Genomic DNA, 57097 nt, shown 5'->3' with positions numbered 1-57097 from the left:
CTGCTGTACGTGCTGTTCGCCAATCCGAGCGGCGCTGCCATCAGCGGTACCACGGTTGACGCCAAGGCCGTCGGCATCAGCCTGTTCGGCCCCTACCTGCTGGTGGTCGAACTGGCCTCGATGCTGCTGCTGGCTGCGGCCGTCACCGCCTTCCACCTGGGCCGCAACGAGGCGAAGGAGTAAATCATGGGTGCTATCCCTCTCGAGCATGGTCTGGCGGTCGCCGGCATCCTGTTCTGCTTAGGTCTGGTCGGCCTGATGGTCCGCCGCAACATCCTCTTCGTACTCATGAGCCTGGAAGTCATGATGAACGCCGCAGCCCTGGCGTTCATCGTCGCCGGTGCCCGTTGGGTCCAACCCGACGGTCAGGTGATGTTCATTCTGGTGATCAGCCTGGCAGCCGCCGAGGCCAGCATTGGCCTGGCAATCCTGCTGCAGCTGTATCGCCGCTTCCACACTCTCGACATCGATGCTGCCAGTGAGATGCGCGGATGAACCTTCTCTTCCTGACTTTCGTCTTTCCCCTGATCGGCTTCCTGCTGCTGTCGTTCTCGCGCGGGCGGTTCTCGGAGAACCTGTCCGCCCTGATCGGTGTCGGTTCGGTCGGCCTCTCGGCCGCGACCGCCGCCTACGTGATCTGGCAGTTCAACGTCGCCCCGCCTGAGGGCGGTGCGTACAGCCAACTGCTGTGGCAGTGGATGTCGGTGGACGGCTTCGCGCCGAACTTCACCCTGTACCTGGACGGCCTGTCGGTCACCATGCTCGGCGTGGTCACCGGCGTAGGCTTCCTGATCCACCTGTTCGCTTCCTGGTACATGCGTGGCGAAGCCGGTTACTCGCGCTTCTTCTCGTACACCAACCTGTTCATCGCCAGCATGCTGTTCCTGATCCTGGGCGATAACCTGCTGTTCATCTACTTCGGCTGGGAAGGTGTGGGCCTGTGCTCCTACCTGTTGATCGGTTTCTACTACAGCAACCGCAACAACGGTAACGCGGCACTGAAGGCCTTCATCGTCACCCGTATCGGTGACGTGTTCATGGCCATCGGCCTGTTCATCCTGTTCGCCCAGCTGGGCACGCTGAACGTCCAGGAACTGCTGGTGCTGGCACCGCAGAAATTCCAGGCGGGCGACACCTGGATGGTGCTGGCCACCCTGATGCTGCTCGGTGGTGCGGTCGGTAAATCGGCCCAGCTGCCGCTGCAGACCTGGCTGGCCGACGCGATGGCTGGCCCGACCCCGGTTTCGGCACTGATCCACGCCGCGACCATGGTCACCGCAGGCGTCTACCTGATCGCCCGTACCCACGGCCTGTTCACCCTGGCGCCGGACATCCTGCACCTGGTTGGCGTAGTGGGTGGCATCACCCTGGTACTGGCCGGTTTCGCCGCACTGGTACAGACCGACATCAAGCGTATCCTCGCCTACTCCACCATGAGCCAGATCGGCTACATGTTCCTCGCCCTGGGCGTTGGCGCATGGGATGCGGCGATCTTCCACCTGATGACCCATGCCTTCTTCAAAGCCCTGCTGTTCCTTGCCTCCGGTGCGGTGATCGTTGCCTGCCACCATGAGCAGAACATCTTCAAGATGGGCGGCCTTTGGAAGAAACTGCCACTGGCCTACGCCAGCTTCGTGGTCGGTGGTGCTGCCCTGGCCGCCCTGCCGATCCTGACCGTTGGCTTCTACTCCAAGGACGAGATCCTCTGGGAAGCCTTCGCCAGCGGCAACACCAACCTGCTCTACGCAGGCCTGGTCGGTGCGTTCATGACCTCGCTGTATACCTTCCGCCTGATCTTCATCGCCTTCCACGGCGAAGCGAAGACCGAGGCCCACGCTGGCCACGGCATCAGCCACTGGCTGCCGCTGGGCGTGCTGATCGTGCTGTCGACCTTCGTCGGCGCCTGGATCCACCCGCCGCTGGCAGGCGTGCTGCCTGAAAGCGCCGGCCACGCCGGTGGCGAAGCCAAGCATTCGCTGGAGATCGCCTCGGGCGCCATCGCCATCGCCGGTATCCTGCTCGCTGCAGTGCTGTTCCTGGGCAAGCGTCGCCTGGTCACCGCGATCGCCAACAGCAGCATCGGTCGCGTCCTGTCGGCCTGGTGGTTCGCCGCCTGGGGCTTCGACTGGATCTACGACAAGCTGTTCGTCAAACCTTACCTGCTGATCAGCCACATCCTGCGCAAGGACCCGGTTGACCGCGGTATCGGCCTGATTCCTCGCATGGCTCGCGGCGGCCACGTCGCCATGAGCAAGACCGAGACCGGTCAGCTGCGCTGGTACACCGCCTCTATCGCCGTAGGTGCCGTGCTCGTGCTCGGCGCCGTGGTAGTGGCCGCGGTATGACCATGAATATTGCGAACCTCGCGAACCTTGCGACTCTGCGAAAGGAAACGAACCCGTCATGATTCTGCCTTGGCTGATCCTGATCCCCTTCATCGGCGGCTTCCTGTGCTGGCTGGGTGAGCGCTTCGGCGCCACCCTGCCACGCTGGATCGCGCTGCTGACCATGTCCCTGCTGCTCGGTATCGGCCTGTGGCTGTGGGGCACCGGTGACTACACCCTCGCCCCCGCTCCGGGCGCCGAACCTGCCTGGGCTGTGGAATACAAAGTCCAGTGGATCCAGCGCTTCGGCATCAGCATCCACCTGGCCCTGGACGGCCTGTCGCTGCTGATGATCCTGCTCACCGGCCTGCTCGGTGTGCTCTCGGTGCTGTGCTCGTGGAAAGAGATCCAGCGCCACGTCGGCTTCTTCCACCTCAACCTGATGTGGATCCTCGGCGGCGTGGTCGGTGTGTTCCTGGCGCTGGACCTGTTCCTGTTCTTCTTCTTCTGGGAAATGATGCTGGTGCCGATGTACTTCCTCATCGCGCTCTGGGGTCACAGCTCGGCAGACGGCAAGAAGACCCGGATCTACGCGGCGACCAAGTTCTTCATCTTCACCCAGGCCAGCGGCCTGATCATGCTGGTGGCGATCCTTGGCCTGGTGCTGGTCAACTACAACGCCACCGGGGTGATCACCTTCAACTACAGCGACCTGCTCAAGGCACAGCTGCCGCCAGGTGTCGAATACCTGCTGATGCTGGGCTTCTTCATCGCCTTCGCGGTCAAGCTGCCAGTGGTTCCGTTCCACTCCTGGCTGCCTGACGCCCACGCCCAGGCGCCGACTGCAGGTTCCGTCGACCTCGCCGGCATCCTGCTGAAGACTGCGGCCTACGGCCTGCTGCGCTTCGCCCTGCCGCTGTTCCCGAACGCCTCGGCCGAGTTCGCGCCGATCGCCATGACCCTGGGCCTGATCGGTATCTTCTACGGTGCCTTCCTGGCCTTCGCACAAACCGACATCAAGCGCCTGATCGCCTTCTCCAGCGTCTCGCACATGGGCTTCGTGCTGATCGGTATCTATTCCGGCAGCCAGCAAGCCCTGCAGGGCGCGGTGATCCAGATGCTGGCCCACGGCCTGTCGGCTGCGGCGCTGTTCATCCTGTCCGGCCAGCTGTACGAGCGTCTGCACACCCGTGACATGCGCCAGATGGGTGGCCTGTGGCACCGCATCGCGTATCTGCCAGCCATCAGCCTGTTCTTCGCCGCCGCGTCGCTGGGCCTTCCGGGCACCGGCAACTTCGTCGGCGAGTTCCTGATTCTGATCGGCAGCTTCGCCCACGTGCCTTGGATCACCGTGATCGCCACCACCGGCCTCGTGTTCGGTTCGGTCTACTCGCTGATCATGATCCACCGCGCCTACTTCGGTCCGGCCAAGGCCGACACCGTGCTGGCCGGCATGGACGGACGCGAACTGATCATGGTGCTGGGCCTGGCGGTGCTGCTGATCGTGCTGGGCGTCTACCCGCAGCCGTTCCTCGACACCTCTGCCGCCACCATGAGCGGTGTGCAGCAGTGGCTCGGTTCCGCTTTCACTCAACTCGCTTCGGCCCGGTAAGAGCGCTATGGAATTCACCACTCAACACTTCATCGCATTGGCGCCGATGCTGATCACCACCATCACCACGGTGGTGGTGATGCTGGCGATCGCCTGGAAGCGCAACCACTCGCAGACCTTCCTGCTGTCCACCGTGGGCCTGAACCTGGCCCTGCTGTCGATCCTGCCGGCACTGAAAGTCGCACCGCTGGCGGTCACCTCGCTGGTGACCATCGACAAGTTTGCCTGCCTGTACATGGCGATCATCCTGGTGGCCACCCTGGCCTGCGTCACCCTTGCCCACGCCTACCTGGGCGAAGGCTCCAAGGGCTTCCCAGGCAACCGTGAAGAACTCTACCTGCTGCTGCTGATGTCGGCGCTCGGTGGCCTGGTGCTGGTCAGCGCCAACCACCTGGCGGGCCTGTTCATCGGCCTGGAGCTGCTGTCGGTGCCGGTCTACGGCCTGGTAGCCTATGCGTTCTTCAACAAGCGTTCGCTGGAAGCCGGCATCAAGTACATGGTGCTTTCGGCTGCAGGTTCGGCCTTCCTGCTGTTCGGCATGGCCCTGCTCTACGCCGATGCCGGCGCCCTGACCTTCGATCAGCTGGGCAAGGCCCTGGCCGCCACCAGCATGCCAAGCCTGCTGGCACAGCTGGGCCTGGGCATGATGCTGGTAGGCCTGGCCTTCAAGCTGTCGCTCGTGCCTTTCCACCTGTGGACTCCAGACGTGTACGAAGGTGCTCCGGCCCCGGTCGCCGCCTTCCTGGCCACCGCCAGCAAGGTTGCGGTGTTCGCCGTGGTCGTGCGCCTGTTCATGCTCTCCCCTGCCGCCAGCAGTGGCGTGCTGAGCACCGTACTGGCGGTGATCGCCGTCGCCTCGATCCTGGTCGGTAACCTCCTGGCGCTGACCCAGAGCAACCTCAAGCGTCTGCTGGGTTACTCGTCCATCGCCCACTTCGGTTACCTGGTCATCGCCCTGGTGGCGAGCAAGGGCCTGGCACTGGAGGCCATGGGCGTGTACCTGGTCACCTACGTGATCACCAGCCTGGGCGCCTTCGGCGTGATCACCCTGATGTCCTCGCCGTACGCCGGCCGTGACGCCGACGCGCTGTACGAGTACCGCGGCCTGTTCTGGCGCCGTCCGTACCTGACCGCGGTACTGACCGTGATGATGCTGTCGCTGGCCGGTATCCCGCTGACCGCAGGCTTCATCGGCAAGTTCTACATCATCGCCACTGGCGTCGAGTCGCACCTGTGGTGGCTGGTCGGTGCACTGGTGATCGGTAGCGCCATCGGCGTGTACTACTACCTGCGGGTCATGGTGACCCTGTACCTGGTAGAACCGAACCTGCGTCGTCACGATGCTCCGCTGAAGTGGGAACAGCGTACCGGTGGCGTGATGCTGCTGGCCGTTGCGATCCTGGCCTTCGTGCTGGGTGTCTACCCGCAGCCGTTGCTGGAACTGGTTCAGCAGGCTGGCCTGCACCTGGTAGGCTGATTCGTTCTGCGCTGCATCAAGACACCCCGCCTCGGCGGGGTGTCTTGTTTCTGGCACCGGCAAAACCGGCCAGCGCCTTCAACCACAACGGGCACGGTCCCACGCCGGGCACTGAGCTCGGTGCAGGTTCAACGCGGTATTGATGATGCCGATGTGGCTGAACGCCTGCGGAAAATTTCCCAGCATCCGCTGGCCGAGCGGATCGTACTGCTCGGCCAGCAAGCCAACGTCATTGCACAGCCCGGTCAGGCGGTCATACAACGCCTGCGCCTGTTCCTGGCGCCCCAACAGCACATACACATCAGCCAACCAGAACGAACACACCAGGAAAGTCCCCTCCCCCGGCGTCAGGCCATCGCTGCAACTGTCGCTGTCGTAACGCAGCAACAAACCATTTTTCAGCAGGCGACGTTCGATCTGTTCCAGTGTCCGCAAGAAACGCGGATCCTCCGCCGGCAGAAAACCGGTCAGGGCAATGTGCAGAAGACTGGCGTCGAGCTCGTCTGAACCATAGGCCTGCACGAAGTACTGCCCACCAGCATCCAGCCCTTGCTCGCACACCTCTCGGTGAATCTGCTCGGCCACCTGACGATAGTGCCGCCCCCGCTCGCGATCCTCCTCGGTGGTTTCAGCCAGCCTCGCCGTGCGGTCGAACGCAACCCAGGCCATCACCTTCGAATGCACGAACTGCTGACGACCGCCACGCACCTCCCAGATACCTTCGTCGGGCTCGCGCCAGATGCGCTCCACATACGGCATGATCAGCCGGGCGATTGCGGCACTGCGAGGGTGACGAGGCAGCCCGCCCTTGATCGCCTGGGCCATGGCATCGGCCACCTCACCATAGATATCCAGCTGGCGCTGCCCGGAGGCGGCGTTGCCGATGCGCACCGGGCTCGAGCGTTCATAGCCGGCCAGCCAGGGCAAGGTGAACTCGCCCAGGTCGCGCTCGCCTGCCAGGCCATACATGATCTGCATCTGCTCCGGGTTGCCGGCCACCGAGCGCAGCAACCATTCGCGCCAGGCCTGCGCTTCATCGAAATACCCCAGGTTCATGAACGCCAGCAGGGTCATGGTGGCGTCCCGCAACCAGCAATAGCGATAGTCCCAATTGCGTTCACCCCCGATGCGCTCGGGCAACGAAGTGGTGGCCGCAGCGACGATCCCGCCGGTGGGCGCATAGGTGAGCGCCTTGAGGGTCAACAGCGAGCGACGCACCTGGGCACTGTGCGGCCCTATGTCGGGGCAGCGTGCAGCGAAGTCCTGCCAGTGCGCCAGGGTGTCGGCCAGCGCCTGATCGGCGTCGAAATCCGGTGTGTCGGGCAGGTGCGAGGGTTGATGACGCAAGGCGAACACATGGCGCTCGCCTGCGCCCACATGAAAACGGCAGACGCTGTGATGGTCCATCGCATGCAGCCCGACCGTGCTGCGCAGGATCAGCCGGTCGGGGCCGGCAACGGCACTGAGGGTCAGTGGATCGAGCCGCTCCACCCAGGGGACACTGCGGCCATAGTCGAAGCGCAGCACCAGATCGAGTTCGAATCGGGTTTCTCCCGAGAGGCCTTCGACGATACGCAGCACGGCGTTTGGTTCACCCAGGGGCATGCAGTCGAGTACCCGGGCACGACCACTGGCAGTGGTCCAGGTGGTTTCCAGGACCAGGGTATCGCCCAGGTACTGCCGACTGCACTGCTCCACCGAGTCGCTGGGCGCCAGGCGCCAGCGACCATTCTCTTCATTGCCGAGCAACGCGGCGAACACCGCAGGGGCGTCGAAACGAGGCAGGCACAACCAGTCGATCGAACCATCGCGGCTGACCAGGGCTGCGCTGCGGCAGTTGCCAAGCAGGGCATAGTCTTCGATGTGCGCGGGCATTGGAGCTCCTTGGATTGAGGCTTGGGTTCGCTCTATTGTTTGTGACCACAACCGAGCACGCTTTGCGCCCCTCGCCCGAATCCTGCAGTACATCAACGACGTCGCCCGCCTGGCCTGCTACTGTTCTCCCCAGCCCCAACCCGTGAAGGATCACCCTGCCCCATGTCTTCAGACCTGCTCCTGGTCCTCGGCCTGCTCGCCATCGTCGTCACCCTGTTCATCCTCAATCGCCCCCGCATGGATGTGGTTGCGCTGCTGGTGATCCTGTTTCTGCCGCTGTCCGGCATCCTCACCGTCGAACAGGCCCTGGCCGGCTTCAGCGATCCCAACGTGGTGCTCATCGCCGCATTGTTCGTGATCGGCGAAGGCCTGGTGCGCACCGGTATCGCCTACCGCATCGGCGACTGGATGAGCGAGCGCGCTGGCAACAGCGAGGCCCGCTTGCTGGTGCTGTTGATGGTCGCTGTCGCCGGGCTTGGCTCGGTCATGAGTTCGACTGGGGTGGTGGCGATCTTCATCCCGGTGGTGCTCAGCATCGCCGCGCGCCTCAAGTGCTCACCGAGCCGCCTGATGATGCCGCTGAGCTTCGCCGGCCTGATCAGCGGCATGCTCAGCCTGGTGGCGACGCCACCGAACGTGGTGGTGCACAGCGAGCTGGTGCGCCACGGGCTGGAAGGCTTCAATTTCTTCAGTTTCACCCCGTTCGGCCTGGTCATACTGGTGCTGGGTGTGGGCTACATGCTGCTGACCCGCCACTGGCTCAACGGCGAAGTGCGCAAGGACGGTCGTAGCGAAAGCCGCCGCACCCTGCTCGACCTGGTACTGGACTACAAACTCAGCGGTCGCGAGCGGCGGCTGCGCATCCGCCCACATTCGCCACTGATCGGCCATACCCTAGGCGAGCTCGAGTTGCGTACCCGCCATGGCGCCAATGTGGTCGGCATCGAGCGCCAGCACAAATTCACCACCCGGGTGATCGCCGCCGACTCCGGCACCCTGCTGCAACAGGGCGATGTGCTGCTGCTCGACCTGTTCGCCAATCGCGACGACCTGCGCAGCCTGTGCCAGACCATGCAACTGGAACCCCTGCACTTCAAGGCCGCCTACTTCATCGATCAATCACAGGAAGTGGGCATGGCCGAGATCTCGCTGCCGCCCGGCTCGCAACTGATCGGCAAGACTATCCTGGAGCTGGCCTTTCGCAGCCGCTACGGCCTCAATGTGGTCGGCCTGCGCCGCGAGCAGAGCGCCGTCGAAGCACAACTGGTGGAGGAGAAACTGCGCCTGGGCGACACCCTGCTGGTCATCGGCCCCTGGAAAGCCGTGCGCCAGTTGCAAAGCCAGCCGCGCGACTTTCTGGTGCTGAGCCTGCCAGCCGAAATCGATCAGGTCGCCCCTGCCCGCACCCGTGCTCCCCAAGCCCTGCTGAGCCTGGCGGTGATGGTCGGGCTGATGGTCAGCGGCCTGGTACCCAATGTCCTCGCTGCGCTGATCGGCTGCCTGTTGATGGGCGCCGGGCGCTGTATCGACATGAACAGCGCCTACCGCGCGATCCATTGGCAAAGCCTGGTACTGATCGTCGGCATGCTGCCCTTCGCCCTGGCGCTGCAGAAGACCGGCGGTATCGACCTGGCCGTGACCGGGCTGGTCGGCCTGCTCGGCGGTGCCGGCCCGCAGGCCATCCTTGCCTGCCTGTTCGCCCTCACCGCCGTGATCGGGCTGTTCATCTCCAACACGGCAACGGCAGTACTCATGGCCCCGGTTGCGATCAGCACGGCGCAGCAACTGGGCATGTCGCCGTATCCCTTCGCCATGACCGTGGCCCTGGCCGCCTCGGCAGCATTCATGACGCCGGTGTCCTCACCGGTCAACACCCTGGTGCTCGGCCCTGGCCAGTACCGCTTCGCCGATTTCGTCAAGGTCGGTGTGCCCTTCACCCTGCTGGTGATGGTGGTGACCGTGGTGATGGTGCCCTGGTTCTTCGGATTGCAGTGACCAGGATGTTTACCTGTAGCAAACGTGAAATATCAGGGAGGATCGGCGCAAATTAATATCCAATTGACATCAATTCGCTTCCTGAACCACACTGCGATCTATCTGTCCCAGGTGTAAGCTGCAGTCGTCCTGGATTACGTTTGCGCTTGTCGGTCGAGCCCATGGTGTTTTCAGCCCAGTCGCGCCTGCTGCCTCCCTTGATCCTGTTCGGTCTGACCTTCGCCCTGACGCTGGGCGGTATCCTGGCCCGACCGATCGAGTCCCTGTCGCTGTTCTGGCCGGTCAATGCCGTGTTGGCCGGGATGCTGCTGCGCCACCCCCGCCAGGGCAGCATCCTGGGCATCGCCCTGATGTACCTGGCGATGGTCAGTGCCGACCTGATCTGTGGCAGCGAGTGGCGCCCCGCCCTGTGGTTCAACCTGTGCAACGTCGGTGCGATCGTCACCCTCTGGCGTCTGCTGGCGCACTTGCCCCGCCCCCATCGGCGACTGCGTACACCCCATGGCGTGCTCCGCGTATTCGCTGCCTGTGCCGCAGGGGCCGTGGTGGCTGCAAGCCTCGCATGCGTCATGGCCGCCCCCTGGTTCGATCAGTCATTGCGCACCACCTGGCTGGCCTGGTTCAGCGAACAGTTCTCCACCAGCGTACTCGTGTTGCCAATCATGCTCACCGCACCGTCGCTACCGGCACTACTGCGCAGCGGAGGACAGCCTGTGCGACTGGCACCCTTGCTGGTGCTGCTGGCTTCGCTGGTACTCAGTATCGTTTTCGGCGGCCCTGGCGCAATCGCCTTCCCCATTTCTGCGCTGCTGTGGTGCGCCCTGAGCTATTCCCCTTTTCTGCTCTCGCTGCTGACGCTGACAGCAGGCAGCACCCTCATCGTTGCCGTGGCCCAGAACCTGATGCATTTCAGCGTGCCGCAGAGTGAGCCGGGCGTCACGGCACTGATGTCGGCTCGCCTGGGCATCGCCATGCTGGTGCTCGGGCCGCTGGTAGTGGCCTGTGTCAGCAATGCCAACCGCGCCCTGCTGTCGCGCCTGGCGCACCAGGCGACCATTGATCACCTGACCGGCGCCCTGACCCGCAGCGCCTTCACCCGCCAGGCCAACGCCCTGCTGGAAGGCCGGCAGCAGCATGCCCAGGCGCTGCCGCTGACCTTGATGATGCTCGATATCGACTACTTCAAGGCGATCAATGACCGCCATGGCCACGCGGTCGGCGACCACGTCCTGCGCCAATGTGCCAGTGCATTGCAGGAACAATTGCACGACGGCGAACTGTTCGCTCGCCTGGGTGGCGAGGAATTCGTCATCGTCGTTCCGGGGCTCGCGCCCGAACAGGCTGCGTTCACTGCCGAGCGTCTGCGCCGCGCCGTGCAGGACCTGCAGATGGTGCAGGGTGAGACGCAGCTGCGGATCACCGTGAGCATCGGTGTCAGTGGCTGCAACGACAGCCAGCCGACAGCCGACCTTGATGCCTTGCTCGCCGATGCCGACCAGGCGCTGTATCGCGCCAAGGCCCATGGCCGCAATCGTGTCGAGCAGGCCCAGCGCCAGGTGGTCTGAGTCAGCCGATCAGATCCCAGGAAAGCTTGGCGATCAGCACGCACAGCAGTACCAGGAACAGGCCCCGCACGAACCCTGCCCCTTTGCGTACCGCCAACCAGGTGCCCGTCAGAGCCCCCAGGATGTTGAACACCGCCATCGGCAATGCAATGGCCCACAGCACGTTACCCGAGGGAATGAAGAACACCAGTGCGGCCAGATTGGTGGCGATGTTCACCAGCTTGGCCGACGCCGAGGCGTGGAGAAAATCCAGGGCGAAAAAGCGGATGAACAGGAAGATCAAGAAGCTGCCCGTTCCAGGGCCGAACAGACCGTCATAGAAACCAATGGCACCGCCGATCAGTATCGCCAGGCACTGCTCCTTGCGGCCGATTCGCGTCGGCGTGTGCAAGGCCCCGAAATCTTTCTTGCAGAAGGTGTAGATCGCCATCAACACGATCAGCACCAGCACCGCCGGGCGCATCACGCTGGGAGGCACCAACGACACGGTCGCGGCCCCTGCGAACGACATGACAAAGGCACTGGCCATCGCCGGCACGATCAGCCCCCAGTCGAGTCTGACCTTGCGAATGAACGAGCGCGCGGCGAAGGCCGTGCCGCACACCGACGCGAACTTGTTGGTGCCCAACAGCGCCGCCGGTTGAGCACCGGGCAGCACATTGAACAGCGCAGGAATCTGAATCAGCCCGCCACCGCCGACCGCAGCATCGATCAATCCGGCAGCGAACGCGAACAGGGACAACAGGACGATATCCGTCATTTGAGAAGTTCCAGGCAGTGAAAGCGTGCCCAAAGCCTAATCAAACGGCCGCACCTGTGTTGAAATGCCATATTGCACAAACCGCAATGAGGAACCCGCCATGGCATTGGATATGCTGCGCGAAATACAGGCTTTCGTCAGCGTCGCCCACAAGCGCAGCTTCGTTGCCGCCGCCCGCGCCCTGGGGCGCTCACCCAGCGCCGTAACCCGCGCAGTGCAGGCGCTCGAGGACAACGCTGGCACCCGCCTGCTCAATCGCAGTGCCAACGCCGTGACCTTGACCGAAGCCGGAGAGCACTTGCTGCCCCACGCACAGCGCTTGCTGGAAGTGCAACGTGATGCGGCCGATGAGCTGGCGGCGCTGAGCGGTTCGGCACAGGGCTGGATCCGCTTCGCAGTGCCCGAGCTGCTGGCCCAGAAGGTACTGCCGGCGGTGCTCGCCGAATTCTCCCAACGTCACCCCCAGGTCACCCTGGACGTGCAGTTCGGCGATCAGGCCCTCGACCCGGTGCAAGGCAAGTTCGATTTCGTGGTGCGCGGTGCCTTTCCCCAGTCGAGCGAACTGATCGGCTATCCACTGTGGAACTACCGCCGCCACCTGTACGCAAGCCCGGCGTACCTGCAGCAACACGGCTTGCCACTGGAACCCGAGGAGTTGGGCGGCCATGCACTGATCCTGCACACCGCTCCCCGCATCCTCAAGGCTTGGCATTTCTACCGCGACGGCCAGATCACCAGCCTGCAACCACGTCCGCGCCTGCGCCTGTCTGCAGGCACTGCGGTGTACCAAAGCGCGCTGGCCGGTGCCGGCATCGCCCGTCTGGCCGACTGGCTGGGCGAGCCGCAAGTGCAGGCCGGGCGCTTGCTGCGGGTATGCCCGGCGTATCACCTGACCTCCAGCAGCGGCCAGGATCCGCAGATGCATGCGCTCTACCCGCCTGGCGAACAACCGGCTCGGGTACGTGAACTGCTGCAGGCGCTACGACGCGCGCGTCCCTGACCCCAAGACAGCACTGTACAAATTCTGCTCAATTTAACAAAGGCCGCTTCGTTACTGGCTTGTAGCGTTTTATCCACAGACCTACCCACGTTTTTTGTGGACAGAATTCCGAGCCCAGTTAACGACTTATCGCACACGCAATAGTGCAGCATTCGCTAGCCTGACCAATTCGATCCACTCGCCAACGTTGATCGCCCCGGCACGCTCGAGTTGCTCGGCACAGACCAGTGCCTGCTCGTAATCCCGTTCGCTGGCGATACCGGTGCCGACGAACCTCTCCCGCCACTCCAGCATCGCTGCAGTGCCCTTCTTGCTTTCCATGTACGACTCCGAGGCAGGTGGGCTGCCGTCAAGCCCAAAAACTCCAGACGCCCCACGCTCGGGGGCCGAAAACGGCCGCGGGAGATTACACGAGCGGTTATCAAGTGAGAATAAATATCAAGAATAAGCCGACAGACAGTCGATGAGCGGCGTGGCAGGAGGTAAAACGCATCGAGCCCGTCTCACAGGTAGACGGGCTCGGGGAAGTTGGACGGGATATTTCAGCCCGGTGGGATGGTACCCAGCAAGCCGATCAGGATCGTCAGCATCAGGAAACCACCCAGGAACAACGCAAGCTTGCCCATTGGAACCTCGACAAAGTGGGGACTGAACGGCAGAGCTGCCCGCCAGGGATGCGGTGCAGCCGCGCTTGCCCGGCGCATACCGCTTCGTACGGCTGGGCTTGAGGGGCATTGTCAGGCCTTGGCTGATACGGTTACAGATTCAGGTTGCCGGAAAAAAAGCATATCAGATGGGTCGTTCAGTCCAGCTGTCGCAACTTCTCCTGCGGCAACCACCCCAGTTCACCGTTGCGCTGTCGCCGACACCAGAGCCAGCCGTTCAAGCGCCGCAGCCCCACCACCTCGTGCCCAGGATCGACGTCCAGCTCATGGGCAGAATACGACTCCAGTGCCCGCCCCTGGCCGACACCCAGGCACTCGATCAACTGCCCCGGCACCCAGCCTGGCTCGTGCCCCTCACAGCTGCACAGATACCAGTCCTGCCAGTCTTCCTCACCCTCGTAACGTTGCCCGATCTGCAACAACGTCCCTCGGGCGAAGCGGATGGGTCGAGGGTATTCACTGCGATGGCTTTCGATCACCACGTATTTCATATCCCGCTCCCTGGCTTCAGAAGAATCAATCCTGGCAACCGCTCAGAGGCTCATGACCATTTCATGCCAGGCCATGCCACCGTGATCGGAACTGGAAGGTTTCACGTACTGGTATCCCATCTTTTCGTACAACCCTACATGCTGGTCCTTGCACATCAGGTGAATGGTCTTCTTGCCGCGTTCGCGCATCTGCTCGATGAAGCGCGTCATCAGTTGCCCGGCGTAACCGCGCCCCTGAAACGCCGGATCGACCACCACCGACATGATCACCACGTTTGGCGCCAGGGCATCGTGCCCAACCAGCTCCTTGAACGCCTCATCGGACATCACCACTTCGTGAGCACAGCCACTGTTGATGAAACCCACCACCTGGCCGTCCTGCTCCAGCACCAGAAAGCCCTCCGGGTACTGGGCGATGCGCGTGGCAATCTTCTCCCGCGTGGCCGCTTCGTCGCCTTCATAGGCAGTGGTTTCGATGTGATAGCAGCGGTCCACATCCGAAGGCGTGGCGGGGCGGAAAACAGGCGTATTCATGGGGTAGGTCCGTGTCTCGGTAAACAGAGGACGACATCCTAACCGGAGCGGCTCGGCTTCGCACCGCGATCACAGGTCACACCACGCTTAACCGAGCGTTATCCGTGCGCCACGCCTTTGTATGCTTACGTACCAAAACCCAGCGCAGATACGTAGGAAAACCACGCCCAACATCATCAGACACATCCTCGATACACCCCGACATTTTACTGGTGCCACCCCCACCCCACGGCCAAGCCAAGGAAATGTCCATGTCCAGCCCTCACCGTTTCAGATATCCCGCCCTGCTCGCCGCCGTACTGATGCCGCTGAGCGTCGTTGCCACAGGAACCTTCGCCGCCGACACAGCGCCTGCCGCCCAAGGCGCGCAAACCGCACATGACAGCTTCGGCACGCTCAAGCACATCAAGGCCGGCGTGCTGGATGTCGCCTACGTCGAACAGGGGCCCGCCGACGGTCCTGTAGTCATCCTCCTGCACGGCTGGCCCTACGACATCCACAGCTTCGAAACCGTGACTCCTCTGCTCGCCGCCAAGGGCTATCGCGTCCTGGTGCCCTATGTACGCGGCTATGGCGACACGCGCTTCCTCTCCGACAAGACACCTCGCAACGCTCAACCCTCGGCCCTGGCCAGCGATGTGATCGCCTTCATGGACGCCCTGCACGTACAAAAGGCCGTGCTCGCCGGCTTCGACTGGGGCGCGCGCACCGCCGACATCGTCTCGGCCCTGTGGCCCGAGCGGGTCAAGGCGCTGGTCTCGGTTAGCGGCTACCTCATCAGCAGCCAGGAGGCCGCCAAGGCCCCACTGCCGCCTATTGCCGAGCTGCAATGGTGGTATCAGTTCTACTTCGCAACCGAGCGCGGCCGTGCCGGGTATGAAAAGAATCGTCATGATTTTGCCAGGCTGATCTGGCAAATCGCCTCGCCGAAGTGGGCCTTCGACGACGCCACCTTCGAACGCAGTGCCAAGGCGCTGGAAAACCCTGACCAGGTGGCGATCACCGTCAACAACTACCGCTGGCGCCTGGGCCTGGCGCAGGGCGAGACCCAATACGATCCGCTGGAAGCGAAACTGGCCAAGTTCCCCGCGATCGCAGTACCGACCATCACCCTCGAAGGCGACGCCAACGGCGCGCCGCATCCGCCGGCTGACGCCTATCGGCAACGCTTTACCGGAAAGTACGAGCATCGGTTGCTGACGGGCGGGATTGGCCATAACCCACCGCAGGAGGCACCTGCTGCCTTCGCACAGGCGGTAGTGGACGCCGACCACCTTTGACCGGCCCTGGCTCATCCGCAAACAAAAGCCCTGGCATGCCAGGGCTTTTTGCGCAGGACAACAGGCCAGGACATTGTTGAGGGGTAGCGGTGTGCGGATTATCGAGCCTGGCGCTGGCCATCTGGGCTGCGACGCTCCCCTCCATGTATCTGAACATGCAGCGGTGATCCGTGGGTTGCTTTTCGGCCCGGGGAACCAGGCTACCTTTACTCGGGTTATTCCTGTGGCCCAGAAAGCATAGGCCTAAGCCTTGATCGCTTGCCAATTTACAGGCGTGCTACTCGGTGAAGCTTCAATGTCAGAGTCCCGTGAAAGCGCGGCGCCCCTTGGGCAGCCTCAGACAAGGCCATACAGAAGGGATACCGCAACAGCTTCGCAAACCGCATCAAAGAGACTCTCTTGTCTGAAAAGGCTCGCAGCCTATCAGCCGTCTACACTGGCAAGATCAACTGCAGCGTTCACGAAGGGCCTTGGTGTTGTCACACGGCCACTTCAAGGACCCGTCATGACCCTACGCAGCTTGGCAAAAAACCTTCCACCCGATCCTTACAACGAGGGCTGGGTGCTTGGCTGGGGAGTGCTGAGGGATCGACATCCCTGGCACTTTGTCGACGTCTTCGCCGACAGAAATACCGCCAGGATGGAGGCGCAACGCCGGGGAGATGACTACGTCGTGGAGTATGGCGCACACCGTCTAGGATCGGATGACTTCGTATGCGGTGTGAGCTTGCCTGAAGGGTAGATATTCATCGATGTGGACCATGCAACACATGCAATAGCTGCTGGGGCAAACCAAAGAACAGATAAGGGTGGGGTCGCCACCTAGCGGGATCTTGGCGAAACCTGCCGAACAAGTAACGGGGCGGAAGCGCTTCGGAAATTTTCAATACCCTAAAAACGCAAAAAGCCCTGAATAATCAGGGCTTTGAATATGGCGGAAGCGTAGAGATTCGAACTCTAGGATAGTTGCCCATCGACGGTTTTCAAGACCGTTGCCTTAAACCACTCGGCCACGCTTCCAGCTTGTTTTGCGGCGGCAATCATACCGTAATGAAACACGCTGTCAAACTCTCTCTGTCGCCCGTTGCAGAGGCTCTGTTATGATCTTTGCATCTGAACGTTTCAAACCCACAGGAGTGTCGCCATGCGCGAACAGGATTACGCCGTACAACACGGCCAGCAGGTCGAGCAGCAGGAGGTCAGCAAGGTCCTGCGCAACACGTACAGCCTGCTGGCGCTCACGCTTGCCTTCAGCGGCGTGATGGCTTTCGTCGCTCAACAGATGCGCGTCGGCTACCCGAACATCTTCGTGGTGCTGATCGGCTTCTACGGGCTGTTCTTCCTCACCGCCAAGCTGCGTGATTCGGTCTGGGGCCTGGTTTCTACCTTCGCCCTCACCGGCTTCATGGGCTTCATCCTCGGCCCGATCCTCAACCGCTACCTCGGCATGGCCGGTGGCGCTGAAGTGGTCAGCTCGGCCTTCGCCATGACCGCACTGGTATTCGGTGGCCTGTCGGCCTACGTGCTGATCACCCGCCGCGACATGAGCTTCCTCAGCGGCTTCATCACCGCGGGCTTCTTCGTGTTGCTGGGTGCCGTGGTCGCGAGCTTCTTCTTCCAGATCAGCGGCCTGCAACTGGCGATCAGTGCTGGCTTCGTGCTGTTCTCGTCGGTCTGCATCCTGTTCCAGACCAGCGCCATCATCCATGGCGGCGAGCGCAACTACATCATGGCGACCATCAGCCTGTATGTATCGATCTACAACCTGTTCGTCAGCCTGCTGCAGCTGTTCGGCATCATGGGTCGTGACGACTGATCGTTAGCGATTGGACGATTCAGGAAAGCCCGCTTCGGCGGGCTTTTTTGTGCGTGGATGCTTTTGGGGTGCACGCCCCTCCCCGCCACGAAGAAGCAAAGAGCAGCCCAGTCAAGACGTACCTCTACCCCTTCGCCGTCGGGCCCCGTAGAATGCGCTCCTTTTTTCTTCGGGGCGGTTTCCCATGAGTTCACTCGAACAAGAGCCAGGCGCGACGGCGCCTGCCAACGAACTGGTCCTTGGCCTCGAGGACAAGCCGCGGCCACTGATCGGTCTGCTGGCGGCACTGCAGCACTTGCTGGCGATCATCGTGCCAATAGTCACGCCTGGCCTGCTGATCTGCCAGGCGCTGGGCGTTTCGCCGCGGGACACCAACCTGATCGTGTCGATGTCGTTGGTGATCTCGGGCATCGCAACCTTCGTCCAGTGCAAGCGCTTCGGGCCATTCGGCGCAGGGTTGCTGATCGTCCAGGGCACCAGCTTCAACTTCGTCGGACCACTGATTGCCGGTGGTGCGCTGATGGTCAAGCAGGGTACGCCGGTCGAAGGCGTGATGGCGGCAATCTTTGGGGTCGTGATCGCCGGCTCGTTCGTGGAGATGGGCGTTTCGCGCATCCTGCCATTCATCAAGCGCCTGATCACCCCGCTGGTGACCGGCATCGTGGTGCTGATGATCGGCCTCACCTTGATCAAAGTTGGCCTGATCAGCATGGGTGGCGGCTTTGCGGCCATGGGCAACGGCACCTTCGCCAATGGCGAGAACCTGCTGCTGTCAGGCGTGGTGCTGGCGATCATCGTGGTCCTCAACCGGATTCCGGTGGTGTGGATGCGCAGCTGCGCCATCGTCATCGCGCTGGCGGTGGGCTATGCGCTGGCAGGCTACCTGGGGCGTCTGGACTTTACTGGCATGCACGAGGCCGCGCTGTTCCAGGTGCCGGTACCGCTGCACTTCGGCCTGGGCTTCTCCTGGGCGCTGTTCATTCCGATGCTGGTGATCTACCTGGTGACCTCGCTGGAAGCCATCGGCGATGTGACAGCCACCAGCAAAGTGTCGCGTCAGCCGGTCGAGGGGCCGGTGTGGATGCAACGCATCAAGGGCGGGGTGCTGGTCAATGGGGCGAACTCGCTGCTGGCGGGCCTGTTCAACACCTTCCCCAGCTCGATCTTTGCGCAGAACAACGGGGTGATCCAGCTGACGGGTATCGCCAGCCGTCATATCGGTGTCTGGATCGCGCTCATGCTGGTATTGCTGGGGCTGTTCCCGAGCGTGGCCGGGGTGATCCAGGCCGTGCCGGAGCCTGTACTGGGTGGTGCGGCGATGGTGATGTTCGGTGCGGTGGCGGCATCAGGGATCAATATCCTGGCCAGCACCCGCCTGGATCGTCGGGCGTTGCTGATCATCGCCGTGTCGCTGGCCCTGGGGCTGGGCGTGGCGCAGGTGCCGGAGTTCCTGGCGCACATGCATGCGGCGCTGCGTAACGTACTGGAGTCTGGTGTTGCCACCGGCGGTATCTGTGCCCTGGTGCTGAACTGGTTCCTGCCAGAGAGCCGGGAACGCGCCTGACCATCTTTGCAGGCAGACAAAAGCCCGCGCCTACAGGTGCGGGCTTTTTGCTTTATCATGACGGCACTTCTTTACACGAGCCTTCCATGAAATTCGCCATCGCGGTGTTTTCTCCGGCCCATGCGCCCTCCTCGCGCCGCGCGCTGCGCTTCGCCGAGGCGGCCCTGGCCGGCGGACACGAGATTACTCGACTGTTCTTCTACCAGGACGGGGTGCACAGCGCCTCGGCCAACGTCGTCGCGCCTCAGGATGAACAGGATGTGGCGGCGCAATGGCGCAGCTTCGTCAGCCATCATCAACTCGATGCGGTGGTCTGCATCGCCGCAGCATTGCGCCGGGGCGTGCTCGACGAGGCCGAAGCCAATCGCTACCAGCGCCCTGCCGTGAACCTGCCCAAGCCGTGGGAGCTGTCCGGTCTTGGGCAACTGCACGAAGCTGCGCAAGTGGCAGACCGTCTGGTCTGCTTCGGAGGCGATTGAAATGGCCAGCTCTTTGTTGATCATCAGCCGCCAGGCACCCTGGAATGGGCCATCCGCCCGCGAAGCGCTGGATATCGCGCTTGCCGGTGGCGCCTTCGACCTACCGCTGGGCATGCTGTTTCTCGATGACGGTGTCTTCCAACTCGCCAGCGGCCAGCAACCGGCCCTGCTGCAGCAGAAGAACCTTGCCGCCAACCTGCAGGCGCTCCCGATGTTCGGGGTCGAGGAGCTGTTCGCCTGCGCGCACAGCCTCCAGCAACGCGGACTGGACGGCAGCACGCTAGAGCTGCCGGTACAGGTCCTCGACGATGCAGCACTGCGCGCACTGATCGCCCGTTTCGACCAGGTGGTGACCCTCTGATGACGACCCTGCATGTAATCAGCCATTCGCCCTTCGGCGACAACCGCTTGACCAGTTGCTTGCGTTTGCTGGACAACCAGGACGCGCTGCTGCTGTGCGGCGATGCAACCTACGCCCTCAAGCCCGGCAGCGAGCCTTACCGTGTATTGCAGGCTGCTGGCCTGGAGCAACGCCTGTTCGCCCTCGAAGAAGACCTGCAGGCCCGCGCAATCCCCGGCGAGTTGGCAAAGGCCGTGGACTATCCCGCCTTCGTCGCGCTTTCGCTGCACTACGACAAGGTCAATACCTGGCTATGAGCGACCTGATTGTAGGCAATCGCTCGATTGCCCTGGACAAGGACGGCTTCCTGGTCGACCTGCAGGACTGGTCCCATGAGGTCGCCCAAGCCCTGGCCGCCCGTGAAGCGATCGCACTGACCCCGGACCACTGGGAAGTCCTCGAATTGCTGCGCCAGTTCTACGACGAATACCAGCTTTCGCCAGCGACCCGTCCGCTGATCAAGTACACCGCCCTGAAGCTGGGCCCGGACAAGGGCAACAGCCCGCACCTGAACCGTCTGTTCAATGGCACCCCCGCCAAACTGGCCGCCAAGCTGGCGGGCCTGCCCAAGCCGACCAACTGCATATGACCGAGCCGATGACCGACAGCCCGAGCCCCCTGACCCTGGAAACCCCGGCCGAACACCCCTTCGCCGAGTTCGTGCGCATTCTCGGCAAGGGCAAGCGCGGAGCACGGGGCTTGACCCGCGAGGAAGCGCGCGCAGCGATGACACTGCTGCTCGAAGGAAAGGTCGAAGACACCCAACTGGGCGCCTTTCTGATGCTGCTGCGGCACAAGGAGGAAAGTGCCGAGGAGCTGGCAGGTTTCACCGAGGCCCTGCGCACCCACCTGCAAGCCCCATCGATCGCTGTGGATCTCGACTGGCCAAGCTACGCCGGCAAGAAGCGCCACCTGCCCTGGTACCTGCTGGCTGCCAAGTGCCTGGCCAACAGCGGCATTCGCATTCTCATGCACGGCGGCGGCGCCCACACGGCTGGGCGCCTGTACACCGAACAGTTGCTCGCCCTGCTGGACATCCCCTTGTGCCGTGACTGGCAGGCGGTGGCCGACAGCCTGGACCAGCAGCGCCTGGCCTTCTTCCCGTTGCAGGACTGGGCGCCGCAATTGCAGCGGATGATCGACCTGCGCAACACCCTGGGCCTGCGCTCGCCGATCCACTCCCTGGCCCGCGTACTCAACCCGCTCGGCGCGCGCTGCGGCCTGCAAAGCATCTTCCACCCGGGCTACCAGGCCGTGCACCGCGAGGCCAGTCGCCTGCTCGGCGATCACGCCCTGGTGATCAAAGGTGATGGCGGCGAGATCGAAGTCAATCCGGATGTCATCAGCCACTTGTACGGCACCACCGGCAGCGAGGCCTGGGACGAAGAATGGCCCGCGCTGAGTGCACAACGCCACGTCAAGCCAGCAAAGCTTGAGCCCGAGCATCTGTTGGCGGTATGGCACGGCGCGGCGCAGGACAGCTATGGCGAGCTGGCGGTCGTCGCGACCATGGCCCTGGCGCTGCGCGGCCTGGGCCATGATCGCGAACAGGCGTTCGACACCGCGCGCACGTTCTGGTCAAACCGAAACATCTAACCAGTCGATCAATAACTGGCGATATTTGCGCTATTTATTCGAACGGTATGCCCTAGACTGAGCTCCAACGACAGACTATTTGGTAATTGGAGCTCCACATGGGCCTTTTGATCGACGGCCGCTGGCATGACCAGTGGTACCAGAACAGCAAGGATGGCGCCTTCCGCCGCGAAAACGCCCAGCGCCGCAATGCGCTGCCTGCGGCCGAAGCAGGCCGTTACCACTTGTATGTTTCACTGGCTTGCCCATGGGCGCACCGCACCCTGATCTTCCGCGCACTCAAGGGCCTGGAGCCACTGATCGACGTATCTGTGGTGAGCTGGCTGATGGGCGAGCACGGCTGGACCTTCGACATCGCACAGGGCTCGACCGGCGATCATCTCGACGCCCTACAGTACCTGCATCAACGCTACACAGTGGATGATCCGCACTACACGGGCCGAGTGACCGTACCGGTCCTGTGGGACAAGCAAGAGCAGCGCATCGTCAACAACGAGTCAGCGGAAATCATCCGCATCTTCAACAGCGCGTTCGACGAGTTGACCGGCAATCGCCTGGACCTCTACCCCGAGCCACTGCGCAGCACCATCGATGCGCTCAACGAACGCATTTACCCGACGGTGAACAACGGCGTGTATCGCGCAGGCTTCGCCACCACCCAGGAGGCGTACGAGGCAGCGTTCGATGAGGTGTTCAACGAGCTGGATCACCTGGAAGCGCTGCTCGACAGCCAGCGCTACCTGGCCGGCGAATACCTGACCGAGGCGGATGTAAGGCTGTTCACCACGCTGGTGCGCTTCGACGCGGTGTATCACGGGCACTTCAAGTGCAACCTGCGGCGGCTGGCGGACTACCCGAACCTCTCCAACTGGCTACGCGAGCTTTATCAGTGGCCAGGGGTGGCGCAGACGGTGGATATGGAACATATCCAGAAGCACTACTACATGAGCCACAAGACCATCAACCCGAACGGCATCGTACCCAAGGGGCCACTGCAGGACTTCACATTGCCCCATGATCGTGAACGGTTGGCGGGCAAGGGCATATGGCAGGGTTGAAATCATTGGGGCTGCTTTGCAGCCCATTCGCGGGCAAGCCCGCCCCCACAGGTTTAAAGCAGCGCCGTACCTGTGGGAGCGGGCTTGCCCGAGAATGGGTCACGAAGTGGCCCCAGTGATCAGCTGTTCTGCGCCCCTTCGAACCAGGCCAGCTTGTCACGCAACTGCACCACTTCCCCAACGATCACCAGGGTCGGCGCATGCACTTCATGCCGGGCCACCAGGTCCGGCAGGTCTGCCAGGGTCCCGGTGAACACGCGCTGATTGCGGGTCGTGCCCTGCTGCACCAGCGCTGCCGGCGTGCTTGCCGCACGGCCATGACGGATCAACTCGGCGCAGATGGTCGGCAAGCCTACCAGGCCCATGTAGAACACCAGTGTCTGGGCTGGCGCCACCAGGTCATTCCAGGGCAGGTTGCTGGTGCCGTCCTTGAGATGGCCCGTGACGAAGCGCACCGACTGGGCGTAGTCGCGGTGAGTCAGTGGAATACCGCCGTAGGCCGAACAGCCGCTGGCCGCCGTGATACCCGGCACGACCTGGAAGGGGATGCCCTCGTCGGCCAGCTCCTCGATCTCCTCGCCGCCACGGCCGAAGATGAACGGATCGCCGCCCTTCAGGCGCAACACCCGCTTCCCCTGGCGGGCCAGATCAACCAACAGGCGGTTGATCTGGTCCTGGGGCACAGCATGGTCAGCGCGGCGCTTGCCGACATAGATGCGCTCGGCATCACGCCGACACATCTCGATGATCGCCGGGGCCACCAGACGGTCGTAAAGCACCACGTCGGCCTGCTGCATCAGGCGCAGGGCACGGAAGGTCAGCAAGTCGGGATCACCAGGGCCGGCACCGACCAGATAGACCTCGCCACCCTGCTGTACAGGCGCGCCATCGACCATGGCCTGCAACAGCCGCTCGGCTTCGGCGCCCTGCCCGGCCAACTGCCGCTCGGCGATCGGCCCCTGGAACACAGTCTCCCAGAAGCCGCGACGCTGGTTGACGTCCGGGTACAGCGCCTTGACCTTGTCACGAAAACGCGCGGCCAGGCCTGCCAACTCGCCGTAGGTGGACGGAATCCAGGTCTCGAGCTTGGCCCGGATCAAACGTGCCAGCACCGGCGCATCGCCGCCACTGGAAACCGCCACCACCAACGGCGAGCGATCGACGATGGCAGGGAAGATCACCGTGCACAGGGCCGGTGCATCCACCACGTTGACCGGTAGGTTGCGCGCCTGTGCGTCCGCCGATACCTGTGCGTTGAGCCCCGGGTCATCAGTGGCGGCGATCACCAGACGGCAACCCTCCAGGTCAGCGACCTGATAGCCGCGCACCAGCACCTCTCCGCTGCCTTCCCTGGCCAGCGCGGCCAACTGGCCGTCGACTTCCGGCGCGACCACCCGCAGCACGCCGCCGGCATCCGCCAACAGGCGCGCCTTGCGCAGGGCGATCTCACCGCCGCCGACGACCAGTACTCGGCCGCCCTGCAGCTTATGGAACAGCGGCAGGTACTTCATTTAGCGGATAACCTCGACGCCGCCCATGTAGGGCTTGAGCACCTCAGGCACACGAATCGAACCATCGGCCTGCTGGTAGTTCTCCAGCACCGCAACCAGCGTGCGGCCCACTGCAAGGCCGGAGCCGTTGAGCGTGTGCACCAGCTCCGGCTTGCCGGTTTCCGGGTTGCGCCAGCGGGCCTGCATGCGGCGGGCCTGGAAGTCGCCGCAGTTGGAGCAGGAGCTGATTTCGCGGTACTTGCCCTGGCTGGGCACCCACACTTCCAGGTCGTAGGTCTTCACGGCGCCGAAGCCCATGTCGCCGGTGCACAGGGCCAGCACGCGGTATGGCAGCTCCAGCAACTGCAGCACGCGCTCGGCGTTGGCGGTCAGGCCTTCAAGGGCTTCCATGGACTTGGACGGCTCCACGACCTGGACCATCTCGACCTTGTCGAACTGGTGCTGGCGGATCATGCCGCGGGTGTCACGACCCGATGCGCCCGCTTCGCTGCGGAAGCACGGGGTGTGGGCCACCAGTTTCAGTGGCAGCTGCTTGGCGTCGAGGATCTCGCCCGCTACCAGGTTGGTCAGCGACACTTCGGCGGTCGGGATCAGGTAGAAGTCGGCCTCGCCTTCGCGGGTGATCTTGAACAGGTCTTCCTCGAATTTCGGCAACTGGCCGGTGCCCTGCAGGGCCGGGGCCTGTACCAGGTAAGGGGTGTAGTGCTCCTCGTAGCCGTGCTCGCCGGTGTGCAGGTTGATCATAAACTGCGCCAGGGCGCGGTGCAGGCGGGCAATCGGCCCACGCAGCACGGCAAAGCGAGCGCCGGACAGCTTGGCCGCAGCCTCGAAGTCCAGGCCACCACTGACTTCACCCAGGGCAACGTGGTCCTTGATCTCGAAGTCGAAGGCCTGCGGCGTGCCCCAGCGGCGCACTTCGACATTGTCGTCTTCGCTGGCGCCGACCGGCACGCTGGCGTCCGGCAGGTTGGGGATGGTCAGCAGGATGCCGTCGAGCTCGGCCTGGATCTCGTCCAGCTCGGTCTTGCCGGCTGCAAGCTCGTTGGCCATGCGCTCGACATCCGCCATCAGCGGGGCGATGTCTTCGCCCTTGGCCTTGGCCTGGCCGATGGATTTGGAACGGGCATTACGCTCGGCCTGCAGCTGCTCGGTGCGGGTCTGCACCGACTTGCGGCGCTCTTCCAGTGATTCGATGCGCGCGACATCCAGGCTGAAGCCACGGGAGGCCAGGCGATCCGCCACTTCCTGAAGTTGGCCGCGTAACAGTTTGGAATCGAGCATATCGTTCTCTCGTTGTGTTTTAGGTGTTGGTTCAGATTCGGGTCAGGGCCAGGCCGGCCCAGGTGGCGAGCAGCCCGCCCAGCACGCTGGCGGCGGCATAGCCGAAGGCCAGGGGCGCCTGTCCGCTTTCGAGCAGGCGCACGGTATCCAGTGAAAAGGACGAAAAGGTGGTCAGCCCGCCGACGAAGCCGACGATCAGCCCCGCACGCACCTCGATCGGCACGCCGGGCTTGTTGAGAAACAGGCCGTACAGCACACCGATGATCAGGCAGCCCACCAGATTGACCGCAAGCGTAGCGAGATAGAAGTGTCGTGGCCAGTGGGCATTGACCCAGTTGCCCGCAGCAAAGCGAAGCAAGGTGCCAGCAATACCGGCGGCGCTCACCGAGGCGATCAGAGCAATCACGTTTTTCTCCGTTGACGAGGGCTGTTGCGGTCCAGCTCGGCAAGGTGGCGCAGTTTCTCGCCAATCTTCAATTCCAGGCCTCGTGGCACTGGCTGGTAATAGGGGCGTGGCTCGAGCTCGTCGGGGAAATAGTCTTCGCCCGCAGCGTAGGCGTCTGGCTCATCGTGGGCGTAGCGGTATTCGTCGCCATAGCCCAGTTGCTTCATCAGCTTGGTCGGTGCGTTGCGCAGGTGCAGTGGCACTTCGAGCGAGCCGTGCTCGGCGGCCTCGCGCAGGGCGGTCTTGAAGCCCATGTAGACAGCGTTGCTCTTGGGTGCGCAGGCCAGGTAGGTGATGGCCTGCGCCACTGCCAGCTCGCCCTCGGGGCTGCCCAGGCGCTCCTGGACATCCCAGGCCGCCAGGCACAGGCTCAGTGCGCGGGGGTCGGCGTTGCCGATGTCCTCGCTGGCCATGCGCACCACGCGGCGGGCGATGTACAAAGGATCGCAACCGCCGTCGAGCATGCGCGCGAACCAATACAGCGCGCCGTCGGGGTTGGAGCCGCGCACCGACTTGTGCAGCGCCGATATCTGGTCATAGAACGCCTCGCCGCCCTTGTCGAAGCGGCGGCGGCTGTCGCCAAGCAGGCTTTGCAGCATCTGCACGTCGATTTCGCTGCCATCCTCGGCAAGGTCGGAAGCGTTCTCGAGGAAGTTGAGCATGCGCCGACCATCGCCATCGGCAGCGGCCATGAGCATCTTGAACGCCTCATCGCCGACCCGCAGTTTGCGCTTGCCCAGCCCACGCTCTTCGGTCAGCGCACGGTTGACCAACTTGCGCAGGGCCGCTTCGTCCAGGCTCTTGAGTACATAGACCCGAGCCCGTGACAGCAAGGCGTTGTTGAGTTCGAACGAAGGGTTTTCGGTGGTGGCGCCGATGAACAGCAAGGTGCCGTCTTCGACGTAGGGTAGAAAGGCATCCTGCTGGGACTTGTTGAAGCGGTGCACTTCATCGACGAACAGGATGGTGCGCCGGCCATACTGGCCGGCCTGCTGCTTGGCCACCTCGACGGCCTGGCGGATTTCCTTGACCCCCGCCAGCACCGCCGAGACCGTTTCGAAATGCGCATCGCAGAACTGCGCAAGCAGCCGGGCCAGCGTGGTTTTGCCAACTCCCGGCGGCCCCCAGAAGATCATCGAGTGCAGCGCACCCTGCTCCAGCGCTTCACGCAGCGGCTTGCCACGCGCCAGCAAGTGCTCCTGGCCCACGTACTCATCCAGGTTGGACGGACGCAGGCGAGCAGCCAGAGGCTGGGCAACGGGTTCGCTTCGAAACAGGTCCATGATGCCTCGCGTTACTCCTGGATGACGTCGGCGCCTTCCGGGATCTTGAACTGGAACGTGCTCGCCGGGACAGCCTGGTTGGCCTTGACCCCGTTGAACAGGATGTTGGTACGCTGACCGACGCTGTCGATCAGTTGCATGTCATTGATCAGCCCTTTGCGGAACGAGATGCGCAGGGAGTCGAACAGCGTGTCCTTGGTCTTGGGCTTGAGGGTGAAGTCCATGACCTCGCCCTGCTCCTTCGACGCGATGTCGAAGCTCTGGCTGATCTTGGAGACATCGCCGGACAGCAGCAACGCCGGGGTCTGGCTCAAACGCACATCAAGCTTCTTGACCGTGGCCTGTTCCAGATCCGGGTCCCACAGGGTGACTTTCTGGCCATCGGACACCACCACCTGCTCTTGCGGCGCATCGGTGTGCCAGTAGAACAGCCCCGGGCGCTTGACCGTCATCTTGCCGGTCGTTTCCTGCAAGCTGGTGCCGCTGGCATCCAGAGTCAACTGAGAGAAGTTGGCCTCGATGGTCTGGGACTTTTCCAGCAACTGGGTCAGGCGCTGTACATCTTGCTCACCGGCATAAGCGGTAACCGAGCCCAGGGTCAGGGCAGAAACCAACAGCATGCGAATCGCGCGCATGGGAATCCTCATTGAGCAGTGAATAGGCCGGACGCCGTCGTTGGCGCCCGACAAAGTGATCATCAATCGCGCGGGCCACCTGGGGCAATCACTTCCCGCGAGCCGTTGCTGTTCATCGGAGTGACCACACCGGCCATCTCCATCGCCTCGATCATCCGCGCGGCACGGTTGTAGCCGATCTTGAGCTTGCGCTGTACCGCTGAAATCGATGCACGACGGCTTTCAAGCACGAACTGCACCGCTTCATCGTACAGGGCGTCGGTTTCCGCATCGTCGCCATCGCCACCGCCGCCACCACCTTCGAAGCCGCTGCCAGCCTCTTCGACGCCGTTGAGGATGTCGTCGTTGTAGTCCGGCGCCCCCCGCAGCTTCCAGGCTTCGACCACACGGTGCACTTCATCGTCGGATACGAACGCACCATGGACCCGGATCGGCAGGCTGGTACCCGGTGGCATGTAGAGCATGTCACCGTGGCCGAGCAACTGTTCGGCACCGCCCTGGTCGATGATGGTCCGCGAGTCGATCTTGCTCGACACCTGGAACGCCATGCGGGTAGGAATGTTGGCCTTGATCAGACCGGTGATCACATCGACCGATGGACGCTGGGTAGCGAGAATCAGGTGAATACCCGCCGCCCGCGCCTTTTGGGCGATTCGGGCGATCAGCTCTTCGACCTTCTTGCCGACGATCATCATCATGTCGGCGAACTCGTCGACGATGACCACGATGGTCGGCAGGGTTTTCAGCGTCGGCGGCTCGTCTTCCATGCTCTCGCGGCGGTACAGCGGATCGTGGATAACCTCGCCCGCTTCCTGGGCATCCTTGATCTTGCGGTTGAAGCCCGCCAGGTTACGCACGCCCATGGCGGCCATCAGCTTGTAGCGGCGCTCCATCTCGGCGACGCTCCAGCGCAGGGCGTTGGCGGCGTCCTTCATGTCGGTGACCACCGGGCACAGCAGGTGCGGAATGCCTTCGTAGATCGACAGTTCGAGCATCTTCGGGTCGATCATGATCAGCCGCGCATCTTCGGGGCCGGACTTGAACAGGATCGACAGGATCATCGCGTTCACACCCACCGATTTACCGGAACCGGTAGTACCGGCCACCAGCAAGTGCGGCATCTTGGCCAGATCGGTGATCACGGGCTTGCCGCCGATGTCATGCCCCAGCGCCAGGGCTACCGGCGACTTGGCTTCGTCGTATTGAGACGAGGACAGGACCTCGGAGAACCTCACCATCTGACGGTTCTCGTTGGGAATCTCGATGCCCACGGTGGTCTTGCCGGGAATCACCTCGACCACCCGCACGCTGGTCACTGCCAGCGAACGCGCCAGGTCCTTCGCCAGGTTGGCGATGCGGCTGACCTTGACACCTGCAGCCGGCTGGATTTCATAACGAGTAATCACCGGGCCCGGATGGATGGAGTCCACCGACACCTCGACACCGAACTCCTTCAGCTTGATTTCCAGTAGATGACCGACGCCGGCCAGCGACTCAGGCGAATACTCGATTTTCTTCTGCTCGGCCGGGTCGAGAATGGAGATCGACGGCAGCGTGCCTTCCACGGCGCTGTCGACGAACAACGGTGCCTGCTTCTCCTTCATCACCCGCTTGCTCGGTTCGGGCGCCTTGACCGGGGCCGGGATATTGATCACTGGCGCCGGCTGTTGCTCGCGCTGGGCCACATGCTTGGTCAGGGCCTCGTCGCGCTCGATGATGCGCTCGCGGGCCTTGACCTGCTCGCGCTTGTCCGTAACCACAGGGGCGACCACTTCATCGACCTGGTCATCTACCTCGCGCAGTTGCGCCACCAGGCGTTTGCGCTCGTTGCGCGCCTCCCACCAGCGGTTGGCCGCACCTTGCACCAGTTCGAACAGGTCGAGGGTGATCTTGCCGGTGAGGTCCATGACCTTGAACCACGAAAGGTCGGTGAACACGGTCAGGCCGAACAGGAACAGGGCGATGAACATCAGCGTGCTGCCCTGCACGTTCAGCAGGTTGCGCGCCAGGTCGCCCAGGCTTTCACCCAGGGCGCCGCCAGCGGAGAACGGCATGCTCGCGGGAGGGTGGAAATGGATATGCGCCAGCGCCGCGCCCGACAACACCAAGAATACCAGGCCGATCAGGCGCCAGGAGAACAACCAGCCGCTCCACTGCCAGGGCTGGTGGCGCTCGCGAAAGATCTGCCAGGTCTTGATTGCCAGCAGCAACGGGAAAATGTAGGCGAAGTAGCCGAGCACCATGAACAGGATGTCGGCGAAGAAGGCACCGGCGCGACCGGCAGCATTCTGCACCTGGTCGACGTTGCTGGTGTGGCTGAAGCTTGGGTCGGAGGTGTCGTAGGTCAGCAGCGCCATCCACAGATACAGGCACAGGGCACCGACGGCGATCAGCGCGCCCTCCTTGAGGCGGTAATGCAACTGCTGGCGCCACAACGGCACGGGCAAAGGGGTCGGGGTTGCGGTGGATTTCTTCAAAACGCGTCTATTCCTGCGCTCGCTGCGCGTTAAATAGTGATCGAGCCGATGACTGGCCGACGAACCACTACTTTTATCATTACTGCCCGCCCGCCGCCATGGCGGCACGCCGCATGGCACATGAACAGAGGGCCGATTTCCATGGGTGCAATTTGAGCATGCATTTTGTTCTGTGACAAAGGCTTATGCTGTATTTTTGCACAGGTATGACAGCAAATGTCCGGGTTGGTGCCGGATGGCTCACTAATGCGTAGGAAACCGCCTCAAACGCTGCGCCAAAACCACGCATGACGGGCAGGGACCAACCCTGGCCGCCGGCAACCTCCCCCAGGCAGCACAAGACCAGACGTTGACCACACTTCTTGCAGCCGCCATGCTGCCCGCTCCCCTCCCCCACCGCCGAAAGACCATGCTCACCTGGCTGACCCGCGACTCGCTCACCTTCCCGCCCCTGGAAAAAGCCCTGCACGAGCCCAACGGCCTGCTCGCCGCCGGTGGCGACCTGACGCCCGAGCGCCTGGTCCAGGCCTATCGCCATGGCTGCTTCCCCTGGTATCAGGACGGCCAGCCCATCCTCTGGTGGTCACCGGATCCGCGCACCGTGCTGTTCCCGGACGAGCTGCACGTTTCGCGCTCACTGGCCAAGCTCATACGCCAGGGCCGCTACCAGGTCACTTTCGACAGCGACTTCGAACGGGTCATCGCCGCTTGCGCCGCACCCCGCGACTATGCTGACGGCACCTGGATTACCGACAGCATGCGGGCCGCCTACTGTGAATTGCATCGACGCGGCATCGCCCATTCGGTGGAGGTGCGCCAGGATGGCGAGCTGGTCGGCGGCCTGTATGGCCTGGCCATGGGCCAGCTGTTCTTCGGAGAGTCCATGTTCAGTCGCGCCGACAACGCTTCGAAGGTCGGCTTCGCCACCCTGGTCGAGCACCTGCGCCAGGCTGGCTTTGCCCTGATCGACTGCCAGATGCCGACCAACCATCTGCACAGCCTCGGCGCCCGTGCCATCAGCCGCGCCGAGTTCGCCCGCTACCTCGCGCGCCACCTCGACCAGCCCTGCAAGGCAACCTGGGTTCGCTAGGCGAGTTCCCATTGCTGGCATACACTTAAGACAACGTCTTGCCGGGGGGTCAATCATGACAGAGTTGGCGCGGTTGAAGTTCTATGCCACTCAACCTCACTCCTGCAGCTATCTGCCGGAGGAGCAGGCGACCACGCTGTTCCTGGACCCTAGCCAGCCGATGGACGTACATGTGTACGCCGACCTTTCGGAAATGGGTTTTCGTCGCAGCGGCGATCATCTCTACCGCCCGCACTGCCAGAATTGCAATGCCTGCGTACCGGCTCGCATCCCTGCAGCACGCTTCATCCCTAACCGCCAGCAGCGGCGCATCCTCAAGCGCAACGCCGACCTCACCGTCACTGCTGCGCGCCCGGCGTTCAAGGAAGAGTACTTCGACCTGTATCGACGCTACATCGAACAGCGCCACTCGGATGGCGACATGTACCCGCCCAGCCGCGACCAGTTCTCCACCTTTCTGGTGCGCGACCTGCCATTCTGCTGGTTCTACGAGTTCCGCCTCGAAGGCCGCCTGCTGGCGATCGCCGTGTGCGACCTGCTGCCTAACGGCCTTTCGGCGGTCTACACCTTCTACGAGCCCGATGAAGAACGTCGCAGCCTGGGGCGCTTTGCCATTCTCTGGCAAATCACCGAGGCACTGCGGCAGAATCTCGAGGCGGTCTACCTGGGCTACTGGATCAAGAACTGCAAGAAGATGAACTACAAGACCCAGTATCGCCCCATCGAATTGCTGATCAACCAGCGTTGGGTCAGCCTCAACTGAAAGCATTGGCTTGAAACACAGTTTTCGGGCATAATCCACGCCACTTTTTTGCCCGGTGCAGTCGTGCGTCGGGCCATCTCTGGATACCGAGGGCTTTACTGCATGTCGAAAGAAGACAGCTTCGAAATGGAAGGCACTGTCGTCGACACCCTGCCCAACACCATGTTCCGCGTGGAGTTGGAAAACGGGCACGTCGTTACCGCGCACATCTCCGGCAAGATGCGCAAGAACTACATCCGCATTCTCACTGGCGACAAGGTCCGCGTCGAACTGACGCCGTACGACCTGAGCAAGGGCCGCATCACTTACCGTGCGCGCTAAGCTCCAGCCATGAAAAAGCCCGGCCAATGTGCCGGGCTTTTTTGTATCTGCGCAATCGCAAGGAGCGGCTTCACAGGGCTGCAGGAGCGTGCCCGCCTGCGAAAAAGACACCGAGCTGCCTGGCACGGGCTACGCCCGTGTTCGCGGGACAAGCCCGCTCCCACAGGGATTGGGCCAGCCTTTGAATTTTGAACAAGGCAGCTGCCTGCGCAGGCACAGCTGTCACGCAACCTCGGCCGTGGTCTCGAAGTCGAAGACCAGTTCACCGTCACGCAACTCGACATGCACCACGCCACCGTGCTCGGACAACTCGCCGAACAGGATCTCTTCGGCCAGAGGCCGCTTGATCTTGTCCTGGATGAGTCGCGCCATCGGTCGCGCCCCCATCTGCACGTCGTAGCCCTTGACGGCCAGCCAGCCGCGCGCCTCGTCACTGACCTCCAGCAACACGCGCTTGTCTTCCAGCTGAGCCTGCAGTTCGATGAGGAACTTGTCGACGATACTCTTGATCGTCTCGTGGCTCAGGCGGCCGAACTGGATGATAGTGTCCAGACGGTTGCGGAACTCCGGCGTGAAGCTCTTGCGGATGACTTCCATGGCATCGGACGTGTGGTCCTGCTGGGTGAAGCCGATCGAGGCTCGCGCCGCGGTTTCGGCACCCGCGTTGGTGGTCATGATCAGGATCACATTGCGGAAGTCTGCCTTGCGCCCGTTGTTGTCGGTCAGCGTACCGTGGTCCATCACCTGCAGCAGCAGGTTGAAGACTTCAGGGTGGGCCTTCTCGATTTCATCGAGCAGCAGCACGCAGTGTGGTTGCTTGGTAATCGCCTCGGTCAGCAGACCGCCCTGGTCGAAACCGACATAGCCGGGCGGCGCGCCGATCAGTCGCGACACGGTGTGGCGCTCCATATACTCGGACATGTCGAAGCGCACAAGCTCCACCCCAAGCGCCTTGGCCAACTGACGCGCAGCCTCGGTCTTGCCGACACCGGTAGGCCCTGCGAACAGGAACGAACCAACTGGCTTGTCCGGTGCCTTCAGGCCTGCACGCGACAGTTTGATGGCGGTGGACAGCGAGTCGATCGCCGCATCCTGGCCGAACACGGTCAGCTTGAGGTCACGCTCCAGGTTGCGCAGCAGTTCCTTGTCGGAACTGGTGACGTGCTTCGGCGGAATCCGCGCGATCTTGGCGACGATGTCCTCGACCTGCGGCACCTCAATGCGCTTGACCCGGCTGGCTTCCGGCTGCAGGCGCTGATAGGCACCCGCCTCGTCGATCACGTCGATGGCTTTGTCCGGCATGTGCCGATCGTTGATGTAGCGGGCAGCCAACTCCGCAGCTGCACGCAGGGCCTCATCGCTGTACTCGATATTGTGGTGGCTTTCGAAACGCCCCTTCAGGCCGCGCAGGATACCCACGGTATCTTCCACCGACGGCTCGCTGACATCGACCTTCTGGAAACGCCGCGCCAGGGCACGGTCCTTCTCGAAGATGCCACGGAACTCCTGGAAGGTGGTCGAACCGATGCAGCGGATATCTCCGGAGGACAGCAACGGCTTGAGCAGGTTGGACGCATCCATCACCCCACCGGATGCCGCGCCGGCACCAATGATGGTGTGAATCTCGTCGATGAACAGGATCGCCTGCGGCCGCTTGCGCAGCTCACCCAGCAGCGCCTTGAAGCGCTTCTCGAAATCGCCGCGGTACTTGGTGCCGGCCAGCAGGGCACCCAGGTCGAGCGAGTAGACAACGCTCTGTGCCAACAGGTCGGGCACCTGGCCATCGACGATGCGCTTGGCCAGGCCTTCGGCGATGGCAGTCTTGCCGACACCCGCCTCACCGACCAGAAGCGGGTTGTTCTTGCGACGGCGGGCCAGGATCTGCGCGACGCGCTCGACCTCCTGCTCACGCCCCACCAACGGATCGATACGACCGGCACGGGCCAGTTCATTGAGGTTGCTGGCATAGGCGTCCAGCGGGTTGCTGGACGAGGACGCCTCGCCCCCTTCCTCATCCTGCATTTCCTGGTCGCTGTCGGTATGCGGACCGTGCCCCGGCACCTTGGAGATGCCATGGGCGATGTAGTTGACCACATCGATGCGCGCCACGCTCTGCTGCTTGAGCAGGAACACGGCCTGGCTTTCCTGTTCGCTGAAGATCGCCACCAGCACATTGGCGCCGGTCACTTCACGCTTGCCGGAGCTTTGCACGTGGAAAACGGCGCGCTGCAGCACACGCTGGAAACCGAGCGTAGGCTGGGTTTCGCGGTCCTCGTCGTGGACGGGAATCAGTGGCGTGGTCGAATCGATGAACTCCTGCAGGTCATGCTTGAGCTTGTCGAGATTGGCGCCACAGGCGCGCAGAACGGTCGCGGCGGCCTCATTGTCAAGGAGTGCCAGCAACAGGTGTTCGACGGTCATGAATTCATGACGCTTCGAACGGGCCTCCTTGAAGGCCAGATTGAGGGTGACTTCGAGCTCGCGGTTTAACATAGCTTCACCTCATACCCAAGTGGTCGGCGATTAACCGTCCTTCTCGATTTCACAGAGTAGCGGATGCTGGCTTTCTCTTGCGTATTGATTGACCTGCATGGCCTTGGTCTCGGCGATGTCCCGGGTAAACAATCCGCACACTGCCCGCCCTTCGGTATGGACGGTCAGCATGATCTTGGTCGCCAGCTCGCGGTTCAGACTAAAGAACGTCTCGAGCACTTCGACGACGAAATCCATCGGTGTGTAGTCATCGTTGAACAAAACCACCTTGTACATCGGTGGCGCCTGCAGGATCGGCTTGGCTTCCTGCACTGCCAGACCTGCACCGTCGTCCTCATCGGACTTCGGATGATCCTGATTGAATGTTAGTCGAATCTGCCTGAGTGCATGCATGGAAAGAATTTCATCATATCGACAGGTTAGGGTAATGGATTGACCGCGCAGTCACCGCAGGAGCGGCCGCCGCATGACCTTGACTATCGGCAAAACGGTGTTACAACCAATAAGAACCCACCGTGGTCTATAAAGATCCGCGCAGTCAACCAGATTTTTCGCACGGTTCGTATGCGGATGAAGTGGATGATACTCCAGTGATGGAGTCCTTTGCAGAGGGACGTAGGGATGGCAAGCGGTAAAGTCAAGTGGTTCAACAATGCCAAGGGCTATGGGTTCATCAACGAAGAGGGCAAGACAGACGATCTGTTCGCCCACTACTCGGCGATCCAGATGGACGGCTACAAGACATTGAAGGCCGGCCAGAGCGTATCCTTCGACATCGTCCAAGGCCCCAAGGGACTGCACGCGGTCAATATCAAAAACGCCGGCGCCACAGCTGACAGCCCTCAAGCGAGCCGGACAGCCGAGGCCTGACCCCTTACCTTCTGCCGTATACGAAAAACCCGGCCGCTTCTTTATAAAAGGAGCGGCCGGTTTTTTTTGTTACCTCACATGTGCTTGATCATCTCATCACCGAAACCCGAGCTGCTCACCAGCCTGGCGCCGTCCATCAGGCGCTCGAAGTCGTAGGTCACGGTCTTGGCGGCGATTGCGCCGTTGGTGCCCTTGATGATCAAGTCGGCCGCTTCGGTCCAGCCCATGTGCCGCAGCATCATTTCGGCAGACAGGATCACCGACCCCGGATTGACCTTGTCCTGCCCGGCATACTTGGGCGCCGTCCCGTGGGTCGCCTCGAACATCGCCACGGTATCGGAAAGGTTCGCACCCGGCGCAATGCCGATGCCGCCCACCTCCGCCGCCAGCGCGTCGGACAGGTAGTCGCCATTGAGGTTGAGCGTGGCGATCACGTCATACTCGGCCGGGCGCAGCAGGATCTGCTGGAGCATGGCATCGGCAATGGCGTCCTTGACGATGACCTCGCGCCCCGTCTTCGGATTGCGGAACTTCATCCACGGGCCGCCATCGAGCAGCTCGGCGCCGAACTCGTCCTTCGCCACTTCGTAGCCCCAGTCCTTGAACGCACCCTCGGTGAATTTCATGATGTTGCCCTTGTGCACCAGGGTCAGCGACTCGCGATCGTTGTCCACCACGTACTGCAGGGCCTTGCGCACCAGGCGCTTGGTGCCTTCGCGGGAGACCGGCTTGACCCCGATGCCGCAGTCCTGGTCGAAACGGATCTTGGTGACGCCCATTTCCTCCTTCAGGAACTTGATCACCTTGTTCGCCTCCGGCGAGCCGGCCTTCCACTCGATACCGGCGTAGATATCCTCGGAGTTCTCGCGAAAGATCACCATGTCGACATCGCCAGGCTTCTTCACCGGGCTGGGCACGCCCTGGAACCACAGCACCGGGCGCAGGCAGACGTACAGGTCGAGCTGCTGGCGCAGGGCGACGTTCAGCGAGCGGATACCGCCGCCAACCGGCGTGGTCAGTGGCCCCTTGATCGACACCACGTAGTCGCGCACCGCATCGAGGGTTTCCTGGGGCAGCCAGGTATCCTGGTCATAGACCTGAGTGGCCTTCTCGCCGGCGTACACCTCCATCCAGGCGATCTTGCGCTTGCCGCCATAGGCCTTCTGCACGGCGGCATCCACCACCTTGATCATGACCGGAGAGACATCGACACCGATGCCGTCGCCCTCGATGTAGGGGATGATCGGGTTATCGGGAACGTTGAGCGAATGGTCTGCATTGACGGTGATCTTGGCGCCATCCGTCGGAACCTTGATTTTCTGGTATCCCATGCTTGCACTACTCCGCTGTCGGGTGTGGTTGGACATCATGCGATCCAATCAGCCTAAACCACATCCGCCGACCTGCAAGCCGGACAGCCCCGGCACCTGCGGCATCACGCCACATTGCCCGTACATCTTTGGTCTTATAAAGGCGTCGATATCACTTCGCCTTGCTGATTAGCCCAAAGGGTTTGATATACTCCGGCCCTGACCGCAGGGTCATCGGGGCGAACCCTTGGAAAATGCGGCTCGCCCTCGGCCAGGAAAGGCCAGAAAGCCTGGGCTGTTACCGCATCCCAGCATTTGACGCTCGACTGATGCATCCACCATCACCGCTCGCAGCCTCTCGACCATCCGCTCATGGCGTCGCCAGGGCGAAGCGCCTACCCTGCGCACCTCGAGACTCGAGTACGCTCAGCACATAGAGAGTTAACCCGCATGCCCACCCGTTCCAAGATCATCTACACCTTCACCGACGAAGCCCCCGCCCTCGCCACCTACTCGCTGCTGCCGATCATCGAAGCCTTCACCGCTTCGGCTGACATCGCTGTCGAAACCCGCGACATTTCCCTGGCTGGCCGTATCCTCGCGGCGTTCCCGGAGCAACTGGGCGCAGAGAAGCAGGTAGGCGATCACCTGGCGGAACTGGGTCAGCTGGCCACTACCCCTGAAGCCAACATCATCAAGCTGCCGAACATCTCCGCTTCGGTTCCACAGCTGAAGGCGGCGATCAAGGAACTGCAGGCCAAGGGCTTCAACATCCCCGACTACGCCGACGAGCCGGCCACCGCAGAAGAGAAAGAGTCCCGCGCGCGCTACGACCGCATCAAGGGCAGCGCCGTGAACCCGGTACTGCGCGAAGGCAACTCCGACCGTCGTGCACCGCTGTCGGTCAAGAACTACGCACGCAAGCACCCGCACAAGATGGGTGCCTGGGCCGCCGACTCCAAGTCGCACGTTGCCCACATGACCCAGGGCGACTTCTACGGCAGCGAGAAAGCCGCACTGATCGAGGCTGACGACAGCCTGCGCATCGAACTGGTCGCCAAGGACGGTTCCACCACCGTCCTGAAAGAGAAAACCGCCGTCAAGGCCGCCGAAGTCATCGACTGCGCCACCCTGAGCCGCAAGGCCCTGAAAGCCTTCATCGCCGAGCAGATCGCCGATGCCAAGGCTTCTGGCGTACTGCTGTCGGTGCACCTGAAAGCCACCATGATGAAGGTTTCCGACCCGATCATGTTCGGCGTCATCGTCGAAGAGTTCTACAACGACGTGCTGACCAAGCACGCGGCTGCGCTGGCCGAAGTGGGCTTCAACGCCAACAACGGCATCGGCGACCTGTACGCCCGCATCAAGGACCTGCCAGCCGACAAGCAGGCCGAGATCGAAGCCGACATCCAGGCCCTGTACGCCGAGCGTCCAGCCCTGGCCATGGTCAACTCCGACAAGGGCATCACCAACCTGCACGTACCGAGCGACGTCATCGTCGACGCCTCGATGCCAGCGATGATCCGCGACTCGGGCAAGATGTGGAACACCGCAGGCGAGCTGCAAGATGCCAAGGCGATCATCCCGGACCGCTGCTACGCCGGCATCTACCAGGCCACCATCGAAGACTGCAAGAAAAACGGCGCCTTCGATCCGACCACCATGGGCAGCGTGCCGAACGTTGGCCTGATGGCGCAGAAAGCCGAAGAGTACGGCTCCCACGACAAGACCTTCCAGATCAAGGCCGACGGCGTCGTGCGCGTGGTCGATGGCAAGGGCAACGTCGTTCTGGAACAGAGCGTCGAAGCCGGTGACATCTTCCGCATGTGCCAGACCAAGGACGCACCGATCCAGGATTGGGTGAAACTGGCTGTCAACCGCGCCCGCCTGAGCAACACTCCGGCGGTGTTCTGGCTGGACCCGGCTCGTGCCCACGACGGTGTGATGATCGAGAAGGTCCAGAAGTACCTGAAGGACCACGACACCACTGGCCTGGACATCCGCGTCCTGGCCCCGGTCGACGCCATCAAGTTCTCCCTGGCTCGCATCCGCGAAGGCAAGGACACCATCTCGGTGACCGGCAACGTGCTGCGCGACTACCTCACCGACCTGTTCCCGATCATGGAACTGGGCACCAGCGCCAAGATGCTGTCGATCGTGCCGCTGATGAACGGCGGCGGCCTGTTCGAGACCGGCGCCGGCGGTTCGGCACCCAAGCACGTGCAACAGTTGGTCGAAGAGAACTTCCTGCGTTGGGACTCGCTGGGTGAATTCCTGGCCCTGGCCGCCTCGCTCGAGCACTTGGGCAACACCTACGACAACCCACGCGCCAAGGTCCTGGCCAACACCCTGGACCAGGCCACCGGCAAGTTCCTCGACACCAACAAGTCGCCTTCGCGCAAGGTCGGCGGTATCGACAACCGCGGCAGCCACTTCTACCTGACCCTTTACTGGGCCCAGGCCCTGGCTGCCCAGAGCGACGACGCTGCCCTGCAGGCACGCTTCGCCCCACTGGCCAAGACCCTGACCGAGAACGAAGCGACCATCGTCGCCGAGCTCAACGCCGTCCAGGGCAAGCCGGCCGACATCGGTGGCTACTACGCCCCCGATGCCGAGCTGACCGCCAAGGTGATGCGCCCAAGCCAGACCCTGAACAGCGCCATCGCCGCCCTGTAAGGTTCGCTTGAAGTAACAGCACAAACCCCGGCCACGCACCGGGGTTTGTGCTTTCTGGATAAACGATATCTGGCGGCCTACGGGAACCCGCTCCTACAGGGTCCGTACCAGCCTTATGGAGCTGTTCATGACCTGGCAACCTCACATCACTGTCGCCACCATCGTCGAACAGGACGGCAAGTTCCTCTTCGTCGAAGAGTTCAAGGCCGGCCAGCACGTGTTCAACCAGCCCGCCGGCCATCTCGAGGCCAACGAGACGCTGCCCCAGGCTGCCCTGCGCGAAACCCTCGAGGAAACCGCCTGGGAGGTCGAATTGACCGGCGTGGTCGGCATCTACCTCTACACTGCGCCGAGCAACGGCGTGACCTATCAGCGTATCTGCTTCGCCGCCCGCCCCCTGCGCCACCACCCCAAGCGTGCCCTGGACAGCGACATCACCCGCGCCCTGTGGCTGACCCGCGACGAGCTGCTGGCCGATCCCGCACGCTGGCGCAGCGAGCTGGTGCCACGCTGCCTTGACGACTATCTGGCAGGCCCGCTGCACAGCCTCTCGCTGCTGCGCGACTGACGCGGATGCGCCGTCCTGATAGAATCGGAATTTTTCCCCCAGATACACATCGGTAGCCATGACCAGCCCAGCACCCAAAGACCCCTCCAGGACCCGCGTCATCGTCGGCATGTCCGGCGGCGTGGACTCTTCCGTCTCCGCCCTTCTGCTCATGGAGCAGGGCTACCAGGTGGAAGGTCTGTTCATGAAGAACTGGGAGGAGGACGACGGCACCGAGTACTGCACCGCCCGCGAAGACCTGGCCGATGCCCAGGCCGTGTGCGATCGCATCGGCATCAAGCTGCACACCGCCAACTTCGCTGCCGAGTACTGGGACAACGTGTTCGAGCACTTCCTCGAAGAGTACAAAGCCGGCCGTACCCCCAACCCGGACATCCTCTGCAACCGCGAAATCAAGTTCAAGGCCTTCCTGGACTACGCCCTGTCGTTGGGTGCCGACCTGATTGCCACCGGCCACTACGTACGCCGCCGTGATACCGGCGAGCTGACCGAACTGCTCAAAGGCCTGGACCCGAACAAGGACCAGAGCTACTTCCTGCATGCCGTGGGCGGCGCGGAAATCGCCCGCACCCTGTTCCCCGTTGGCGAGCTGGAAAAGCCCGAGGTACGCGCCATCGCCGAGAAAAACGGCCTGGCCACGGCGAAGAAGAAAGACTCCACCGGCATCTGCTTCATCGGCGAGCGCCGCTTCAGCGACTTCCTCAAGCAGTACCTGCCCGCCCAACCCGGCGAGATCCAGACCACCGACGGCGAAGTGATCGGCCAGCACCACGGCCTGATGTACCACACCATCGGCCAGCGCCAGGGCCTGGGCATTGGCGGCCTGAAAGACGCCGGCGACGAACCCTGGTACGTGCTGGAAAAAGACCTGGCGCGCAATGTGCTGGTGGTGGGCCAGGGCAACGAACATCCTTGGCTGTTCTCCCGCGCCCTGCTCGCCTCGGACATCTTCTGGGTCAACCCAGTCGACCTGAGCAGCCCACGCCGACTCACCGCCAAGGTGCGCTACCGCCAGAGCGACCAGCACTGCACCCTGGAACGCACCGCGAACGGCTACCGCGCAGTGTTCGACGAGCCACAACGCGCTGTGACGCCGGGTCAATCCGTAGTGTTCTATGACGGCGAAGTGTGCCTGGGCGGCGGCGTGATCGAGAGCGCCGAGCCGTGGAGCCCACGCGCATGAGCAATCTGCAGGAGCAACTGATCGCCCTTGGTGGCGTGTTCCAGGCCGCGGTGCTGGTCGATCGTATCGCCCGCACCGGGCAGGCCAGCGAAGCCAATATCGGCTGCATGCTCGGCAGCCTGCTGGTACGCGACCCGAACAACACCCTGGAAGTGTTCGGCGGCGACGACCTGAACCTGCGCGACGGCTACCGTGCACTGGTCGGCGCCCTGGAGCGCGACCCCAGCAGCCTGCAACGCGAGCCGCTGCGCTACGCACTGTCCATGCTGGGTCTGGAGCGCCAGCTGGCCAAGCGTGGCGACCTGCTCGACACCATCGGCAATCGCCTGCCGCAGATCCAGTCGCAAGCCGATCATTTCGGCCTGGTTCACGAAAATGTCATCGCTTCCAGCGGAGCCTTGTACCAGGACACCCTGAGCACCCTGCGTCAGCGCATCCAGGTACACGGCGACATGCGCTTCCTGCAGCAGGCCAGCAACGCCTCGAAGATCCGTGCCCTGCTGCTGGCAGGCATCCGCGCCGCCCGCCTGTGGCGCCAGTTGGGCGGGCATCGCTGGCAGTTGGTGTTCAGCCGCCGCAAGTTGCTCAATGAACTGTACGACATGATGCGTGCGCCTTCCTGACCTGTAGGAGCGGGCTTGCCCGCGAATGCGATGCCGGATTCACCGCCGCATTCGCGGGCAAGCGCGCTCCCACAGGAACCGCGACACGCGTTTCGACGGCCGACCTTTGGTCAGCCACCCGACCCAGGCGCAATTTTCATGTATGATATGCGCCCTTCCAAAAGCCTGACTGTCCGAGAACACCCCATGCAGCTCTCTTCGCTCACTGCGGTTTCCCCTGTAGACGGCCGTTACGCCGGCAAAACCCAGGCCTTGCGCCCCATCTTCAGCGAATTCGGCCTGATCCGTTTCCGCGCCCTGGTCGAAGTGCGCTGGTTGCAGCGTCTGGCTGCCCACCCGCAGATCGGCGAAGTGCCGGCGTTCTCCGCCGAAGCCAACGCCCTGCTGGACAGCCTGGCGACCGACTTCAAGCTCGAGCACGCCGAGCGCGTGAAAGAAATCGAGCGCACCACCAACCACGACGTCAAGGCGATCGAATACCTCCTCAAGGAGCAGGCCGCCAAGCTGCCCGAGCTGGCCAAGGTCAGCGAGTTCATCCACTTCGCCTGCACCAGCGAGGACATCAACAACCTGTCCCACGCCCTGATGCTGCGCGCCGGCCGTGACGAGGTGCTGCTGCCGCTGATGCGCCAGATCGCCGACGCCATCCGCGCCCTGGCCCACGCTCACGCCGACGTGCCGATGCTGTCGCGCACCCACGGCCAGCCGGCCTCGCCGACCACCCTGGGCAAAGAGCTGGCCAACGTCGTCTACCGCCTGGAGCGTCAGATCGCTCAGGTCGCCGCCGTGCCGCTGCTGGGCAAGATCAACGGCGCCGTGGGCAACTACAACGCCCACCTGTCGGCCTACTCGCAGATCGACTGGGAGCAGAACGCCCGCGCCTTCATCGAAGACGAACTGGGCCTGCAGTTCAACCCGTACACCACCCAGATCGAACCGCACGACTACATCGCCGAGCTGTTCGATGCGATCGCGCGCTTCAACACCATCCTCATCGACTTCGACCGCGACGTCTGGGGCTACATCTCGCTGGGCTACTTCAAGCAGAAGACAGTCGCTGGCGAAATCGGCTCCTCGACCATGCCGCACAAGGTCAACCCGATCGACTTCGAGAACTCCGAAGGCAACCTCGGTATCGCCAACGCGCTGTTCCAGCACCTGGCCAGCAAGCTGCCGATCTCGCGCTGGCAGCGCGACCTGACCGATTCCACCGTGCTGCGCAACCTGGGCGTGGGCTTCGCCCATAGCGTCATCGCCTATGAAGCCAGCCTGAAGGGCATCGGCAAGCTGGAAGTCAACGAAGCGCGCATCGCCGCCGACCTCGACGCTTGCTGGGAAGTACTGGCCGAGCCAATCCAGACCGTCATGCGCCGCTTCAACATCGAGAACCCCTACGAGAAGCTCAAGGAGCTGACCCGTGGCAAGGGCATCACCCCAGAAGCGCTGCTGACCTTCATCGACGGCCTGGACATGCCGGCCGACGCCAAGGCCGAGCTCAAGCTGCTCACCCCCGCCACCTACATCGGCAACGCAGCCGCCCAGGCCAAACGCATCTAATCTGCGCCCTGCGTACAACGCCCGGCTCAGCCGGGCGTTTTTATTCCCGGACGAAAATTACGTTTTTTCAATAGGTTGAACATGAATCCTGATACTCCACTGCAGCTGCTTGGCGGCCTCACCGCTCGTGAATTCCTGCGCGACTACTGGCAGAAGAAGCCCCTGCTGGTGCGCCAGGCCTTCACCGACTTCGAAAGCCCGATCGATCCGGACGAACTGGCCGGCCTGGCCCTGGAAGAAGAGGTCGAATCGCGCCTGGTGCTGGAGCACGGCGAGCGCCCCTGGGAGCTGCGTCGCGGCCCGTTCGAGGAAGACACCTTCGCCACCCTGCCCGAGCGTGACTGGACCCTGCTGGTACAAGCCGTGGACCAGTTCGTCCCGGAAGTAGCCGAGCTGCTGGAAAATTTCCGCTTCCTGCCCAGCTGGCGTATCGACGATGTGATGATCAGCTTCGCCGCCCCTGGTGGCAGCGTCGGCCCGCACTTCGACAACTACGACGTATTCCTGCTGCAAGGCCACGGCAAGCGCAACTGGAAAGTTGGCCAGATGTGCAACAGCGACAGCCCGCTGATCGAGCACGCCGACCTGCGTATCCTCGCCGACTTCGAGCAGAGCGACGAGTGGACCCTTGAGCCGGGCGACATGCTCTACCTGCCGCCGCGCCTGGCCCACTACGGCGTGGCCGTGGATGACTGCCTGACCTACTCGGTCGGCTTCCGCGCGCCAAGCGCTGCCGAAGTGCTGACCCACTTCACCGACTTCCTCAGCCAGTTCCTGCCTGACGAGGAGCGCTACAGCGACGCCGACGCCCAGCCTGTCAGCGATCCGCACCAAATTCAGCACGATGCCCTCGACCGCCTCAAGGCCCTGCTGGCCGAGCACATGGGTGACGAGCGATTGCTGCTGACCTGGTTCGGCCAGTTCATGACCGAGCCGCGCTACCCCGAGCAGGTTGCAGGCGAAGCGCTGAGCGAGGAAGAGCTGATCAATTATCTCGAACAGGGCGCGATCCTGGTGCGCAACCCGAGCGCGCGCCTGGCCTGGTCGGAAGTCGATGACAACCTGCTGCTGTTCGCCAGCGGCCAGAGCCGCCTGCTGTCCGGTCACCTGCGCGCTCTTTTGCAACTGATTTGTTCAGCCGACGCCCTGCACAGCGAAAACCTTGTAGAGTGGCTCGCAGATGAAGAGGGCCTGACGCTGGTCTGCCAGCTGGTCCAACAAGGAAGCCTGGGATTTGCCAATGAATAAGATCCGCGTTCGCCTCGCCGACTGGCATAAAGACAACGCCGATATCCACCGTATCCGCAGCGCGGTGTTCGTCGCCGAGCAGCACGTGCCGCCGGAGCTGGAGTTCGATGCCGAAGACCCCACCGCCGTGCATTTCCTGGCCATGGAAGGTGACTATCCGATCGGCACCGCGCGCCTGTTGCCAGACGGCACCATCGGTCGAGTGTCGGTGCTCAAGGACTGGCGCGGCTTGAAAGTCGGTGACGCGTTGATGAACGCGGTCATCATCGAAGCGCAGAACCGGGACCTCAAGCAGCAGATGCTCAGCGCCCAGGTACACGCTACGCCCTTCTACGAGCGCCTGGGCTTCAAGGTGGTCAGCGAAGAGTTCCTAGAGGCCGGCATTCCGCACGTGGACATGGTTCGCGATTCGCGCGAGATCGCCTGATCGGAAAGGGCCGGCGCTGCCGGCCCAATCGCGGGCAAGCCCGCTCCCACAGCTTCACCGCTGCTCTGAACGGCGCGGAGGGCCTGTGGGACTGGGCTTGCCCGCGATTGGGCCGCAGCGCAGCCCCACCCTTGCTCAGCCAATCACGATCTGCCCATCCCCCACCCCCTGCCCCGCGATCCCCACCAACGTCACGCTATCGCGCCCGAACGTCAGCACCAGATCATCCCCCACCCGACTCAGATGGTCACGCCAATCCGGCGCTGCCGTCCCGCCTTCCACGCCCATGAACACCAACCGGTCCTGGCCGGTGAAATCCAGTACCCGGTCCTGCCCGAAGTGCCCGCTGAACAGAAAGGTGTCCCGCCCACCGCCGCCACTCAACACATCATTCCCCGCGCCGCCCACCAGCACATCGTTGCCTGCCCCACCCACCAGACGATCATCGCCGCCCAGGCCGAACAGCCACTGCCCTTGGTTGCCCGCCACCAACTGGTCATTACCTTGCCCACCGCTGACCGACAGGGCATAGGGGTCCAGCTTGCCGCTGCTGAGCAGCCCATTGGCGGTCACGGCGTGACTGACGTCCTTGCTGAAGAACACCAGGCTGCTTTCCTTGCTCACCAGCGACTCGATATTGCGCACCTGGCTGATCCCTCCATCGGCATCGCGCACATACAGCGTACCCTCGCCATCCCGGGCGACCGAGAAGCGCGCCAGTGCATCTCCCAGGTGCAGGGTGTCATGCCCGGCGCCACCGTCTATCAGGTTGAACCCGCCGTCGTCGCGAAAAGTGTCATTGCCAGCACCGCCATACAGGTAGTCGTTGCCGCGCCCACCGCGGATCAGGTCGTCCTGGGCCGAACCGACAATGAAGGTACTGCCGGAGTGCGGCTCGGCGTTGCGATTGAGGTCCTGTACCCAGGTCGAGCCGCGGGTGGCGTCGGACAGGTTGCTGACCACGACGGTGGAGTCGCGGCTGGTCCAGGGGTAGAACGGCGAATCCACTACCCGACCCAGGCCATCGGCGTAGGCTGCCGGCAGGTGCGAGAGCCAGGTGGCGATATTGCCGATGGAAAACGGCAGCAGGTTCCACGCGTCGGAAGCGTAGTGGTCATTGAAATTGACGATGTTGTCAGTGGTCGAAGGCTTGGCGGCATCGTGCACGCCCAGGGTCGCCCAGGTCAGCGCCGTGCCGTCGAGCACGCGAAATACAGGATCGTTCTCGTAACCGATATTGAGCACCTTGTCGGGATCGGCAGCCTGCGTGGGCGAGGCGAAGGCAACATAGCGGGCATCCTGGTAGAAGCCGCCCCAGCGCGAAACACTGAGGTCGGCCAGGCTGTTGACCGCCAGCCCGCCAAGGCTGTGGCCGCTGACGGTGATATCGGCACCTGACAAGCCGTGGGCCCTGGCGAACGTCGCGACATCGCCCAGCAGGCGGTCGAAAGCATTGCCGACGTAGTTGCGTGAGTAGTCGGCTGGCCCCAGCGCTGCCAGCAGGTCGTTGATGACATCGCCGAGGGTGTCGCCAATCAGATTCTCCCGCGGGCCGCTGGTGCCACGAAAGGCGATGCCGAGGCCAATGAGCTGGCCATCGCCTGCATAGCGGCCGAGCACCTCGACCTGCGCCGAGGTGTAGCCCGGCGCCTCGCCATGGAAGGTGCCACGCGCATCGGTCTTGCCCTGGTAACCCAACTGTGCGGCGCTGATCGGCGTCCAGCCAGCCGCCTTGACCTGCGCCAGGGCCTTGGCCTCGGAGTCGGGATTCCAGGGGATGCCAGGAATCACGCCCTGGCTGTCGGTGCCGCCGATCAGGGCCTTGACCAAAGTTGCCGGCAACCCGAGGCCGAAGCCGTGCTTCTGGTAGCCGGCGGAAAAACCGTCGTCGATACCATGGTAGGCATAGACCGCCAGGGCCATGGCATCCTTGTAGAGTGCGGAGGAGGCAGCACCGTCGAGCTGACGGTAATCGAACAGAGGCATGATCTGACTTCCTTGTTGTGGTTGGAGTGAAGGCCCCCAAGCGACATCGTCCATTGACACATCTGGCAGGCGAACGACAAAGCTGGCACGGTACCGGCCGGTCATCCAAGCCCGATGCCGAGGCATTCGTGCCAAACCTGCGGACATATTTCCTGGCACAAGCTGTACATGCATACAGATAAATCTTGCCTGCACGCCCTGTCTTGCGCATCCTAGTCGCCATCAACCTCGATGAAGCGTTCACGGCCATGCGCCTTTTTCTGTGTGAAAAGCCCTCCCAGGCAAAAGACATCGCCAAGGTACTGGGTGCCAACCGCAAGGCCGACGGCTGCTGGCAAGGCACCGATGTCTGCGTCACCTGGTGCATCGGCCACCTGCTCGAAACCGCACCGCCCGACAGCTACGACGCGCGCTACAAGCGCTGGTCGCTCGACGACCTGCCGATCATTCCGGAAAAATGGAAGATGCTGGTCAAGCCCAAGACCGCCAGCCAGTTCAAGGCGGTCAAGCGTCTGCTCGGCGAGGCCCGGGAGCTGGTGATCGCCACCGACGCCGATCGCGAAGGCGAGATGATCGCCCGCGAACTGGTCGAGCATTGCCGCTACCGTGGCCCGATCCAGCGCCTGTGGCTCTGCGCACTCGATGACGCCTCGATCCGCAAGGCGCTGGCGCGCCTGCGCCCCGGCAGCGAAACCTTCAGTCTCTATCATTCCGCCCTTGGTCGCTCGCGGGCCGACTGGTTGATCGGCATGAACATGAGCCGCCTGTTCACCCTGCTTGGCCGCCAATCCGGCTACCAGGGCGTGCTGCCGGTTGGGCGGGTACAGACTCCGACACTGCGCCTGGTGGTGGACCGCGACCGCAGCATCGCCGATTTCGTGCCCGTACCGTTCTGGGCCATCGAAGTGCAACTGGCACACACAGGCAACCTGTTCACTGCCCAATGGCGTGCACCGCAAGACGCCTGCGACGACCAGGGCCGCTGCCTCAACCAGGCACTCGCCCAGCAGGCCGCCACCCAGATGCAGGCCGCAGGTAGCGCACAGGTGCTCCAGGTACAGACCGAGCGTGTGCGCGAGGCCGCACCACTGCCCTTCGACCTCGGCACCCTGCAGGAGCTGTGCTCGAAGAAATTCGGCCTTGGCGCCCAGGAAACCCTCGACATCGCCCAGGCACTCTACGAAACCCACAAGCTGATCACCTATCCGCGCAGCGACTGCGGCTACCTGCCGCTTAGCCAGCACGCTGAAGCGCCCGCCATTCTCGCCGCCCTGCAACGCGCCGACACAAGCCTTGCGCCATTGCAGGCGCACCTGGAGCCGCACCGCCGCTCCCGCGCCTGGAACGACGCCAAGGTCAGCGCCCACCACGGCATCATCCCCACCGCCGCCGCCAGCGATCCTGCGCGCCTGCCACCCAAGCACAAAGCGGTCTATACCCTGATCCGGGCACGCTACCTGGCGCAGTTCCTGCCCAATCACGAGTACGACCGCACCCAGGCCGACCTGGACTGTGCCGGCCACGCCCTGCGTGCAGTGGGCAAGCAGATCGTCGAGCCCGGCTGGCGCCGCGCCCTGCCCGAGGCACTGACCCCAACCAAGGGCCGCGAAGCACCACCCGCGCAAATCCTGCCGCAACTGCGCGAGGGCGACGACTGCAGGGTGCAGGAACTGCAACTGAAAGACCTGTGGACCCAGCCACCGAAGCCGTTCACCGAGGGCGACCTGATCAAGGCAATGAAGAACGTCGCCAAGCTGGTGGATGACCCGCGGCTCAAGCAGAAACTCAAGGAAACCACCGGCATCGGTACCGAAGCGACCCGGGCCAGCATCATCCAGGGCCTGCTCGACCGCGGCTACCTGGTCAAGAACGGCAAGGCGCTGTCCGCCACGCCCGCAGCCTTCAGCCTGATCGACGTCGTACCCCGGGCCATCGCCGACCCCGGCACCACCGCGATCTGGGAACAGGCGCTGGACATGGTGCAGAGCGGCGAAATGAGCCTGGAAGAGTTCGTCACCCGGCAATCGGCCTGGATGGGCAAGCTGGTGCAACGCTGCGCGGGAATGCGCCTGACCATCAGCGGCCCGCCCCTGCCTGCCGGTGGCAAGGGTGCACCCTGGAAGAAAAAACGCCGCAGCAGCGGTAAAGGCAAAACCGCCGGCAGCAAAGCAGCGCCCCGTGCAAGCAAATCCACAAGACGCCCTTCGGGCAAATCCAGCTGACGATCACCTCACGGGGTGTGTCGCCGCCTCGCCAACGCTCGTCTTGTACAGCAGACAACCCCTGAGCCCCATCACCCGCTCCGCGCAGGCCCCCATGCAAGCATTACTGCAAGAAATCCTCGACCAGGTCCGCCCGCTGCTCAGCCAGGGCCAGGTCGCCCAGTACATTCCCGCCCTCGCCCAGGTCGACCCGCAACAACTCGGCATCGCCGTACAGAGCCTGGACGGCCAGCTGCACTGCGCCGGCGATGCCCATACGCCCTTCTCGATCCAGAGCATCTCCAAGGTCTTCAGCCTGGTCCAGGCGATCAACCACAGCGGCGAGGATATCTGGTCGCGCCTGGGCTACGAGCCCTCCGGGCAGGCGTTCAACTCGCTGGTACAGCTGGAGGTGGAGAAAGGTCGCCCACGCAATCCTTTCATCAATGCCGGCGCGCTGGTGATCTGCGACATCAACCAGTCGCGCTATGCCACCCCGACCTTGTCGATGCGCGACTTCGTTCGCCGCCTGACAGCCAACCCACGCATCGTCAGCGACCCGGTCGTGGCCGACTCCGAATACCAGCACCGCGCCCGCAACGCCGCCATGGCCTACCTGATGCAGGCGTTCGGCAACTTCCACAACGATGTCGACGCCGTGCTGCGCAGCTACTTCCATCATTGTGCGCTGTCGATGAATTGCGTGGACGTCGCCCGTGGCTTTGCGTTCCTGGCCAACAGCGGCTATTGCCCGCACAGCGGCGAGCACGTGCTCAGCCCGCGCCAGGCGCAACAGGTGAATGCGATCATGGCCACCAGCGGGCTGTACGACGAGGCGGGTAACTTCGCCTACCGTGTGGGCCTGCCGGGCAAAAGTGGAGTGGGCGGCGGCATTGTCGCGGTAGTGCCGGGGCGCTACAGCATCTGCGTGTGGTCACCGGCGCTGAACGCCTCAGGCAACTCGCTGGCGGGGCTGCGGGCCTTGGAACTGCTCAGCGAACGGATCACTGGCTCGGTGTTTTCAGCAGTGCTGTAGGGCTGACGCCTCGAGCGCAGCGCGCCATGAAAAACAAACCCCACCAGGGAGAACCCTGGTGGGGTTTGTTTTATTACACCTACCCGTGACCGGGCTGACGCGATGTCAGAGGAAGTTGTAGGTGTAGCTCACGATCAGACGGTTTTCGTCCTGGTCGCGCTGGTTGGCCACGTCAGTGCGCAGCGAAGCGTTACGCCACTGCAGGCCCAGGCCCTTGAAGGTGCCTTCCTGAACAACATAGGCCAGGCTGAAATCACGCTCCCACTCCGAGCGGTCCGAGCCCGCCGAGTTGACGTTGGTGCCTTTCAGGTAGATGGCGTTGGCGGTCAGCCCTGGTACGCCCAGCGCGGCGAAGTCGTAGGCATATTGCGCCAGCCAGGTGCGCTCGCCGGCACGCAGGAACTTGCCGATCTGCACGTCGGTGATCAGGTAGGCGCTAGCACCGTCGCCCTGGTTCAGGAACGGGAAGTCGCTGGTGCCGTTGACACGCTGGTAACCGGCGCTCAGTGCATGGCTGCCCAGCGAGTAGGTGAACTTGGCGCTCCAGGTGCGGTTGTCCACTTCACCGTTGTTCTGGTAGCCCGAGGCGCGATAGCCAGCCAGGCGGCCTTCGGTGCTGGCGTTCTTGCCATCGGAATCGCTGTAGAAGTAACGCAGGTCGGACTTCAACGCACCAACCGGCAGCGCCAGGTTGTGGGTCAGGCCCAGGAAGTGCTGTTTGTAGAAGTCGTCCAGGTTGCCGTAGTAGTACTGCAGCAGCAGGTCCTTGCTCAGCTTGTAGTCGGCACCGGCGTAGTAGAACGCGTTGCTGCGACGGTTGGAGGTGGCGGTGGCCGGGTTGCCGTTGGAACCGGCAATGGTCAGCGACTCCATGTTGGTGCTGTTACGGCCCTTGGCGTGGTCGAGCTTGCCGCCGATCAGGGTCAGGTTGTCGATCTCGTTGGAGGTGATCTGGCCACCCTCAAACGTTTGCGGCAGCAGGCGACCGTCGTTGTAGGTGACTACTGGCAGCTTGGGCTGCAGTACACCGAGCTTGGCTTCGGTCTTGGAGATCTTGACCTTGCCGGTTACGCCCAGGCTGCTGAAGTCGTCAACGGCGCGGCCATCGGAATCGGTCGGGAACACAGTACCGCCCTTGGCAGTGCTGGTCGGGTTGTAGTGGGTGCCCTTGCCCGAATCCAGGCGGAAACCGGTCAGGCCGATGGCGTCTACACCAAAGCCGACGGTGCCCTGGGTGTAGCCGGAGGTGAAGTTGAAGATGAAGCCTTGGCCCCACTCTTCCTGCTTGGACGGGTTGGCAGTGCCATTGCGGTTGTCGGAGTTGATATAGAAGTTACGGGCAGTGACCGAAGCCTTGCTGTCTTCCACGAAACCTGCAGCCTGCGCCCCCAGCGACAGGCTGGCCAGTGCAACGGCCACTGGCAATGTGCATTTGTACATGTGTGCTCCTTTCTAGCTTTTCTTATAGGCCTCTCGCTGAACGCGAGGGCCGACTTTCGATACGTTTGAATGTCACGCGTTATTACTTTAACAACAACCGAAACAGATTTTTATTCGATTGTGCTATAGGGACCGAATGCTAGCAAAAAACCACCATCCGCAGGGAGAAAGGTTTCAGTTCCATGACCGCAGGCAGGGCTTTTAGAGATACGCTTGGTCGCCACAGCACACTGCTGTTTCGGCCGCTATGCAAAAAGGATGATGACATGCTGCGAATATTGGGTAAGGCGAGCTCCATCAACGTGCGCAAGGTGCTTTGGACTTGCGCTGAAATCGGCGTGCCTTTCGAACAGGAAGACTGGGGCTCAGGTTTTCAGTCGACCCAGACCCCGGAGTTCCTGGCCCTGAACCCCAATGCCATGGTCCCGGTGATCCAGGACGGCGACCTGACGCTGTGGGAGTCCAACACCATCGTCCGCTATCTCGCCAACCGCTATGGTCAAGCGGCAGGGCTTTACCCGGCCGACGCAGTGGCCAGAGCGCGTGTCGATCAATGGATCGACTGGCAGGCCAGCGATCTCAACCGCTCCTGGAGCTACGCCTTCATGTCTCTGGTCAGGCAGTCGGCAGCGCATCAGGATGCACAGGCGCTCAATGCCAGCATCGGCGAATGGTCGCGACATATGCAGATCCTCGACCAGCAGTTGGCAAAGACCGGCGCCTACGTTGCCGGCAAAACGCTCTCCCTGGCAGACATTCCGATCGGGTTGTCGGTAAACCGCTGGTTCCAGACACCGTTCAAGCACCCGCACCTGCCTGCAGTGGATGACTACTACGCGCGCCTGAGCGAGCGGGAAGGCTATCGACTGCACGGCAGAAACGGAACGCCCTGACCAGGGGAATAAAATTATTTTGCATATTAGAATATGCAAAAAATGAATTTCCATCATTTATCGCTGACCGTTAGATTCTAAGAAGAAGCCCGGCCAGCTCGTTTTCTTATAAACCGCTCAACGCCAGGCAGCCTTGTCCCACCAAAGGAACCCAGCAATGAGCGTCGAAATCCTTGGCATGATCACCGCGTCACCCGGCTCGGAGGTCGACCAACCCACGGGCGATGCGGTCGATCCGGACTACGTGCGTCGCTTCGCCCAGGCCCACGAAGCAGCAGGCTTCGACCGGATTCTGGTCGGTTACTTCTCCAACGGGCCGGAAGGCGCCGTCGTCAGTTCGTTCGCCGTCGCTGCCACCGAGCGCCTGGGTATCCTGCTCGCCTACCGTCCAGGGGTGATCAGCCCGCCCCTGGCCGCACGGCAACTGGCGACCCTCGACCAGTTCAGCAAGGGCCGCCTGGCCCTCAATGTGGTCAGCGGCGGCAATGACCAGGACCTGCAACGCGACGGCGACTTCCTCGATCACGACCACCGCTATGCGCGCACCGGTGAATACCTCGACGCCTTGAAAGCCATCTGGACCGCCGAACAACCGGTGGACTTCGCCGGCGACTTCTACCGTTTCAACGCCGCCTCGCCCGCCGTAAGGACCGTGCAGCGCCCGCATATTCCGATCTACTTCAGCGGCTCATCGGATGCCGCGGTGCGGGTCGCCGCGCAACATGCCGATACCTACATGCTCTGGGGCGAGCCCCTGGCCGCCGTCGCTGAGCATATCGCCAAGGTCCGCAAGGCTGCCGCCGTGCAACAGCGCGCCCCGCGCTTCTCGGTATCGTTCCGCCCCATCGTCGCCGATACCGAGGAAGCCGCCTGGAAGCGCGCCGCCGAAATCCTCGAACAGGTCCGCGACGCACGCCAGAAACTCGGGCTAGCGCTGCACGACCATCACCCCGAGAACGTCGGCTCCCAGCGTCTGTTGGCCGCCGCGCACCAGGGCGAAGTGCTCGATCAACGCCTGTGGATGGGCGTTGCCCGCCTGACCGGAGCACGCTGGAACTCCACCGCGCTGGTCGGCACCCCCGAGCAGGTCGCCCAGGCGCTGGGCGAGTACTACAAGCTCGGCGTCTCGACCTTCCTGATCCGCGGCTTCGATCCACTGAACGACACCATCGAATACGGCAAGACCCTGATCCCCGCCATCCATCGCCAGATCGAACGCCTGGACACTCGCCAGGCCAGCTGAGGAAGCCCCATGAAACTGCACCACCTGATTCGCGTCACCCTCGCCGGCCTGTTCCTTGGCACCCCGCTGGCGCAAGCCATCGCCGCCGAGCAGGTCACCCTGCGCATCGGCGACCAGAACTACTACAACGTGCGCGCATCGCTGGAAGCCTCCGGGGCACTCAAGGATGCGCCCTACAAGGTCGAGTTCAAGCACTTCCAGTCGGCCGCACCGGTGGCCGAAGGGCTGGAGGCCGGTGGCCTGGACATCGGTTTTCTCGGCGACTCGGGCTTTCTGTTCCTGGCCGCCAAAGGGGCACCCGTCAAGCTGATCGGCGTCTCACGGCAGAACCTCGACACCATCGCCCTGCTGGTGCCCAAGGACTCCCCCGCCAAGACCATTGCGGACCTCAAGGGCAAGAAGGTCGCCTACTGGCCCGGCGCCTGGAGCCAGCAGTTGACCTTGCGCGCACTGGACAAGGCCGGCCTGCCGCATGACTACGTCGAGTTCGTCAAACTGATGCCAATCGATGCTGCCGCCGCACTGCCCAACGGCAGTATCGATGCCTTCCCGGTGTGGGAACCGTACATCTCGCAACAGATCGTGTTTTCCGGTGCGCGCAAGCTGGTCACCGCCCAGGGCCTGATGCCTGGCCTGAGCAGCATCGCGGCGCGCAACGATTCGATCGACAGCAAGCGCGCCGCCATCGAGGACTTCCTGGGCCGTCTGCAGAAAGCACGGGCCTGGGTCGGTGAGCACAAGGAAGCCTATGCCGACCTCTGGGCCAAGAAAGCCAACCTCGACCAAAGCGTCTCGCGTCATTGGATCGGCCAGGCCGACATGAGCGTAGGCCCGGTCGATGCGCAGGCCGCGAAGGACTACCAGGATACCGCCGACTTCCTTGTCCAGACCGGCACCCTGCCCAAGCACCTGGACACCGGCACGATCATCGACACGTCGTTCGACGGCGCATTCGCCCGGTAGCCTCCCCGTAAGTGCGAAGGATCAAGCCGCCAGCCGCACCGCATTGCGCCCGCCAGCCTTGGCCTGGTACAACGCGGCATCGGCCTGGGCGATCAGCCGTGCCGGGGTATCACCCTCACCCGGCACACCGCACCAGAGCCCGACACTGAAGCACAGCTCGATCTCCAGCCCGGCGAACCGCGCCGGGTTCTTCGCCATGGCTTCGCGCAGGCCGTTCAGCGCCGCCAGGGCGCCTTCCCCCTCGGTTCGTGGCAACAGCAGCAGGAACTCCTCGCCGCCGTAGCGCCCCAGGCTGTCCCCTTCGCGCAGCCTCTGCTGCAACTGGCGCACGCAGTGACACAGCACTTCGTCCCCTGCCAGATGACCGTGCACATCGTTGATACGCTTGAAGTGATCGATATCGATCATCGCCACGGCCAGGCTGTACTGCGCCACGCGCGCCTGCTCCAGCTCACGCTCGAAACGTTCCAGGATGGCGCGACGATTACCCGTCCCGGTCAGCACGTCGTGTCCGGCAAGGTGCTGCAAGCGCGATTCGCTGCGCTCCTTGGCCATCAGCACCAAACCAATGGAATACATCATCACCGTGACCGTGCCGATGGCCACCGACACCGTCTGCTTGAGGTTGCTGGTGTCGTAGCGCATCTCCTGCGCCGTGCCCGCCAGCACGGCCACCACCCGCATGCCCAGCCCCACCAGGCTGATGGCAGCACCGATCACCAGCAGCAGGTGTGCCCGGCCCTTGCCCAGGGCCCGTTGCCGGGCCCAGTAGAGAATCAACGCGCATTGCAACATCAGCACCAGGGTCGCCAGCAGCATGCGCGGCTCCACCGTCTCGAGCAGCGACATCAGGCCCAGCAGCATCAACAGCGGAATGGCGAAGATAGGCCGCCACGGCACCGGGCGCTCGCGCATCCGGAACAGGCTCGCTGAATAGAACGCCAGCGCCAGCGACAGCAGGCTGTTGCCCAAGGCATAGCTCACCCACAGAGGCGCATGCCCGAACAACGTGTAACAGACATAGGCCAAGGCATGGGCCAACAGCCCACAACCGGTCAGCAAGAGGTTGTCGCCTCGGTTGAACTGCCCGACCAGCAACAGGCAGAAGGCCAGGATCGTCGCCACCAGCGCGACCGCAGCGAACAGCGTAGGGGTATGGGCGATCATCATGATTCACCGTGTGGCAGATGGCCGTCTTCGTCGCGGCCTGCCTGACAGTCTAGGAGCCGTGCAGGCCCGCGACCATGACCGAGCGGGACAGAACAGCAGCCCACAGGCACGCCGCCTGTCCCTTGCGCGGTAATATTTTGTGCCGCTTTGAAACCAAATGAATCCTGCCCGGTCTCAGCAGTTGTCCCGTAAACCCTTGCGGATCAAGGATTTCCATCGCCATGCCACGCCTTGCCAGTGTTTCGCTGATCGCCGCCGTCGTGCTCCTCGCCGGTTGCCACAGCCATCGCCACCATGATGACGATGGCTGGCGTGACGGCGACCGCGACCGTCACCGTTATCATCACCGCGATGATCGCGATGACGACGATCGTCGCTACCGTGACCGTTATTACCGCTGAAGCGTCTGCCCAATCCCTATCCGCCGCACACCTGCGGCATTCAACCCTGATGATTCCTTCGAGGTTCATGAAATCATGCGTCTGACTCTGCCTTCCCTCGCCCTGGGCCTGCTGCTGTGCCAGGGAGCGTTCGCCGGTGACGGTACCGCAGCCATTGGCGGCGGCCTGGGTGGTGCCTTGGGCAACGTCGTCGGCAAACAGATCGGCGGCAGCACCGGCGCCGCCATCGGCGCGGGCCTGGGTGGCGCAGCCGGCAGCGCCGTTGGCGCACGCAAGGGCAACCGCACCGAAGCAGCCATCGGTGGCGGCCTGGGGTCGGCCGGCGGCTCGCTGGTGGGCGGCAAACTTGGCGGCAGCAATGGCTCGACCATCGGCGCCGGCCTTGGCGGCGCAGCCGGCGGCGCGATCGGCAACCACCTGGGCGACAAGAACAAGAAACACCGTCGCCACTGATTGACGCACTCGCCTGCAGGAGCGGTACGTGTGGGAGCGGCGGTTCGGCGCCCCGACTT

At 63.0% G+C, this 57097-nt stretch carries 53 protein-coding genes and 1 tRNA gene (1 of these 54 cut by a window edge); 36 read left to right on the top strand and 18 right to left on the bottom strand.

The annotated features are described in order from the left end of the window. The 5 genes in view from nuoJ to nuoN are tightly spaced (at most 58 nt apart) and all read left to right on the top strand, a layout consistent with a single transcriptional unit that may run on beyond the window. Positions 1-183 carry the 3' portion of an NADH-quinone oxidoreductase subunit J gene (gene nuoJ, locus HU729_RS05030; protein WP_054892700.1) on the top strand. The gene continues 318 nt to the left of window position 1, outside the view, so 183 of the gene's 501 nt are visible here — the last part of the coding sequence; its start codon lies beyond the left edge, outside the window; the stop codon is at positions 181-183. Positions 184-186: 3 nt separating this feature from the next. Further along, positions 187-495 (top strand): NADH-quinone oxidoreductase subunit NuoK, encoded by a 309-nt coding sequence (gene nuoK, locus HU729_RS05025; protein ID WP_023631349.1) that lies wholly within the window; start codon positions 187-189, stop codon positions 493-495. Further along, positions 492-2345 carry an NADH-quinone oxidoreductase subunit L gene (nuoL, locus tag HU729_RS05020; RefSeq protein ID WP_054892699.1) on the top strand — a complete coding sequence of 618 codons (1854 nt, stop codon included), beginning with the start codon at positions 492-494 and terminating at the stop codon, positions 2343-2345. The genes nuoK and nuoL overlap by 4 nt, the downstream gene beginning before the upstream one ends. A 58-nt stretch (positions 2346-2403) precedes the next feature. Beyond that, positions 2404-3936 carry an NADH-quinone oxidoreductase subunit M gene (nuoM, locus tag HU729_RS05015; protein ID WP_054892698.1) on the top strand — a complete coding sequence of 511 codons (1533 nt, stop codon included), beginning with the start codon at positions 2404-2406 and terminating at the stop codon, positions 3934-3936. Positions 3937-3943: 7 nt separating this feature from the next. Next, positions 3944-5413, top strand: a complete 1470-nt coding sequence (nuoN, locus tag HU729_RS05010) for an NADH-quinone oxidoreductase subunit NuoN (protein WP_054892697.1) — start codon at positions 3944-3946, stop codon at positions 5411-5413. A gap of 78 nt (positions 5414-5491) precedes the next feature. Here the strand turns inward: nuoN and HU729_RS05005 are convergent, their stop codons facing one another. Further along, positions 5492-7288, bottom strand: a complete 1797-nt coding sequence (locus HU729_RS05005; protein ID WP_186708659.1) for a glycoside hydrolase family 15 protein — start codon at positions 7286-7288, stop codon at positions 5492-5494. Between the two features lie 162 nt (positions 7289-7450). Here HU729_RS05005 and HU729_RS05000 point away from each other — a divergent pair, with 162 nt between their 5' ends. Then, the gene (locus HU729_RS05000) at positions 7451-9283 is read left to right on the top strand and encodes an SLC13 family permease (RefSeq protein ID WP_186669790.1); all 1833 of its coding nucleotides are present in this window, start codon (positions 7451-7453) and stop codon (positions 9281-9283) included. 146 nt (positions 9284-9429) lie between these two features. Then, positions 9430-10848, top strand: coding sequence for a GGDEF domain-containing protein (locus HU729_RS04995; protein ID WP_186708672.1), 1419 nt, complete (start codon positions 9430-9432; stop codon positions 10846-10848). A gap of 1 nt (position 10849) precedes the next feature. Here the strand turns inward: HU729_RS04995 and HU729_RS04990 are convergent, their stop codons facing one another. Next, a complete protein-coding gene (locus HU729_RS04990; RefSeq protein ID WP_186708658.1) occupies positions 10850-11608 on the bottom strand; it encodes a TSUP family transporter in 759 nt (252 codons plus the stop codon). A gap of 100 nt (positions 11609-11708) precedes the next feature. Here HU729_RS04990 and HU729_RS04985 point away from each other — a divergent pair, with 100 nt between their 5' ends. Further along, positions 11709-12608 carry a LysR family transcriptional regulator gene (locus HU729_RS04985; protein ID WP_186708657.1) on the top strand — a complete coding sequence of 300 codons (900 nt, stop codon included), beginning with the start codon at positions 11709-11711 and terminating at the stop codon, positions 12606-12608. Positions 12609-12734: 126 nt separating this feature from the next. On the opposite strand, the gene HU729_RS04980 is transcribed toward HU729_RS04985, so the two are convergent. From HU729_RS04980 to HU729_RS04970, 3 genes are all read right to left on the bottom strand, one after another. Continuing rightward, positions 12735-12929: a hypothetical protein gene (locus HU729_RS04980; RefSeq protein WP_186669800.1), complete on the bottom strand. Its 195-nt coding sequence runs from the start codon at positions 12927-12929 to the stop codon at positions 12735-12737. 481 nt (positions 12930-13410) lie between these two features. Further along, positions 13411-13764 (bottom strand): SH3 domain-containing protein, encoded by a 354-nt coding sequence (locus HU729_RS04975; protein ID WP_186708656.1) that lies wholly within the window; start codon positions 13762-13764, stop codon positions 13411-13413. 42 nt (positions 13765-13806) lie between these two features. Continuing rightward, entirely contained in the window at positions 13807-14298 is a 492-nt protein-coding gene (locus tag HU729_RS04970) for a GNAT family N-acetyltransferase (RefSeq protein WP_186669804.1), read from the bottom strand. Positions 14299-14600: 302 nt separating this feature from the next. Between HU729_RS04970 and HU729_RS04965 the strand changes: the two genes are divergently transcribed. Next, positions 14601-15578 carry an alpha/beta hydrolase gene (locus HU729_RS04965; RefSeq protein ID WP_238348306.1) on the top strand — a complete coding sequence of 326 codons (978 nt, stop codon included), beginning with the start codon at positions 14601-14603 and terminating at the stop codon, positions 15576-15578. A 505-nt stretch (positions 15579-16083) separates the two neighbouring features. Continuing rightward, positions 16084-16320 (top strand): hypothetical protein, encoded by a 237-nt coding sequence (locus HU729_RS25740; RefSeq protein WP_238348305.1) that lies wholly within the window; start codon positions 16084-16086, stop codon positions 16318-16320. A 190-nt stretch (positions 16321-16510) separates the two neighbouring features. On the opposite strand, the gene HU729_RS04960 is transcribed toward HU729_RS25740, so the two are convergent. Beyond that, positions 16511-16598 (bottom strand) — tRNA-Ser (locus tag HU729_RS04960). 124 nt (positions 16599-16722) lie between these two features. Between HU729_RS04960 and HU729_RS04955 the strand changes: the two genes are divergently transcribed. From HU729_RS04955 to HU729_RS04920, 8 genes are all read left to right on the top strand, one after another. Next, positions 16723-17394 (top strand): Bax inhibitor-1/YccA family protein, encoded by a 672-nt coding sequence (locus HU729_RS04955; protein WP_054892316.1) that lies wholly within the window; start codon positions 16723-16725, stop codon positions 17392-17394. A gap of 184 nt (positions 17395-17578) precedes the next feature. Next, the gene (locus HU729_RS04950; RefSeq protein WP_186708654.1) at positions 17579-18958 is read left to right on the top strand and encodes a uracil-xanthine permease family protein; all 1380 of its coding nucleotides are present in this window, start codon (positions 17579-17581) and stop codon (positions 18956-18958) included. 86 nt (positions 18959-19044) lie between these two features. Next, a complete protein-coding gene (tusD, locus tag HU729_RS04945; protein WP_186669820.1) occupies positions 19045-19437 on the top strand; it encodes a sulfurtransferase complex subunit TusD in 393 nt (130 codons plus the stop codon). 1 nt (position 19438) lies between these two features. Beyond that, positions 19439-19798, top strand: coding sequence for a sulfurtransferase complex subunit TusC (gene tusC, locus HU729_RS04940; RefSeq protein ID WP_186669822.1), 360 nt, complete (start codon positions 19439-19441; stop codon positions 19796-19798). Then, positions 19798-20094, top strand: a complete 297-nt coding sequence (gene tusB / locus HU729_RS04935; protein WP_186708653.1) for a sulfurtransferase complex subunit TusB — start codon at positions 19798-19800, stop codon at positions 20092-20094. The genes tusC and tusB overlap by 1 nt, the downstream gene beginning before the upstream one ends. Beyond that, positions 20091-20426: a TusE/DsrC/DsvC family sulfur relay protein gene (locus HU729_RS04930; RefSeq protein ID WP_186669824.1), complete on the top strand. Its 336-nt coding sequence runs from the start codon at positions 20091-20093 to the stop codon at positions 20424-20426. The genes tusB and HU729_RS04930 overlap by 4 nt, the downstream gene beginning before the upstream one ends. Before the next feature lie 8 nt (positions 20427-20434). After that, the gene (locus HU729_RS04925) at positions 20435-21433 is read left to right on the top strand and encodes a glycosyl transferase family protein (protein ID WP_186708651.1); all 999 of its coding nucleotides are present in this window, start codon (positions 20435-20437) and stop codon (positions 21431-21433) included. A 98-nt stretch (positions 21434-21531) separates the two neighbouring features. Next, positions 21532-22491 (top strand): glutathione S-transferase family protein, encoded by a 960-nt coding sequence (locus tag HU729_RS04920; RefSeq protein ID WP_186669826.1) that lies wholly within the window; start codon positions 21532-21534, stop codon positions 22489-22491. 119 nt (positions 22492-22610) lie between these two features. On the opposite strand, the gene cysG is transcribed toward HU729_RS04920, so the two are convergent. From cysG to ftsK, 6 genes are all read right to left on the bottom strand, one after another. Then, the gene (cysG, locus tag HU729_RS04915; RefSeq protein WP_186669827.1) at positions 22611-24002 is read right to left on the bottom strand and encodes a siroheme synthase CysG; all 1392 of its coding nucleotides are present in this window, start codon (positions 24000-24002) and stop codon (positions 22611-22613) included. Next, the gene (serS, locus tag HU729_RS04910) at positions 24003-25283 is read right to left on the bottom strand and encodes a serine--tRNA ligase (RefSeq protein ID WP_186669828.1); all 1281 of its coding nucleotides are present in this window, start codon (positions 25281-25283) and stop codon (positions 24003-24005) included. A gap of 31 nt (positions 25284-25314) precedes the next feature. Then, positions 25315-25689 (bottom strand): fluoride efflux transporter CrcB, encoded by a 375-nt coding sequence (crcB, locus tag HU729_RS04905; protein ID WP_054892326.1) that lies wholly within the window; start codon positions 25687-25689, stop codon positions 25315-25317. Next, a complete protein-coding gene (locus HU729_RS04900) occupies positions 25686-27011 on the bottom strand; it encodes a replication-associated recombination protein A (protein ID WP_186708649.1) in 1326 nt (441 codons plus the stop codon). Before HU729_RS04900 ends, crcB begins: the two co-directional genes overlap by 4 nt. Positions 27012-27022: 11 nt before the next feature. Continuing rightward, the gene (gene lolA / locus HU729_RS04895) at positions 27023-27646 is read right to left on the bottom strand and encodes an outer membrane lipoprotein chaperone LolA (protein ID WP_065864365.1); all 624 of its coding nucleotides are present in this window, start codon (positions 27644-27646) and stop codon (positions 27023-27025) included. 62 nt (positions 27647-27708) lie between these two features. Further along, entirely contained in the window at positions 27709-30123 is a 2415-nt protein-coding gene (ftsK, locus tag HU729_RS04890) for a DNA translocase FtsK (protein WP_186669830.1), read from the bottom strand. Between the two features lie 409 nt (positions 30124-30532). On the opposite strand from ftsK, the gene aat reads away from it, so the two are divergent. The 3 genes from aat to infA all read left to right on the top strand — a co-directional run bounded on the left by aat (position 30533) and on the right by infA (position 32297). Further along, a complete protein-coding gene (aat, locus tag HU729_RS04885) occupies positions 30533-31213 on the top strand; it encodes a leucyl/phenylalanyl-tRNA--protein transferase (RefSeq protein ID WP_186669832.1) in 681 nt (226 codons plus the stop codon). Between the two features lie 55 nt (positions 31214-31268). Next, a complete protein-coding gene (locus HU729_RS04880) occupies positions 31269-31976 on the top strand; it encodes an arginyltransferase (protein WP_186669834.1) in 708 nt (235 codons plus the stop codon). A gap of 102 nt (positions 31977-32078) precedes the next feature. Further along, complete coding sequence (infA, locus tag HU729_RS04875; protein ID WP_002553999.1) at positions 32079-32297, top strand: translation initiation factor IF-1; 219 nt, start codon at positions 32079-32081, stop codon at positions 32295-32297. A 222-nt stretch (positions 32298-32519) separates the two neighbouring features. On the opposite strand, the gene clpA is transcribed toward infA, so the two are convergent. Both clpA and clpS read right to left on the bottom strand, forming a co-directional pair. Next, positions 32520-34790 carry an ATP-dependent Clp protease ATP-binding subunit ClpA gene (gene clpA / locus HU729_RS04870; RefSeq protein ID WP_186669836.1) on the bottom strand — a complete coding sequence of 757 codons (2271 nt, stop codon included), beginning with the start codon at positions 34788-34790 and terminating at the stop codon, positions 32520-32522. A 30-nt stretch (positions 34791-34820) separates the two neighbouring features. Next, positions 34821-35183 (bottom strand): ATP-dependent Clp protease adapter ClpS, encoded by a 363-nt coding sequence (clpS, locus tag HU729_RS04865; protein ID WP_054892333.1) that lies wholly within the window; start codon positions 35181-35183, stop codon positions 34821-34823. Positions 35184-35411: 228 nt separating this feature from the next. Here clpS and cspD point away from each other — a divergent pair, with 228 nt between their 5' ends. After that, positions 35412-35660: a cold shock domain-containing protein CspD gene (gene cspD, locus HU729_RS04860; protein WP_186669837.1), complete on the top strand. Its 249-nt coding sequence runs from the start codon at positions 35412-35414 to the stop codon at positions 35658-35660. A 74-nt stretch (positions 35661-35734) separates the two neighbouring features. On the opposite strand, the gene icd is transcribed toward cspD, so the two are convergent. Then, positions 35735-36991: an NADP-dependent isocitrate dehydrogenase gene (icd, locus tag HU729_RS04855; protein ID WP_186669838.1), complete on the bottom strand. Its 1257-nt coding sequence runs from the start codon at positions 36989-36991 to the stop codon at positions 35735-35737. Between the two features lie 429 nt (positions 36992-37420). On the opposite strand from icd, the gene HU729_RS04850 reads away from it, so the two are divergent. From HU729_RS04850 to HU729_RS04820, 7 genes are all read left to right on the top strand, one after another. Then, positions 37421-39646: an NADP-dependent isocitrate dehydrogenase gene (locus HU729_RS04850; RefSeq protein WP_186669839.1), complete on the top strand. Its 2226-nt coding sequence runs from the start codon at positions 37421-37423 to the stop codon at positions 39644-39646. A gap of 127 nt (positions 39647-39773) precedes the next feature. Continuing rightward, positions 39774-40214, top strand: a complete 441-nt coding sequence (locus HU729_RS04845) for an NUDIX hydrolase (RefSeq protein ID WP_186708647.1) — start codon at positions 39774-39776, stop codon at positions 40212-40214. Between the two features lie 58 nt (positions 40215-40272). Then, entirely contained in the window at positions 40273-41397 is a 1125-nt protein-coding gene (mnmA, locus tag HU729_RS04840; RefSeq protein ID WP_186708645.1) for a tRNA 2-thiouridine(34) synthase MnmA, read from the top strand. Beyond that, entirely contained in the window at positions 41394-42020 is a 627-nt protein-coding gene (hflD, locus tag HU729_RS04835; protein WP_186669842.1) for a high frequency lysogenization protein HflD, read from the top strand. The genes mnmA and hflD overlap by 4 nt, the downstream gene beginning before the upstream one ends. A gap of 186 nt (positions 42021-42206) precedes the next feature. Continuing rightward, positions 42207-43577 (top strand): adenylosuccinate lyase, encoded by a 1371-nt coding sequence (purB, locus tag HU729_RS04830; protein ID WP_186669844.1) that lies wholly within the window; start codon positions 42207-42209, stop codon positions 43575-43577. An 81-nt stretch (positions 43578-43658) separates the two neighbouring features. Then, the gene (locus HU729_RS04825) at positions 43659-44825 is read left to right on the top strand and encodes a cupin domain-containing protein (protein WP_186708643.1); all 1167 of its coding nucleotides are present in this window, start codon (positions 43659-43661) and stop codon (positions 44823-44825) included. Then, complete coding sequence (locus tag HU729_RS04820; RefSeq protein ID WP_054892342.1) at positions 44818-45252, top strand: GNAT family N-acetyltransferase; 435 nt, start codon at positions 44818-44820, stop codon at positions 45250-45252. The genes HU729_RS04825 and HU729_RS04820 overlap by 8 nt, the downstream gene beginning before the upstream one ends. Before the next feature lie 135 nt (positions 45253-45387). Here HU729_RS04820 and HU729_RS04815 read toward each other — a convergent pair whose 3' ends face one another. Then, complete coding sequence (locus HU729_RS04815) at positions 45388-47238, bottom strand: polyurethanase (RefSeq protein WP_186708641.1); 1851 nt, start codon at positions 47236-47238, stop codon at positions 45388-45390. 248 nt (positions 47239-47486) lie between these two features. On the opposite strand from HU729_RS04815, the gene HU729_RS04810 reads away from it, so the two are divergent. Together HU729_RS04810 and glsB are read left to right on the top strand one after the other, a co-directional pair. Beyond that, positions 47487-49460, top strand: coding sequence for a DNA topoisomerase III (locus tag HU729_RS04810; protein WP_186708639.1), 1974 nt, complete (start codon positions 47487-47489; stop codon positions 49458-49460). 94 nt (positions 49461-49554) lie between these two features. Continuing rightward, positions 49555-50475 (top strand): glutaminase B, encoded by a 921-nt coding sequence (gene glsB / locus HU729_RS04805; protein ID WP_186669433.1) that lies wholly within the window; start codon positions 49555-49557, stop codon positions 50473-50475. A gap of 105 nt (positions 50476-50580) precedes the next feature. Here glsB and HU729_RS04800 read toward each other — a convergent pair whose 3' ends face one another. Beyond that, positions 50581-51915, bottom strand: a complete 1335-nt coding sequence (locus HU729_RS04800; protein ID WP_186708638.1) for an OprD family porin — start codon at positions 51913-51915, stop codon at positions 50581-50583. A 266-nt stretch (positions 51916-52181) separates the two neighbouring features. On the opposite strand from HU729_RS04800, the gene HU729_RS04795 reads away from it, so the two are divergent. The 3 genes from HU729_RS04795 to HU729_RS04785 all read left to right on the top strand — a co-directional run bounded on the left by HU729_RS04795 (position 52182) and on the right by HU729_RS04785 (position 55014). After that, positions 52182-52808, top strand: a complete 627-nt coding sequence (locus HU729_RS04795) for a glutathione S-transferase (RefSeq protein ID WP_186708637.1) — start codon at positions 52182-52184, stop codon at positions 52806-52808. Positions 52809-52986: 178 nt separating this feature from the next. Beyond that, on the top strand, positions 52987-54051 hold the full coding sequence (locus HU729_RS04790) for an LLM class flavin-dependent oxidoreductase (RefSeq protein WP_186708669.1): 1065 nt from the start codon (positions 52987-52989) through the stop codon (positions 54049-54051). A gap of 9 nt (positions 54052-54060) precedes the next feature. Beyond that, entirely contained in the window at positions 54061-55014 is a 954-nt protein-coding gene (locus HU729_RS04785) for an ABC transporter substrate-binding protein (RefSeq protein ID WP_186669439.1), read from the top strand. 21 nt (positions 55015-55035) lie between these two features. Here HU729_RS04785 and HU729_RS04780 read toward each other — a convergent pair whose 3' ends face one another. Next, on the bottom strand, positions 55036-56181 hold the full coding sequence (locus HU729_RS04780; RefSeq protein ID WP_186708636.1) for a GGDEF domain-containing protein: 1146 nt from the start codon (positions 56179-56181) through the stop codon (positions 55036-55038). A gap of 224 nt (positions 56182-56405) precedes the next feature. Between HU729_RS04780 and HU729_RS04775 the strand changes: the two genes are divergently transcribed. Together HU729_RS04775 and HU729_RS04770 are read left to right on the top strand one after the other, a co-directional pair. Continuing rightward, complete coding sequence (locus HU729_RS04775) at positions 56406-56585, top strand: hypothetical protein (protein WP_186669441.1); 180 nt, start codon at positions 56406-56408, stop codon at positions 56583-56585. Positions 56586-56660: 75 nt separating this feature from the next. Further along, a complete protein-coding gene (locus tag HU729_RS04770) occupies positions 56661-57038 on the top strand; it encodes a glycine zipper domain-containing protein (RefSeq protein ID WP_186669443.1) in 378 nt (125 codons plus the stop codon). The last annotated feature ends 59 nt before the right edge of the window (positions 57039-57097 follow it).

This window comes from Pseudomonas sp. RW10S2 (genome assembly GCF_014268985.1).
GTDB classification, from domain to species: Bacteria; Pseudomonadota; Gammaproteobacteria; order Pseudomonadales; family Pseudomonadaceae; genus Aquipseudomonas; species Aquipseudomonas wayambapalatensis.
Note: the sequence above shows the minus strand (reverse complement) of the source record. Positions and strands in the feature narration are given on the sequence as shown.

Coding starts and splice junctions, on each gene's coding strand:
- HU729_RS04975 (WP_186708656.1), bottom strand. CDS start 13,764: ATGAAATACGTGGTGATCGAAAGCCATCGCAGTGAATACCCTCGACCC.
- HU729_RS04985 (WP_186708657.1), top strand. CDS start 11,709: ATGGCATTGGATATGCTGCGCGAAATACAGGCTTTCGTCAGCGTCGCC.
- cysG (WP_186669827.1), bottom strand. CDS start 24,002: ATGAAGTACCTGCCGCTGTTCCATAAGCTGCAGGGCGGCCGAGTACTG.
- HU729_RS04900 (WP_186708649.1), bottom strand. CDS start 27,011: ATGGACCTGTTTCGAAGCGAACCCGTTGCCCAGCCTCTGGCTGCTCGC.
- mnmA (WP_186708645.1), top strand. CDS start 40,273: ATGACCAGCCCAGCACCCAAAGACCCCTCCAGGACCCGCGTCATCGTC.
- nuoL (WP_054892699.1), top strand. CDS start 492: ATGAACCTTCTCTTCCTGACTTTCGTCTTTCCCCTGATCGGCTTCCTG.
- nuoN (WP_054892697.1), top strand. CDS start 3,944: ATGGAATTCACCACTCAACACTTCATCGCATTGGCGCCGATGCTGATC.
- infA (WP_002553999.1), top strand. CDS start 32,079: ATGTCGAAAGAAGACAGCTTCGAAATGGAAGGCACTGTCGTCGACACC.
- tusC (WP_186669822.1), top strand. CDS start 19,439: ATGGCCAGCTCTTTGTTGATCATCAGCCGCCAGGCACCCTGGAATGGG.
- nuoK (WP_023631349.1), top strand. CDS start 187: ATGGGTGCTATCCCTCTCGAGCATGGTCTGGCGGTCGCCGGCATCCTG.
- HU729_RS04990 (WP_186708658.1), bottom strand. CDS start 11,608: ATGACGGATATCGTCCTGTTGTCCCTGTTCGCGTTCGCTGCCGGATTG.
- serS (WP_186669828.1), bottom strand. CDS start 25,283: ATGCTCGATTCCAAACTGTTACGCGGCCAACTTCAGGAAGTGGCGGAT.
- HU729_RS04920 (WP_186669826.1), top strand. CDS start 21,532: ATGGGCCTTTTGATCGACGGCCGCTGGCATGACCAGTGGTACCAGAAC.
- HU729_RS04925 (WP_186708651.1), top strand. CDS start 20,435: ATGACCGACAGCCCGAGCCCCCTGACCCTGGAAACCCCGGCCGAACAC.
- HU729_RS04790 (WP_186708669.1), top strand. CDS start 52,987: ATGATCACCGCGTCACCCGGCTCGGAGGTCGACCAACCCACGGGCGAT.
- HU729_RS04965 (WP_238348306.1), top strand. CDS start 14,601: ATGCCGCTGAGCGTCGTTGCCACAGGAACCTTCGCCGCCGACACAGCG.
- HU729_RS04780 (WP_186708636.1), bottom strand. CDS start 56,181: ATGATCGCCCATACCCCTACGCTGTTCGCTGCGGTCGCGCTGGTGGCG.
- HU729_RS04955 (WP_054892316.1), top strand. CDS start 16,723: ATGCGCGAACAGGATTACGCCGTACAACACGGCCAGCAGGTCGAGCAG.
- nuoM (WP_054892698.1), top strand. CDS start 2,404: ATGATTCTGCCTTGGCTGATCCTGATCCCCTTCATCGGCGGCTTCCTG.
- HU729_RS05000 (WP_186669790.1), top strand. CDS start 7,451: ATGTCTTCAGACCTGCTCCTGGTCCTCGGCCTGCTCGCCATCGTCGTC.
- HU729_RS04850 (WP_186669839.1), top strand. CDS start 37,421: ATGCCCACCCGTTCCAAGATCATCTACACCTTCACCGACGAAGCCCCC.
- HU729_RS04825 (WP_186708643.1), top strand. CDS start 43,659: ATGAATCCTGATACTCCACTGCAGCTGCTTGGCGGCCTCACCGCTCGT.
- HU729_RS04970 (WP_186669804.1), bottom strand. CDS start 14,298: ATGAATACGCCTGTTTTCCGCCCCGCCACGCCTTCGGATGTGGACCGC.
- HU729_RS04800 (WP_186708638.1), bottom strand. CDS start 51,915: ATGTACAAATGCACATTGCCAGTGGCCGTTGCACTGGCCAGCCTGTCG.
- HU729_RS25740 (WP_238348305.1), top strand. CDS start 16,084: ATGACCCTACGCAGCTTGGCAAAAAACCTTCCACCCGATCCTTACAAC.
- cspD (WP_186669837.1), top strand. CDS start 35,412: ATGGCAAGCGGTAAAGTCAAGTGGTTCAACAATGCCAAGGGCTATGGG.
- HU729_RS04930 (WP_186669824.1), top strand. CDS start 20,091: ATGAGCGACCTGATTGTAGGCAATCGCTCGATTGCCCTGGACAAGGAC.
- HU729_RS04845 (WP_186708647.1), top strand. CDS start 39,774: ATGACCTGGCAACCTCACATCACTGTCGCCACCATCGTCGAACAGGAC.
- HU729_RS05005 (WP_186708659.1), bottom strand. CDS start 7,288: ATGCCCGCGCACATCGAAGACTATGCCCTGCTTGGCAACTGCCGCAGC.
- lolA (WP_065864365.1), bottom strand. CDS start 27,646: ATGCGCGCGATTCGCATGCTGTTGGTTTCTGCCCTGACCCTGGGCTCG.
- HU729_RS04810 (WP_186708639.1), top strand. CDS start 47,487: ATGCGCCTTTTTCTGTGTGAAAAGCCCTCCCAGGCAAAAGACATCGCC.
- HU729_RS04950 (WP_186708654.1), top strand. CDS start 17,579: ATGAGTTCACTCGAACAAGAGCCAGGCGCGACGGCGCCTGCCAACGAA.
- HU729_RS04795 (WP_186708637.1), top strand. CDS start 52,182: ATGCTGCGAATATTGGGTAAGGCGAGCTCCATCAACGTGCGCAAGGTG.
- hflD (WP_186669842.1), top strand. CDS start 41,394: ATGAGCAATCTGCAGGAGCAACTGATCGCCCTTGGTGGCGTGTTCCAG.
- aat (WP_186669832.1), top strand. CDS start 30,533: ATGCTCACCTGGCTGACCCGCGACTCGCTCACCTTCCCGCCCCTGGAA.
- HU729_RS04880 (WP_186669834.1), top strand. CDS start 31,269: ATGACAGAGTTGGCGCGGTTGAAGTTCTATGCCACTCAACCTCACTCC.
- clpA (WP_186669836.1), bottom strand. CDS start 34,790: ATGTTAAACCGCGAGCTCGAAGTCACCCTCAATCTGGCCTTCAAGGAG.
- clpS (WP_054892333.1), bottom strand. CDS start 35,183: ATGCATGCACTCAGGCAGATTCGACTAACATTCAATCAGGATCATCCG.
- HU729_RS04815 (WP_186708641.1), bottom strand. CDS start 47,238: ATGCCTCTGTTCGATTACCGTCAGCTCGACGGTGCTGCCTCCTCCGCA.
- tusB (WP_186708653.1), top strand. CDS start 19,798: ATGACGACCCTGCATGTAATCAGCCATTCGCCCTTCGGCGACAACCGC.
- HU729_RS04770 (WP_186669443.1), top strand. CDS start 56,661: ATGCGTCTGACTCTGCCTTCCCTCGCCCTGGGCCTGCTGCTGTGCCAG.
- HU729_RS04775 (WP_186669441.1), top strand. CDS start 56,406: ATGCCACGCCTTGCCAGTGTTTCGCTGATCGCCGCCGTCGTGCTCCTC.
- tusD (WP_186669820.1), top strand. CDS start 19,045: ATGAAATTCGCCATCGCGGTGTTTTCTCCGGCCCATGCGCCCTCCTCG.
- HU729_RS04980 (WP_186669800.1), bottom strand. CDS start 12,929: ATGGAAAGCAAGAAGGGCACTGCAGCGATGCTGGAGTGGCGGGAGAGG.
- HU729_RS04785 (WP_186669439.1), top strand. CDS start 54,061: ATGAAACTGCACCACCTGATTCGCGTCACCCTCGCCGGCCTGTTCCTT.
- purB (WP_186669844.1), top strand. CDS start 42,207: ATGCAGCTCTCTTCGCTCACTGCGGTTTCCCCTGTAGACGGCCGTTAC.
- icd (WP_186669838.1), bottom strand. CDS start 36,991: ATGGGATACCAGAAAATCAAGGTTCCGACGGATGGCGCCAAGATCACC.
- glsB (WP_186669433.1), top strand. CDS start 49,555: ATGCAAGCATTACTGCAAGAAATCCTCGACCAGGTCCGCCCGCTGCTC.
- HU729_RS04820 (WP_054892342.1), top strand. CDS start 44,818: ATGAATAAGATCCGCGTTCGCCTCGCCGACTGGCATAAAGACAACGCC.